The sequence below is a fragment of the Flavobacterium ichthyis genome, from assembly GCF_009915155.1.
GTDB classification, from domain to species: Bacteria; Bacteroidota; Bacteroidia; order Flavobacteriales; family Flavobacteriaceae; genus Flavobacterium; species Flavobacterium ichthyis.
This window is the reverse complement of the sequence record NZ_JAABLM010000001.1, coordinates 115,343-173,013: the sequence shown is the minus strand read 5'-3', so window position 1 is coordinate 173,013 and position 57,671 is coordinate 115,343. Positions and strand designations below refer to the sequence as shown.

General features: G+C 35.2%; 40 protein-coding genes, 2 tRNA genes and 1 CRISPR repeat array (2 of these 43 running past the window's edge). Of the genes, 26 read left to right on the top strand and 16 right to left on the bottom strand.

Features of this window, described 5'->3' with window-relative positions; genetic code table 11:
* A protein-coding gene (locus GV828_RS00680) for an HNH endonuclease (RefSeq protein ID WP_166535545.1) crosses the window boundary here: on the bottom strand, positions 1-260 show its start. Its footprint begins 499 nt before the window's first position; only the first 260 of its 759 coding nucleotides appear in the window; it begins with the start codon at positions 258-260; its stop codon lies off the left edge, out of view.
* 723 nt (positions 261-983) lie between these two features.
* Between GV828_RS00680 and eno the strand changes: the two genes are divergently transcribed.
* From eno to ctlX, 4 genes are all read left to right on the top strand, one after another.
* Positions 984-2,276: a phosphopyruvate hydratase gene (eno, locus tag GV828_RS00675; protein ID WP_166535544.1), complete on the top strand. Its 1,293-nt coding sequence runs from the start codon at positions 984-986 to the stop codon at positions 2,274-2,276.
* A 303-nt stretch (positions 2,277-2,579) separates the two neighbouring features.
* Positions 2,580-3,863, top strand: a complete 1,284-nt coding sequence (locus GV828_RS00670) for a citrate synthase (RefSeq protein WP_166535543.1) — start codon at positions 2,580-2,582, stop codon at positions 3,861-3,863.
* Between the two features lie 138 nt (positions 3,864-4,001).
* On the top strand, positions 4,002-4,916 hold the full coding sequence (locus GV828_RS00665; protein ID WP_166535542.1) for a dimethylarginine dimethylaminohydrolase family protein: 915 nt from the start codon (positions 4,002-4,004) through the stop codon (positions 4,914-4,916).
* Between the two features lie 55 nt (positions 4,917-4,971).
* The gene (gene ctlX, locus GV828_RS00660; RefSeq protein ID WP_166535541.1) at positions 4,972-5,907 is read left to right on the top strand and encodes a citrulline utilization hydrolase CtlX; all 936 of its coding nucleotides are present in this window, start codon (positions 4,972-4,974) and stop codon (positions 5,905-5,907) included.
* A 313-nt stretch (positions 5,908-6,220) separates the two neighbouring features.
* On the opposite strand, the gene GV828_RS00655 is transcribed toward ctlX, so the two are convergent.
* A complete protein-coding gene (locus tag GV828_RS00655) occupies positions 6,221-6,847 on the bottom strand; it encodes a MarC family NAAT transporter (protein ID WP_166535540.1) in 627 nt (208 codons plus the stop codon).
* 160 nt (positions 6,848-7,007) lie between these two features.
* Here GV828_RS00655 and GV828_RS00650 point away from each other — a divergent pair, with 160 nt between their 5' ends.
* On the top strand, positions 7,008-8,096 hold the full coding sequence (locus tag GV828_RS00650; protein WP_166535539.1) for a carboxypeptidase-like regulatory domain-containing protein: 1,089 nt from the start codon (positions 7,008-7,010) through the stop codon (positions 8,094-8,096).
* 68 nt (positions 8,097-8,164) lie between these two features.
* Positions 8,165-8,530, top strand: a complete 366-nt coding sequence (locus GV828_RS00645; RefSeq protein WP_166535538.1) for a CoA-binding protein — start codon at positions 8,165-8,167, stop codon at positions 8,528-8,530.
* Between the two features lie 178 nt (positions 8,531-8,708).
* On the opposite strand, the gene GV828_RS00640 is transcribed toward GV828_RS00645, so the two are convergent.
* From GV828_RS00640 to GV828_RS00615, 6 genes are all read right to left on the bottom strand, one after another.
* A complete protein-coding gene (locus GV828_RS00640) occupies positions 8,709-10,205 on the bottom strand; it encodes a sodium:solute symporter (protein WP_166535537.1) in 1,497 nt (498 codons plus the stop codon).
* Between the two features lie 80 nt (positions 10,206-10,285).
* Positions 10,286-10,720 (bottom strand): hypothetical protein, encoded by a 435-nt coding sequence (locus GV828_RS00635; RefSeq protein ID WP_166535536.1) that lies wholly within the window; start codon positions 10,718-10,720, stop codon positions 10,286-10,288.
* A gap of 156 nt (positions 10,721-10,876) precedes the next feature.
* Entirely contained in the window at positions 10,877-11,830 is a 954-nt protein-coding gene (locus tag GV828_RS00630) for a transporter family protein (RefSeq protein ID WP_166535535.1), read from the bottom strand.
* A gap of 2 nt (positions 11,831-11,832) precedes the next feature.
* Positions 11,833-12,900, bottom strand: a complete 1,068-nt coding sequence (locus GV828_RS00625) for a cytochrome-c peroxidase (protein ID WP_166535534.1) — start codon at positions 12,898-12,900, stop codon at positions 11,833-11,835.
* Between the two features lie 9 nt (positions 12,901-12,909).
* Positions 12,910-13,737, bottom strand: coding sequence for an MbnP family protein (locus GV828_RS00620; RefSeq protein WP_166535533.1), 828 nt, complete (start codon positions 13,735-13,737; stop codon positions 12,910-12,912).
* Positions 13,738-13,837: 100 nt separating this feature from the next.
* A complete protein-coding gene (locus tag GV828_RS00615) occupies positions 13,838-14,203 on the bottom strand; it encodes a hypothetical protein (protein ID WP_166535532.1) in 366 nt (121 codons plus the stop codon).
* A gap of 148 nt (positions 14,204-14,351) precedes the next feature.
* On the opposite strand from GV828_RS00615, the gene GV828_RS00610 reads away from it, so the two are divergent.
* Positions 14,352-14,888: a pyridoxamine 5'-phosphate oxidase family protein gene (locus GV828_RS00610; protein ID WP_166535531.1), complete on the top strand. Its 537-nt coding sequence runs from the start codon at positions 14,352-14,354 to the stop codon at positions 14,886-14,888.
* Positions 14,889-15,076: 188 nt separating this feature from the next.
* Positions 15,077-16,495, top strand: coding sequence for a glycosyltransferase (locus GV828_RS00605; protein WP_166535530.1), 1,419 nt, complete (start codon positions 15,077-15,079; stop codon positions 16,493-16,495).
* A gap of 83 nt (positions 16,496-16,578) precedes the next feature.
* Here GV828_RS00605 and GV828_RS00600 read toward each other — a convergent pair whose 3' ends face one another.
* The 4 genes from GV828_RS00600 to GV828_RS00585 all read right to left on the bottom strand — a co-directional run bounded on the left by GV828_RS00600 (position 16,579) and on the right by GV828_RS00585 (position 24,607).
* Positions 16,579-17,961: a T9SS type A sorting domain-containing protein gene (locus tag GV828_RS00600; RefSeq protein ID WP_166535529.1), complete on the bottom strand. Its 1,383-nt coding sequence runs from the start codon at positions 17,959-17,961 to the stop codon at positions 16,579-16,581.
* A gap of 87 nt (positions 17,962-18,048) precedes the next feature.
* The gene (locus GV828_RS00595; protein WP_166535528.1) at positions 18,049-22,098 is read right to left on the bottom strand and encodes an RCC1 domain-containing protein; all 4,050 of its coding nucleotides are present in this window, start codon (positions 22,096-22,098) and stop codon (positions 18,049-18,051) included.
* 149 nt (positions 22,099-22,247) lie between these two features.
* A complete protein-coding gene (locus tag GV828_RS00590; protein WP_166535527.1) occupies positions 22,248-23,948 on the bottom strand; it encodes a helix-turn-helix domain-containing protein in 1,701 nt (566 codons plus the stop codon).
* 263 nt (positions 23,949-24,211) lie between these two features.
* A complete protein-coding gene (locus tag GV828_RS00585; protein ID WP_166535526.1) occupies positions 24,212-24,607 on the bottom strand; it encodes a hypothetical protein in 396 nt (131 codons plus the stop codon).
* 211 nt (positions 24,608-24,818) lie between these two features.
* Between GV828_RS00585 and GV828_RS00580 the strand changes: the two genes are divergently transcribed.
* From GV828_RS00580 to GV828_RS00520, 13 genes are all read left to right on the top strand, one after another.
* On the top strand, positions 24,819-25,013 hold the full coding sequence (locus GV828_RS00580) for a hypothetical protein (protein WP_166535525.1): 195 nt from the start codon (positions 24,819-24,821) through the stop codon (positions 25,011-25,013).
* A 143-nt stretch (positions 25,014-25,156) separates the two neighbouring features.
* Positions 25,157-25,594 (top strand): response regulator, encoded by a 438-nt coding sequence (locus tag GV828_RS00575; protein WP_166535524.1) that lies wholly within the window; start codon positions 25,157-25,159, stop codon positions 25,592-25,594.
* Positions 25,595-25,658: 64 nt separating this feature from the next.
* The gene (locus tag GV828_RS00570) at positions 25,659-25,847 is read left to right on the top strand and encodes a hypothetical protein (protein ID WP_166535523.1); all 189 of its coding nucleotides are present in this window, start codon (positions 25,659-25,661) and stop codon (positions 25,845-25,847) included.
* 1,028 nt (positions 25,848-26,875) lie between these two features.
* The gene (gene cas9, locus GV828_RS00565) at positions 26,876-31,159 is read left to right on the top strand and encodes a type II CRISPR RNA-guided endonuclease Cas9 (RefSeq protein ID WP_166535522.1); all 4,284 of its coding nucleotides are present in this window, start codon (positions 26,876-26,878) and stop codon (positions 31,157-31,159) included.
* Positions 31,160-31,171: 12 nt separating this feature from the next.
* Positions 31,172-32,098 (top strand): type II CRISPR-associated endonuclease Cas1, encoded by a 927-nt coding sequence (cas1, locus tag GV828_RS00560; RefSeq protein ID WP_166535521.1) that lies wholly within the window; start codon positions 31,172-31,174, stop codon positions 32,096-32,098.
* Entirely contained in the window at positions 32,095-32,433 is a 339-nt protein-coding gene (gene cas2 / locus GV828_RS00555) for a CRISPR-associated endonuclease Cas2 (RefSeq protein ID WP_166535730.1), read from the top strand. Before cas1 ends, cas2 begins: the two co-directional genes overlap by 4 nt.
* A gap of 57 nt (positions 32,434-32,490) precedes the next feature.
* A CRISPR array of direct repeats spans positions 32,491-38,312; the repeat unit is 47 nt; unit sequence GTTGCGATTAATCACGAAGATAAAAAAAATTGAAAGCAATTCACAAC.
* A gap of 344 nt (positions 38,313-38,656) precedes the next feature.
* Entirely contained in the window at positions 38,657-39,571 is a 915-nt protein-coding gene (locus GV828_RS00550) for an RHS repeat-associated core domain-containing protein (protein ID WP_166535520.1), read from the top strand.
* Positions 39,572-39,573: 2 nt separating this feature from the next.
* On the top strand, positions 39,574-39,993 hold the full coding sequence (locus tag GV828_RS00545) for a hypothetical protein (RefSeq protein ID WP_166535519.1): 420 nt from the start codon (positions 39,574-39,576) through the stop codon (positions 39,991-39,993).
* A gap of 342 nt (positions 39,994-40,335) precedes the next feature.
* On the top strand, positions 40,336-41,190 hold the full coding sequence (locus GV828_RS00540) for an RHS repeat-associated core domain-containing protein (protein WP_166535518.1): 855 nt from the start codon (positions 40,336-40,338) through the stop codon (positions 41,188-41,190).
* Positions 41,165-41,761 carry a hypothetical protein gene (locus GV828_RS00535; protein ID WP_166535517.1) on the top strand — a complete coding sequence of 199 codons (597 nt, stop codon included), beginning with the start codon at positions 41,165-41,167 and terminating at the stop codon, positions 41,759-41,761. The genes GV828_RS00540 and GV828_RS00535 overlap by 26 nt, the downstream gene beginning before the upstream one ends.
* Before the next feature lie 534 nt (positions 41,762-42,295).
* Positions 42,296-43,117, top strand: a complete 822-nt coding sequence (locus GV828_RS00530; RefSeq protein WP_235935392.1) for an RHS repeat-associated core domain-containing protein — start codon at positions 42,296-42,298, stop codon at positions 43,115-43,117.
* Positions 43,117-43,440, top strand: coding sequence for a hypothetical protein (locus tag GV828_RS00525; protein WP_166535515.1), 324 nt, complete (start codon positions 43,117-43,119; stop codon positions 43,438-43,440). The genes GV828_RS00530 and GV828_RS00525 overlap by 1 nt, the downstream gene beginning before the upstream one ends.
* 618 nt (positions 43,441-44,058) lie before the next feature.
* On the top strand, positions 44,059-44,856 hold the full coding sequence (locus GV828_RS00520) for a DUF2797 domain-containing protein (RefSeq protein ID WP_166535514.1): 798 nt from the start codon (positions 44,059-44,061) through the stop codon (positions 44,854-44,856).
* Between the two features lie 35 nt (positions 44,857-44,891).
* Here the strand turns inward: GV828_RS00520 and GV828_RS00515 are convergent, their stop codons facing one another.
* A complete protein-coding gene (locus GV828_RS00515) occupies positions 44,892-47,477 on the bottom strand; it encodes an AsmA-like C-terminal region-containing protein (RefSeq protein ID WP_166535513.1) in 2,586 nt (861 codons plus the stop codon).
* A 145-nt stretch (positions 47,478-47,622) separates the two neighbouring features.
* Positions 47,623-49,383 (bottom strand): signal peptide peptidase SppA, encoded by a 1,761-nt coding sequence (gene sppA, locus GV828_RS00510; protein WP_166535512.1) that lies wholly within the window; start codon positions 49,381-49,383, stop codon positions 47,623-47,625.
* 128 nt (positions 49,384-49,511) lie between these two features.
* On the opposite strand from sppA, the gene folK reads away from it, so the two are divergent.
* Positions 49,512-50,645, top strand: coding sequence for a 2-amino-4-hydroxy-6-hydroxymethyldihydropteridine diphosphokinase (folK, locus tag GV828_RS00505; RefSeq protein WP_166535511.1), 1,134 nt, complete (start codon positions 49,512-49,514; stop codon positions 50,643-50,645).
* A 71-nt stretch (positions 50,646-50,716) separates the two neighbouring features.
* On the opposite strand, the gene GV828_RS00500 is transcribed toward folK, so the two are convergent.
* Positions 50,717-51,247: an RNA methyltransferase gene (locus GV828_RS00500; protein ID WP_166535510.1), complete on the bottom strand. Its 531-nt coding sequence runs from the start codon at positions 51,245-51,247 to the stop codon at positions 50,717-50,719.
* Positions 51,248-51,313: 66 nt separating this feature from the next.
* Here GV828_RS00500 and mutS point away from each other — a divergent pair, with 66 nt between their 5' ends.
* The 3 genes from mutS (at position 51,314) to GV828_RS00485 (ending at position 54,277) form a co-directional block, all read left to right on the top strand.
* Positions 51,314-53,920, top strand: coding sequence for a DNA mismatch repair protein MutS (gene mutS / locus GV828_RS00495; RefSeq protein WP_166535509.1), 2,607 nt, complete (start codon positions 51,314-51,316; stop codon positions 53,918-53,920).
* 161 nt (positions 53,921-54,081) lie between these two features.
* Positions 54,082-54,154, top strand: a tRNA-Gly gene (locus GV828_RS00490).
* 37 nt (positions 54,155-54,191) lie between these two features.
* A tRNA-Leu gene (locus GV828_RS00485) sits at positions 54,192-54,277 on the top strand.
* 460 nt (positions 54,278-54,737) lie between these two features.
* On the opposite strand, the gene pruA is transcribed toward GV828_RS00485, so the two are convergent.
* Entirely contained in the window at positions 54,738-56,366 is a 1,629-nt protein-coding gene (gene pruA / locus GV828_RS00480; protein ID WP_166535508.1) for an L-glutamate gamma-semialdehyde dehydrogenase, read from the bottom strand.
* A gap of 458 nt (positions 56,367-56,824) precedes the next feature.
* Here pruA and GV828_RS00475 point away from each other — a divergent pair, with 458 nt between their 5' ends.
* On the top strand, positions 56,825-57,671 hold the 5' portion of the coding sequence (locus GV828_RS00475) for a ligase-associated DNA damage response exonuclease (protein WP_166535507.1). 173 nt of this gene lie beyond the right edge of the window; only the first 847 of its 1,020 coding nucleotides appear in the window; the start codon lies at positions 56,825-56,827; its stop codon lies off the right edge, out of view.

The window sequence follows — 57,671 nt, the reverse complement described above, 5'->3', positions numbered from 1 at the left end:
CGCCTTAATTTGTAAAGATTAGAAATTTCGTTTTTTAATTCAATAAATTTTTCTTCTGTTTTCTGGTCGCGAGGTCTGTATAGTTTTAGCCTGATGATATTGTAGCCTTCGGTAATGGAGCCTTTCAGTATTCTTCCATTTGAAATTTTATTAAAGCTGCGAACCCTTCCATGGTTAGAAATTTCCATCGTAAATTCATTAGTAAACTCCATATCGAAGCTAATGGGTTTCCAAATTTCGGTGTCAAATATTCGGTTCATAGTATTATCTATTTTTTTAAAAAGTAGGCTATGAATGCCAGCTTTCTAAATGGTGGTATTATTTTAATTTTATGGAGCGCAATGTTGTTTTCTATATCAAAGGTAAGTGATTGTGTTGATTTTTGCAATCTTATGGGTGAAATATAGTTGCAGTGACGTTGGCTTAAATGTATGTAATTGATCAAAAATGGTTTATGTTATTGCGTGAGGGATTGAAGCGAAAATCCTTTTATTTTTTTCTTTAAAAAATAAAAGATTGAAGCGGAAAGCCCGACCCGCCTTTTTCTGGCGGGACATGCCCAAATTAAAAATTAAATTTCAATAACTAAATGCCAAATTCCAATAAAGAAACATTCGTGAAAAAAATTGTTTCGCTTGTTCGCTGATGCACCAGTCCAAATTCCATGACGAAGCGCAAAGTTAAATTTCAAGGATGATATAACCTATTGCGCCTTTGTGCCTTTCCTCGTGAGCTTTCCATTTAGCAAAAAAAATAGTAAAAAATTTGGGCTTTTAGGGTAAATAAACGATTAAAAATTAAAGGGCAATATGAATTCATCTTAAAACCTTTTAATTTTTCCATCAAAAAATCCTAAATCCAAAACCCTCAAACGTTTGCGTTTATAAGTTTTTAAAAATTATAGGGTTCTGTTTTTTAAAATCGTTAAATTTGTTACCGTTTCAAAAAAAAAATAGACAAACAATTCATAAAAAATAAACAAAATGAGCATTATTATCAAAGTTCACGCTAGACAAATTCTTGATTCTAGAGGAAACCCTACAATTGAAGTTGATGTTGTTACAGAACATGGCGTTTTAGGTAGAGCAGCGGTACCATCTGGAGCATCAACCGGCGAACATGAGGCGGTGGAATTACGTGATGGCGGAAAAGCCTTTATGGGAAAAGGTGTAAGACAAGCGGTAGAAAACGTAAATATCAAGATTGCTGAAGAATTATTAGGAACTTCTGTTTTCGAGCAAAATCTAATCGATCAAAAAATGATCGAGCTAGACGGAACGCCAAACAAATCTAACCTTGGGGCTAACGCTATTTTGGGTGTTTCTTTAGCTGTTGCAAAAGCAGCTGCAAATGAATTGAATATGCCATTGTACCGCTATGTTGGTGGTGTTTCTGGAAATACACTTCCGGTTCCGATGATGAATATCATTAATGGAGGTTCACATTCTGACGCGCCAATTGCGTTCCAAGAATTTATGATTATGCCGGTAAAAGCCAAAACGTTTACTCATGCGATGCAAATGGGAACCGAAATTTTCCACAACCTTAAAAAAGTATTACACGACAGAGGTTTGAGTACTGCTGTGGGTGACGAAGGTGGATTTGCACCCAATCTTGCCGGAGGAACTGAAGATGCCTTGGATTCTATCAAATTGGCGGTAGAAAACGCAGGTTACACTTTTGGTGACGACGTGAAAATTGCACTGGACTGTGCGGCTTCAGAATTTTATGTAAACGGAAACTACGATTATAAAAAGTTTGAAGGCGAAACCGGAAAAATCCGTTCGTCAAAAGAACAAGCAGAATATTTGGCAGAATTGGCTACCAAATACCCAATCATCTCCATCGAAGACGGAATGCAAGAAAACGACTGGGACGGTTGGAAATATTTAACCGAACTCATCGGCGACAAAGTTCAGTTAGTGGGTGACGATTTATTTGTAACCAATGTGGAGCGTCTTAAAAAAGGAATCGACCAAAAAATCGCCAATTCCATCTTGGTAAAAGTAAACCAAATCGGAACTTTGACCGAAACTATCGCGGCAGTAAACATGGCGCATAACGCGGGTTATACTTCGGTAATGTCACACCGTTCGGGCGAAACTGAAGACAACACCATTGCAGATTTGGCGGTGGCGTTAAACTGTGGCCAAATCAAAACCGGTTCGGCTTCGCGTTCAGATCGTATGGCAAAATACAACCAATTGCTTCGCATCGAGGAAGAATTAGGCACAACCGCTTATTTCCCTGGCGAAAATGCTTTTAAAATAAAATAATTTTTGAAATTAACCCTGGTTTCCACTATAATCTGGGTTAAGAGCATAAATAATCATAAAACCGTTGCGATAATAATTGCAACGGTTTTTTTTTTTAATCGATTAAAAATACTGTGAAAAATTTTTCCTCTCTTAATTTAAATTAAATAATCAAAATTAGTTTTATATCCATCTATGATAATTTTGCAAAATTTAAAGAAAAATTAACGAAAACCTTGCTATAATTCTTTTTTAAATCCTTTTCGATTTGCTATTTTTGTTAAATTAAAAAAAACACACATTTAAATAATTACCTATAATATTATGTCGAAAACAGCAATACTAGAAATTGATGGCAAAAAGATTGAATTCCCCATTTTTGTGGGAACCGAAAATGAAGTAGCTATTGATATCGATAAATTAAGAAGCGCTACCGGAGCCATTACCTTAGATCCGGGTTATAAAAATTCAGGATCTTGCAAAAGCGAAATTACTTTCCTTGACGGGGAAGAAGGAATTTTGCGTTACCGTGGTTATTCAATCGAAGACTTGGCAGATAAAGCAGATTTTCTTGAAGTTTCTTACTTGTTAATTTTCGGAGAATTGCCAACTGCTAAACAGTTAGAGCAATTTGAAAATGATATTCGTAAACATACACTTGTCAATGAGGAGATGAAAAATATCATTGACGGCTTCCCCAAAACCGCTCATCCAATGGGCGTTTTAGCATCATTAACTAGTGCGTTGACAGCATTTAACCCAAAATCGGTTAATGTAGAAAACGAAAAAGATATGTACGATGCGGTATGTAAAACAATGGGTAAATTTTTGGTAATTGCCACTTGGACTTACAGAAAAGCAATGGGTTATCCATTAAATTATTACGATAATACAAAAGGGTATGTGGAAAATTTCATGAACCTAATGTTTTCATTGCCAACCGGACCATACAAAATCAACCCAACTGTGGTTCAGGCTTTAGATAAATTATTTATTCTTCATGCGGATCACGAGCAAAACTGTTCTACGTCAACAGTAAGAATGGTGGGTTCTTCTCACGCAGGGTTATTTGCGTCAATTTCTGCGGGAGTTTCTGCACTTTGGGGACCACTTCACGGTGGCGCAAACCAAGCGGTTTTGGAAATGTTAGAAGAAATTCAGAAAAATGGCGGTGATGCCGATAAATATTTGGCGAAAGCCAAAGACAAAAACGATCCGTTCCGTTTGATGGGCTTTGGACACAGAGTTTACAAAAACTTTGACCCAAGAGCTAAAATCATTAAAAAAGCGGCAGACGAAGTATTGTCAACTTTAGGAGTGGATGATCCAATTTTGAACATTGCCAAAAAATTAGAAGAATCTGCTTTGCAAGACGAATATTTCAAGTCAAGAAACTTGTATCCAAACGTAGATTTCTATTCAGGAATTATTTACAGAGCTTTGGGAATCCCAACGGATATGTTTACGGTTCTGTTTGCAATTGGTCGTCTTCCGGGATGGATTGCGCAATGGAAAGAAATGCGTTTGAACAAAGAGCCAATCGGTCGTCCGCGTCAAGTGTACACAGGTCCAGCTTTGAGAGACTTTGTTCCTTTCGAAAAAAGATAATTTTTTTATCAATATTTAATAAACAAGCTTCACAACTAAGTGGAGCTTTTTTTATTTTCGATAATTTAACGGCTTAAAATTCGATAAAAATTAATTTTTCGAAATCGATTTTTCTATATTTGCCAAAAGCCCTTTTATATGTTACAACTAAATGTAAAAAATGAAACGTCGAGATTGAGGGCTGTCGTTTTGGGTTCGGCCGTAAATAATGGACCAACTCCAACACCCGAAGAAGCTTACGACCCAAAATCTTTAGAACATATTTTGGTAGGAACTTATCCTGTAGAAAAAGATATGGTAGCCGAGATGGAAGCCTTTAACCAAGTATTTCAAAAATACGATGTACAGGTTTTTCGTCCGGAAATGATTGAAAATTATAATCAAATTTTCACACGCGACATCGGTTTTGTCATTGATGATATTTTTATCAAAGCCAATATTTTACCGGATCGTGAAAGAGAATTAGATGCCATTCAATATGTTATCGACCAAATCGACCCGAAAAAGGTAGTTCGTCCGCCGGAAGAAGTACACATTGAAGGTGGTGATGTGATGTTGTGGAACGACCATATTTTTATCGGAACTTACAAAGGTTCGGATTATAAAGATTACATCACGGCCAGAACTAATATGCAAGGTGTGAATTATATCAAAGAATTATTTCCACATAAAATTGTGAAGGAATTTGACTTGGTGAAATCGAAATTAGAAGCCAGAGACAACGCTTTGCATTTGGACTGTTGTTTTCAGCCCGTTGGCAAAAACAAAGGGATCATTTACAAAAGTGGTTTCCGTCAAGAGTCGGATTATTTATATTTAGTGAATCTTTTTGGTAAAGAAAATTTGTTTCACATCGATAGAGACGAAATGTACCACATGAATTCCAATGTATTTTCCATAGCAGAAGACGTTGTGGTTTCGGAACAAAAATTTACAAGACTCAACAATTGGTTGCGGAACCAAGGATTTACCGTAGAAGAAATTCCTTATGCCGAAATATCCAAGCAAGAAGGATTATTACGTTGTTCCACTTTACCGTTAATTAGAGATTAGTGATTCATATTTATCAATCATCAATCATATATCAAAAATCAAAAATTTGGAAAAAATGAGACAAACCACAGATTCCATACTGATGATTCGTCCGGCGGCATTTCGCATGAACGAACAAACTGCCGTGAATAATTATTACCAAAAAGTAATCGACAACCTTTCACCTGAAACGGTTAATCAAAAAGCGCAAGAAGAATTTGACGCATTTGTGGCAAAACTTCGCGAGGCAAAAATAGATGTAACGGTGGTAAATGATGAGGTTAGCAACAACACACCCGATTCAATTTTTCCGAACAATTGGATTTCTTTTCATCAAAATGGCGATGTTGCTTTATATCCTATGTTTGCCGAAAACCGACGTGCCGAAAGACGCGAAGATATACTTGATATGCTGGAAGACAAAGGTTTTACAATCGAAAATATCATTGATTACACTTCAGCCGAAGAAGATAACATTTTCTTAGAAGGAACTGGAAGTTTGCTGCTCGACCGCCAAAATGCCAAAGCCTATTGTGCACTTTCGCCTCGAGCTGACGAAGAACTTTTTATAGAATTTTGCGAAGATTTCGATTATGCTCCCGTGATTTTTGAAGCATTTCAAACCGTAAATGGCGAGCGAAAACAAATTTACCACACGAACGTAATGATGTGTCTAGGCGAAACCTTTGCTGTAATTTGTGCCGATGCCATCGATGACAAAAAAGAACGCAAAATGGTGCTCGACAACCTAAAAGGCGACGGAAAAGAAATCATTTTAATCTCAGAAGCACAAGTCAACAGCTTTGCCGGAAACATGCTCGAGGTGAAAAACATTGACGGCAAACGAATTCTTGTGATGAGCGAAGCCGCTTACCAAAGCCTTAAAGAAGAGCAAATTAAAAAACTCGAATTTCATGCCGAAATCCTACACGCCAAACTCGACATCATCGAAGCTTGTGGCGGCGGAAGCGCACGTTGCATGATGGCAGAAATTTTCTTGCCGAAAGAATAAAATTTTTAAAATATTTTTTAGAAGCCAATCCCGCTTCCGAAACTTCGGAACTACAAGCTTTTTTAGAAAACGCTTTTTTTGTAGCCCAAAAAAGAAGCTTCTCCCGAATTGTCGTGAGTCGCTCTTTTTTCGGCACAAAAAATACCGTTTTCTTTCAAAAGGCTTTCCGTTACTATCGGGGCTATGACAACGTTTATGCTAAAAACAACTTTGCGCTTTGTCATTCTGACGAAGGAAGAATTTTTTAGATGAGATGAGTCAAACCATGAAAAAACTCATATCGCAATTTCTTTTGAAGAAAAAATCTAAAAATCTACTGCAACGTCTTCAGAATATTCACTACCGAACTGCTGATGTATTGCACACCAATCGCAATTACTATAAATCCGATAATTCGGGAAATCGCAACAATTCCCGAAGCTCCCAAAATTCTGGATAAATAATGAGCACTTCGCATCATCGCAAAAATGCTAATGGCAACAGCGGCAATTGCCAAACAAACCAAAATTTGGTCGTTAATCGTTTTATAATCTTGGTACAAAGCAATTAGTAACGATATAGATCCTGGTCCCGCTAACATAGGAATTGCCAAAGGCGTTAACGCAATATCATTACGTTGTTGTGCATCATTCTCAACTTTTTTATTTACGCCACGTGTTTTACTAAATCTTCCGGATAACAAGGCAAACCCCGAATTTAAAATAATTAATCCTCCGGCAATTCGCAAAGCATCAATACTAATCCCAAAAAAATTGAGAACATATTGACCCACAAAAAACGAAATGATTAAAATGATAAAAACGTTAATCGCGGTCCAAATCGAAATCCGGGAACGCTCTTGTTTGGAGTCGTTTTGAGTTAAACCTACAAAAATAGGAACCGCACCAATGGGATTGATAACAGAAAAAAGTGCGGCGAAAACATAAATAAAAATTTCCATTTTTTGTGGGTAAAGTTATGGGCAAAAGATGTGGTCAAGAGTAAAATTAACAATAAAAAATCATTATTTGTGAACGATTGCAAAATAATTTTGAACCCAAAGAAATGTAAACCTCTCAAATTGTTTATATTTGAAAGTGTTTCTTAAATTTATATCTGCCATGAAAAAATTACTTTTACTATTTTTTATTTTTTGCCAAACCGTTGTTGCTCAGGTTTTAGAAGGTCAGGTTTTTGATAGTCAAACCCAGCAACCCTTACCCTTGGCCACAATTTATATTGACGGGACAACCATAAGTACTACTACAAATGAAGATGGATTTTTTACGATTGATGCTAACGGATTTTCGGCATCACAACTGGTAATTAGTTATGTAGGTTACATCACTTCGCGGTTAGAGAATGTTTTTCAGCATAAAAAAATAAAAACATTTTTAGAGCCGGATGCCTTCACGATTCCGGAGGTTGTGGTAGGTAAATCGCCTTTTACTCGAAAGAAAATGTTGGAAGTCTTTCGGCAACAATTTTTAGGAAAAACAAAATCAGGACAAAAGTGCAAAATTTTAAATGAAGACGATATTCATCTTTTCTATGATATGGATACCAATGTTTTGCATGCTTCGGCTCAAAAAACTTTAAAAATTGAAAATCCGGAATTAGATTACATTGTGTTTTTTGATTTGGTTGAGATGACTGTAGCCTACAAAACGATGACGTTAGATTCTTTTTCAATTATACGTGATTTTTTCTACGGAACGACTTTTTACCAAGATGTTTCCAAAAAAAATAAAGCCGATAAAAAACGGGTGGAAACTTACAAAGGTTCCGTACCACATTTAATCCGGACCATGGCTGAAAATAGTTGGACTTCCAATAATTTTTATTTGATTGTTGATAAAATGCGGGTGACCCCAACTGATTATTTGGCGGTTTCTGATACGCTAAATTTTAAAAAAGTCAAACTTATTAAGCAGCCCTCACTCCGACAATTTGAAATAAAAAAAGAAATGATTAATGGTAAAATGGAAGTCAGCCGAATAGATAAATATAGCGATAAACCAACGAATTTTACAATTATGCATGGCAAAAATATTTCGATTTTACAATTTGTGGAAAATGAAATTCTCGTGGACGACAACGGTAACTATGCTCCAATGACGGCTTTGGTTTTTGGTGGTTTTTTAGGCCAACAAAAAGTAGGCGATATGTTGCCAACCAATTTTTATCAGGAACATAAGGACCAACTCTAACGTTATTGTTTTTATAAAAACCGAAAAAGTCATGCTGGATTTTCGTAAATTTAGTAGAAAATAAAGATATGAATTCTAAAAAAACATTAGTGCTTGGCGCGTCTGCTAATCCATCTCGATATTCTTACATGGCCATCAGAAGTTTAACCAATAAAGGTCATGATGTTGTGGCAGTTGGTTTAAAAGAAGGTGAAATTTTTGGCGTTAATATTAAAAAAGAACCACAATATTTTGAGAACCTCGACACCATTACCCTTTATCTAAATCCCCAGAACCAACGCCAGTATTACGATTATATTTTGTCGTTACATCCTATTAGAGTGATTTTTAATCCCGGAACCGAAAACCCGGAACTGTATAAATTACTCAGAGAAAAAGATATTGAAATAGAAATTGCTTGTACTTTAGTGATGTTGTCAACGGGGCAGTTTTGATTATAGTTTTCTGGGACGATTCCAAAAATAAAAATGGAATCTCTTATAACCCCGATTGAAGCAAGTAGCCTTTTTTTTAATTATTTGCGATTTTTATCCGGGTCGTGAAAAAAAAAGCTACTGCGGAAAGCGGGAACAACGATGGCTGAAATGCCTGAACCTTTCGTTTCATAACCAACTAAAAAGCGGCGACATTTTCTGACTTTCGGCTAATAGTTAACAACCCGATGAACGTTAAACCGCCGTTGAGCAAAATTAATTCTTCGGCGAATTGATAATTTCCGAAAATTTCTGCGGAATAACTGCTGATGATAAACGTGATGGCGGGTGCCAAAATGCAAATCAAGGGCACAAATTTTTCGTTTACCGTTTTCGATTTTACAAATAATCCGAAACCGTACAAACCGAGCAAAGGACCGTAAGTGTAAGCGGCAATTTTAAAAATTAATCCTACAACAGCATCGCTATTGAACCAATTGATGAGCAAAATTACGACGAACATTAGGGCTGAAAAACCGATGTGAACGGCATGTCGTTGACGAACGATTTTTTTATCGTTAGGGTTTTCGGCTTTGTCCATTCCTAAAAAATCTACGCAAAATGAGGTGGTTAATGCTGTTAGAGCCGAATCGGTTGTGGCGAAAGTTGCTGCTGTTAATCCCAATAAAAATACAACTGACGGAATTAAAGTAAGATGATTAAAGGCGATTTCCGGAAACAATAAATCGGTTTTGACTACGCCATTTTTCATAGGAATTGCAATGCCGTTTTGTTCTGCATAGAGGTAAAGTAAGGCACCAACGCTCAAGAAAAATAGGTTGATGACTACAAAAATTCCAGTAAACGTGTACATGTTTTTTTGGGCTTCGCCAATGTTTTTGCAGCTGAGGTTTTTTTGCATTAAATCTTGGTCGAGTCCAACCATAGCGATGGTTACAAAAATTCCGCCTAAAATTTGTTTGAAAAAATGATTGCTTTTGAGCCAATCTTCGTAGAAAAATATTTTAGAATAATTGCTTTTTTTCACCGCTTCAAACGCTTGTGGAATGTTGTAATCTAAACTATTGCAAATAAAATAAATGGTGAAAATTACGGACGAAACCAAAAATAAAGTTTGCAAAGTATCGGTAATAATGATGGTTTTTAAACCGCCGCGATACGTATAAGCAAAAATTAATCCTAGAGAAATCATGACGGTTGTCCAAAACGGAACACCAAACGAGTCGAACACATAACGCTGCAGAACCAAAACCACCAAATACAATCTTGCCGCAGAACCAATTGTGCGGCTGATGAGAAAAATGGTGGCGGCCGTTTTGTAGGAAACCACGCCAAGTCGCTGTTCGATGTAACCGTAAATTGAGGTCAAATTCATCCGATAATACAACGGAAGCAACACTTTAGCAATCAAAATAAATCCGATGGCGTTTCCTAAAACAAACTGAAAATATTTAAACTGAATATCCGGCGAACCGACTTGTCCTGGAACCGAAATAAACGTCACGCCCGAAAGCGCCGTTCCAATCATCCCAAACGCGACCAAGTACCATTTAGAATTTTTATTGGCTTTAAAAAAAGCATCATTCCCGGAATCTTTGCGACTGACGATGTTGGAAATCGCAATCAACACTCCGAAATAAATCACGATAATCAGTAAAATGGTTAACGGTTGCATAAAAAAATGGTTTATTGCAAAGCAAATAAATTTTGCCGAATAAACCACTTTTTAAAACGGGACAATTTTATTTTGGAGAATTATTTTTTTGCTAAAAGTTTTACAATTGCGGCAGTTGCCAATGCTCCAGCTACGTAAAAACCTACGGTTAACACTTGTCTTTGTGTATTTTTGGCAACAGGCTTGTCATTCAATCCTACTTTTTCCGGAATCATAACAGCACCAATTCCTGCAGTAAGTCCTAAAGAAAGTGCTTTGCTCCAAGCGTTTGTTGGATCTTTTGCAATCATGCTGTAATAAGCGGCATTGCTCAACAAATCTCCGGCAAGTGTAGTGTTATAAAGTGTTTGAGGATTGGAAATCTGCTTGCCGAAAAAGCCTAATGTTTTTTGCACGGCTTCTTCGCCAACCTTGTCAATACGCGGAGAATCTATCGCCGAATGTTTAAACGATTCGTGTAAAATATTGAGAACAATGGCGCCACCAAATCCTGAGAGAAAATTTTTAATATTCATAATAATCAGTTTTCGTTAGTATTTTTGATTATTAAATTTAAAAAATAGTTGAAGAAAATATTTTATGGAAAAAGCGAAAATCTTTATAGTTTTTTCAGATACAAAAAAATGTCGGTCCGAAACTGAACCGACATTTTTTTTGCAACGCGTACTTTTTTACAAAATATAATTCAAATTAAAAGCCAGGCGGTAATTGGCTTCCACGCGGTTTCCGTTTAAATTTTGATTAATCGGAAGCATGACATTCATCCCGGCAGAAAATTTTTTGAAAGCTGTTTCCAATCCAATTCTTCCGAAAAAAATATCGCCTTTTGTAAGTGGTACTTTTTCGCGATGGTCTTTGTTATACTGGTAATTTTCGCCCGAAACTCCCAATTGTGGCACGACAATCAGTTCTTTAATATTCGTGGTATAAAAAAATCCGCCACCATAATTAAACTGGTCGCCAAACTGATAATTTTGATTATTTTCGGTTTTAAAAATGTAACTCAAATTAGCGTTAAACCCAATATTTTTGCGGGTTACAATATATTCTGTTGCCAAACTATAATCCCAACTTCCGGTTCCTAACTGAAAACTTGGGTTGATGCTGCCATTATTTTCATTGTCAAATTTTCCTGTAGGAATTTTCACTCCGGCTCCAACCAAAATTTTGTGTTGCAATGCAAGTGAATCATTTTGGGTTTGGTACAAATTGTAAAAAGCCAACAAATTGATGTCGCCAATTCCGCTTAAATTCTGACTTCCGGATTCTTTTTTCCTATTCAAAAATTGATACGGAACCAATGCGGTAATTTCAATTTTTTTACCAATAGGAATGCGTCCCCAAAGTTGAACGGTCGAAAAATTTTCATCAATCCATGGTGAATTATTGAATACACCATCACGGCTTTTATAATTTTGATACAAGTATCTCAACCCAATAAAATTTTCCGAAACCAGCGAATTAAACCCCATGCTTCCCCCTGTTGCCGAACAACCGCAAGCATCACATTCGCCTAAAATATTTTCGAGTTTGTAAGATTCAAACCGCGATGGTAAAGGTTTTTTTTCTTCGGCGAAAGCCCAATAAAAATAAAAAGTGAATATAACGGTTAGTATTATTTTCATAATTAAGTTTGATTGTAAAACAAAGGATTATTGATAAATTTCTCGTCCGTTAAGGTTTTTAAAAAGGCAATAATCGCCTGTTTTTCCTCATTAGTAAGTGGAATTCCTAAAACACCGTGTTGCAACATTTTTTCATCGAGATTTTGCGTTTGTTGTACGCCATTTGAATAAAAATTCAAAACAGATTCTAAAGAGCCAAATCGCCCATCGTGCATGTAAGGTGCCGTTAACGCTACGTTTCTCAAACTTGGAACTTTAAATTTGTAACGGTCGTTTTCGAATCCGGTAACAGCTTCGCGTCCTAAATCATTGAGGTTAGGGTTAATTGGTAAACCGTTATTTCTAAATTGATTATCGGTAAAAATATTCGTGGCGTGACAAGTGGCACAATTATTTTGAAACAGCGTTAAACCTTGTTGTTCCTGTGATGTTAAATTTCCGCCTGGTTCATTTCGCACAAATTTGTCGTACTTAGAATCGGCAGAAATCATCACGGTCATAAATTGCGCCAAAGCGTTTAAAATATTCGCTGACGAAATTTGTCCGTTTTCAAAAGCCGTCTGAAAAAGTTTTACATATTCCGGATCGGATTTTAATTTTTGTGCAATATTTTCGAGGTTTTCATCCATTTCCACCGGATTATGAATGGGAACGATTGATAGCATTTGCAAACTATTTGAAGCACCATCATAAAAATATTCCGATTGGAAAATCATATTTTGTACCGCAGGAGCGTTTCGTGTTCCAATTTGATTGTTAATTCCGTGGCTAAAATCGTGTCCGTGATGTGTGAAGGCAAACTGTTGTTCGTGGCAAAACGCACACGAAACTGTGTTATCGCGCGACAATTTGTTTTCGTAAAATAATTTCCGGCCTAATTTTACGCCATATTCCGTAGGATAATTGTTGGCAATATCCTGCAAAATAGGAGGAAAATTTGACGGTATCTCGAAATCAAACCGTTGATTCTCCGGAATCGTCAGGTATTCACTATCATCATTATTACATGAGTAGAGCAACGGAAAAAACAGGAATGCCGTTAAGACATTCCTATTTAGTAAACTTTTCACAACTAAAAATTATTCGTGATGATTACCGCTTCCGTTATGCACGTGATCTACGCGAAACATTTGTAACGAATTTGCCGCAACAGTAATCAAGTTGTTACCGCCCATAATACTGGCATTCGTACCAGCAGGATTTAAGTTCTGACCTAGAACAATTTTCGTTTCACCGTCTAGGATTTTATTAGCGTCAGCTATGATATGTACATTTGGCATTTCACCTTCACGAACTCTAGCCGAAGTTGGTAAATTTAAAGTTACAGTTCGGTAATTGTCAGTTGAAGAATTGCTTCCTTGGTGAATTTGGAAGTTTTTTTCACCGGTAACTGAAGTTGAGGTAAATTTTCCTTCGAAGTTAATAAAACGGTAACCTGTGCTCCAAGTCCAAACCATATTGTTTGCAGAAGCGTGATTCCAAAATTCTTGTTGAGCCGTTTCACCCTCGAGATAACGTTGTTGGTCCACGCCAATTCCAAATTTAATTTGCGTATAATCTCCAGCAGGAACGTTAGTTAAATCAGCTGTAAAAGCGCCAGTCTCTTCGCTGATTACAAAGTAACTTTCAGCTTTAGGATAAACGAATTCTGTACCATCAGCTTTTACTAAAACAATATTACTTACAATGTAGTTAAAGCGGTTGATTTTTAAAGTTTCACCATTTGAATTCGTGTAAGAATTCCCTAAAATTAAGGCATCACCATTAACACCGTTGTCAAAAAATAGTTCCACATCTCCTGTAGTTCCTTCAATTGGGTTATTATTGTTATTATCGTCGCTACTGCAAGATGTAAAAAAAGGTAGTGTGGCACAAGCCAATAAAAGTTTGTGAAAGATAGATTTCATCTGTATAAAATTTTAATTGTAAAAAATAATTTTTGGTTTCGCTTACGCAAAATGCACTCAAGTTGAGTATTTGCCGAAAAATTTCGACATCAAAAATAATTTATACAGTTAACGGCGGATGAAAGGTTTTGGACGAAGCCAAATGAAAATACAAATTTTGGTAGCCAAAAGTTGCTTTTTCGGTTGAAGATAATAGAAAAGGTGAACTCGTAAAAACAGGAATTTCAGGGAAAACCGCTGCAAAAATTTCTACCGAAAAAAACCTTGCATCTTGAGATTTCTCCGAATCATTTGCTTTGGCTAATTCCTTTGCCAAGTGGCACTTTCCGTTACAATGCATTTCAGGTTTTGCCTTGTTTTCGCAAAGTTCATTCTTAATATAATCGTAAAAAGCAATGTATTCCAAAACCGGCAAAACGGGTTTGAACAACATGAACAATGCAAATGTCAATACGATTTTTTTCACGGTGCAAAATTAAGTGACAAATTAATAATAACCAATAGTATGTGTGTTTTTTAAGTGAATTAATGCTAAAGAAAGGATAAACTGCTGTTTTTTACCAGATACGCTTCTTAACTTAGTGAGAAATATTAATTAGAAATAAGAAAAAGCTATGAATTCAATTAACAAAAATCAACCAGAAGACAATTTAAAAAATCTTTCTGGCGAACAAGCCCGAAAAAAAATTAAAGAATTAGCTGAAAAAGCTAGTTCGTGTTTTTTTTGTACTGATATTAAAACCGGATCTCCAGTTTCGGTGCGACCGATGGCACCAGAAAAAATTGACGAAGAAGGAAATTTTTGGTTTTTAAGTGCGGATGACAGCCACAAAAATATCGATGTTCAAAAAGATCCTTACGTTCAACTGTTATTTCAAGGGAGTTCCCACAGCGATTTTTTGTCGCTTTACGGAAAAGTGGATGTAAGTCGAAATCAAGAAAAAATTGATGAATTGTGGGACCCGATGATGAAAACCTGGTTTACTGAGGGTAAAGAAGATCCACGTATTACGGTGCTTAAATTTTCGCCCGTAGAAGGTTATTATTGGGATACCAAACATGGGATGGCGGTTGCCTTGCTCAAACGTGTTTATGGTGCGATTAAGGGAGAAACTTTTGACGATTCAGTGGAAGGTGAAGTGAAGCCTTAAATTAAAGCGAATTAACGGAAATCATTTTGATTTCCGTTTTTTTTTTTTTTTTGAGGAATTGTGCTGAGAGCTGTGGAATTTTTCTACAATTTTTCTAACGATTTTTGGTAATAAGCTTTGAAAATGCTGATTATTCGGGATTGGCACGGGGCTTGTTTTTAGAGTAGCATCATTAAATAATCAATAAAATGAAAAGCAATACTCTATCTGGCAAACCCAATTTATTTACCACCGCATCGCCGGAAAACCCCGTTGAGGTAACTTGTAAATCTTTTGCGAAAGCGAAAACAAATAAAAAAGATCCGAAAGCGCTTTTGGTTTTAACCGTCACTTTTATACTGTTAATTTCTGGGATTTGGCTTACTTATGTTTTACAGCCCGAATGGCTACAATTCAATTTAGAAAGAATGAACTCCGCTTGGGGTTACGCTTTTATGGTTGCTGCGGGATTAGTGCTGGTTTTTAAGCTCTTATTTTTTGGTTACCAATTATTTTTATATTTCAAATATCGCTCGATTCCATCAGTTAGCGACCAAGAATTGCCAACCGTAACTGTGATTGTACCGGCTTACAACGAAGGAAAATTAGTGTACGATACCTTGATGAGTATTGCCGCAAGCGATTTTCCCGCCGAAAAAATGCAACTTTTGGCCATTGATGATGGGAGCAAAGACGAAACCTGGTATTGGATGCAAGTGGCAAAAAAACGTTTGGGCGACCGCGTAGAAATTTTGCAACAACCCCAAAATAAGGGAAAAAGACACGCACTTTACCGTGGATTTAAAATGGGAACTGGAGACGTTTTTGTCACAATTGATAGTGATTCGATTGTAAAACGGGATACATTAAGAAACTTGGTGAGTCCTTTTATTGTGGATGAAAACTGCGGAGCTGTTGCCGGAAATGTTCAAGTGCTGAACAACCAGAAAGCGATGTTGGCGAAAATGTTAAATGTGAGTTTTGTGATGAGTTTTGAGTTCGTACGTTCGGCAGAAAGTATGTTAGGAACGGTGATGTGTACTCCGGGAGCATTGGCCGCTTACCGCAAAGATGCTGTTTTTGCTTGCTTAAACGATTGGATTAATCAAACTTTTATGGGGACGCCTTCGGATATTGGTGAGGATCGCGCGATGACTAACATGATTTTGAAACAGGGTTATAAAGTATTGTTCCAAAGAAATGCACATGTGTTGACGAACGTTCCGGAAAAATATAAAAACTTGTATAAAATGTTTATCAGATGGGGTAGAAGTAATGTACGTGAGAATTTAGTAATGGGAAAATTTGTCTTCAGCGATTTCAGAACCGAACAAAAAACAGGAGCGAGGTTGTTATTTTTAAATCAATTTATGACTATTGCTACGGCTTATCCGTTTTTGCTTTTTATGATTTACTTTTTACTCACGCATCCTATTTTGTTTATCAGTTCAACCTTGTTAGGAATATTATTGGGCTCAAGTTTTCAGGCTATTTTTTATGCCAAAAGACATAATGCTTCGGAGTCGGTTTGGGCTTATAGTTATAGTTTGCTATATACTTTCGGACTATTTTGGATTATGCCTTATGCTATTGTTACTGCTGGAAAAAAAGGTTGGCTTACAAGGTAAAATTTATCGATAAAAAACCCCTGTTTTAAAGTGTTGTAAATTACAAGACTTAAAAACAGGGGTTTTATTTTATAAATATGTTTTTATTTTTTGATGATTTTTACCGTTTTTGTATCGTTTTCGGAGTTGAGTTTCACCAAATATGTTCCGGGTGACAAGCTCGAAACGTTAATTGAGGATTGATTTTCATTAAAAGATTTTGATAAGATTTCTTGTCCTAAAACATTGAAAATTGAGACGTTTCTTATTTCTTTATCAAATGAAAAATTTAAAATATCATTTACCGGATTTGGATATATCTTTACTTCGTTTAAAGTGAAATTGTCATTGGACAATACTGTTTGATAACATGAAATTGCTGTAAATATGTTTTTATTTGTAGTAGTTCCATCTCCAAGTTGTCCTCTGTTATTCTCTCCTGTACCACTGATAAAACCGTCTTGGTTTTTTGCTAAGACATGAAGAAATCCAGTCACTATTTTATCGGTATCAGAGGATGTTCCAACTTGGGTGAATACTAACACATTTGTTGAGCTGTTTGTGCCATTGCCTAATTGTCCTTCGTTGCTTCTACCTGTACTCCAAAGGGTATTATCAGATTTAATAGCGTAAGAAAACCATTGACTTGCTGAAACCTCTTTCCAATTGGTATCGGTACCTAGCTGAATAGGTACGTTTGCAATCAGTGGTAATGTTCCGGTTCCAAATTCTCCACTTGTATTCGTCCCCCAAGCCCATAATGTTCCATCTGTTTTTATTGCAAATGAATGTCCATTACCTGCGTCTATTTTTTGCCAGTTGGTTGCGGTACCAATTTGAGTAGGAACAAGTCTAGCAATATTTGTTCCATCACCTAATCGACCATTAGGGTTATAACCCCAAGCCCAAAGTGTTCCATTAGATTTTAATGCCAAACTATGAGAATGTCCTGCAGAAATTAATTGCCAGTCAGTATCTGTTCCTATTTGAGTAGGGACGATTTTATTTATAGTTGAGTTATCTCCTAACTGTCCGAAATTATTTTTTCCCCAAGCCCATAAAGTTCCGTCTGTTTTTAGTGCCAAACAAAAGTCATCAGAAGAGCTTATAGTTTGCCAATTTGTGTCAGTTCCTACTTGAATAGGCGTGTGTTGAGCGGTTGTGGTTGTACCCAAACCTAAATCGCCATCAGAATTCCAACCCCAAGCCCAAAGTGTACCATCTGTTTTAATGGCAAATGAAGAAGAAAAATTTGCACAAACTTGTTGCCAATTAGTGTCGAACCCAATTTGTGTTGGGATGGTTTTGGTCTGACTGCTTCCGCCACCTATTCCTAATTTCCCTGCAGTATTAGCGCCCCAAGCCCAAAGAGTCCCGTCATCTTTGATGGCTAAAGAGTGATTGTAACCTGCGCTCATACTTTCCCAGCATTGTGCTGATAATTGTACTGTCAAAAAAAATAATAGAATGGTAACTGTTTTTTTCATAATTTGTTTTTAACTGATTTGTACTTAAAAAATAGAATAAAAATCTACCTTTTAGTGTTTCATCAATATTTTTGGGTTTAATAGTGGCTATAGTTTGTTTTTAACTATTTTGATTGTTTTTACTTCTTTATTGTCATTTTTCACTTTTACCAAATAAGTTCCGACAGCCAAATTTGAAACGTTGATAGCTGTTTCACTTGCATTAATTGATTTTGAAAGCACTTCCTGACCCAATAAATTGTATATTGTCACTGATGAAATTCCCTGTTCGAATGAAATGTTTAAAATATCATTCACTGGATTTGGATATACTTTTACATTACTGTTTTTGGTAATACTATTATCAACTCCTAAATTGTTAGTTGGACATGCTATAGAGGTTAAGGTGATTCTATCAGTTGCGGTACCATCACCTAATCGTCCTTGACCATTTAATCCACATACTTTTAGTGAACCATCAGTATGTAATGACAAGGTATGAAATGCTCCTGCCGATATTTGTAGGTGATTATTAGAATTGGTTAAACTCACCCAATTTCTATTTTCAGTTGTTCCGATACCTAATTGTCCGTAAACATTTTGCCCTGTTAATAGCATGTTTCCAAATGTTGTTGTTCCTACAGTATAATTCCATCCGGCATCAATACTTTGTACTTGATCGTAAACCGCAACAGGCGTTGATTTGTTTACATAAGTTCCGTCACCTAATTGCCCATATACATTGTTCCCCCAAGTCATAAGAATTCCATTTGATTTTCTTCCCACAGAATGATAGTATCCTGCTGCTACATTTGCCCAATCGTTTTCTGATCCTATTTGTGTAGGAACTGATAAATTGGTTGTTGTGCCGTTTCCAAGTTGACCGTATAAGTTGTTACCCCAAGTCCAAAGTGTACCGTTTGTTCTGATAGCTAAAGAAAACCCGGATCCTGCGGCAACTTTTTGCCAATTAGTAGCTGTTCCTACTTGATTGGGTACAATTTTGTTTGTTGATGTACCATCACCTAGTTGACCGTCATTATTTAATCCCCAAGACCAAAGTGTTCCATTGTCTTTTATTGCTAATGCAAACCCTTCACCTGCTGCAACGCTATTCCAGTTGGTTGCAATACCAATTTGCGTTGGCGTCGTTCTATTTGTAGTACTTCCAATACCTAGTTGACCGAAGACATTATTTCCCCATGCCCAAAGTGTTCCATCAGTTTTTATGGCAATTGTAAAACCACCACTTGCAGAAACGCTTTCCCAATTGCTCGCAGAACCTATTTGAGTTGGTGTATTTCTAGCTGTTGTTGTCCCGTCACCTAATTGGCCATAACCATTGTCTCCCCAAGCCCACAAGGTGCCATCTGTTTTTATTCCTGCTGAATGGGTGTAACCAGCACTAACTGTTTGCCAACAAGCTGATGCAGCTGCGGGTGTGGTAAATGAACCACCGTAAGCCCACTCACTTTGACTGTTAACACAATCAGAAGCAACCCACCAGTAATAAGTTGTATCTGGTAATAAATCGGTTAGCACTACATCTGATGACAAAGTATTTCCATCCATCCCACCAATCGTTGGCGTTGTGTTATATACATATAAATACCCTCCGTTTGGTGCCGATGTAGAAGGTGTCCAACCAATTACAGCTGATGTTGCAGAAACTACTTCACTTCCAAAATTAGTTGGCGGGTTACAAGAGGATACATTTGTACACGTTATCGAACGAACTCTGCTTACATTTTGTGACCCACAATTTGCATTGGTATGCAAAAAGTAACGGATAACACCAGATGTTGAAGCTGAACTCCACACCAACGGGGTTATGCCACTCGCCAAAACCGTGCTTCCATTGTCATTTGTAATTGTAATGTGATCTGTAGCAACAGAGCTTGTAAATGTATATTGTTTATTGGCTAAAATATTTACGTTGGCATATTCTCCAGCCCAAGCATTTGTCACAATTTGTTCTGCCTGTCCCGAGCAATTTGGCGTAAAAGTAACATCTGGATATAAGCCGTAATTTGCACTATTACAAGTTAGTGCTGCATTTGTAGTAAAACTTCCACCAGCAACCCAAGCACTTTTAACACCATTACAATTAGACCGAACCCAATAATAATAGGTGGTTGATGATTGTAAATTATTTACCGTACTAATATTTGTAACATTACTAGTGTGGAGCGATAATGTAGCAGGTATCGGAGTTGTGCTGTAAATACTAAAAAACAACTCATAGGAAGCTGCTGCTGGCGTTGGTGCGTTCCAAGTAAATCGGCACGAATTAGAAGTAATGTTTGATACGGCTAAATTACTTGGCAAGCCGCAACTAGCTTGAGCAACACATTGAATATATCGTATTCTGTTCGTGTTTTGTGAATGACAACTTGTGTTCGCATGCAAATAATAGCGGATTACTCCTGAAGTTGAACCAGAAGACCAAGTTAAAGGAGTTGGTCCACTTGCTAAAATTACATTTGAAGCATTTGTAATTGTAATAATATCAGTTGTAAAAGAACTTGAAAAAGTATATTGATGATTTGCGTTTACGTTAACATTTGTATATTCTCCAGCCCAAGCATTTGAAGCGATTGTTTCAATAGTTCCTGAACAAGCTGGTGTAAATGTGGCAGCAGGGAAAAGCCCATATTCTGCAGTATTACAACCTGATAAATTGTTGGTTACAAAATTCACAGCTGGTGTCCAGTTACTTTTTGTAGCGCCACAATTTGACCTTACCCAAACATAATATGATGTTGCAGGGGTTAAGCCACTGGCTATGTTTACGCTGGTTGTTGTTGAGGTATAACTTGGTGTAGTTGTAGCGATTGGGGCAACATTACTAGTTGACAAATACACCTCATAGCCTGAACCTGGAGTTGGCGATGGTGCTGTCCAACCAATTAAACACGAAGTGGCTCCTAAGTTATAAATTGTGGTATTGGTTGGCACATTACAAGTTGATGCTTGTAAGGTGTAAAACTCTCCACCATAAACCCAATTAGATTGTTGTTCACCACAAACAGACGCCACCCACCAATGATAATCAGTATTTGATGTTAAATTTTCCAAAGAAATTGAGGTAGAGGCCGTTGCATCTTGAATTCCCCCAATTACGTTAGTGGTATTGTAGCGAATTACATAACTATCTGGAGCTGGCACAGCCGGAATCCAGTTAAGCGTTGCGGTAGTTGAGGTATTATTGTTAAACCACGTTTGTGTTGGCGCGTTACAGGTGGATGCAGCAGGTGTCATTTTAGTTAAACCTAATTGTAAAGTTCCTGCCCAAATAGTCCCGTTAGACTGTGTTCTTAAAGTACTTATATAATTGTCAGGTAAGCCTGAGTTTGCAGTGTAAGAAATACAATCGCTAAAATTTTGCAAACCTTCACCTTGAAATGCAATCCAAACTTTGTTGTTATTATTTACATCCAAAGCGTTTAGTTGATAGCCACCAAGACAAGAGGTGCTTTGATAATATAGTTCATAAACGCCACCATTTATAGTGTAGGTCATTAAACCATCAAAAGCATCAAGATAAATGGTGTTGTTTGCTATTTTAAGTATTTTTTGTACGCCATCAGTTATGACATTAAAATCAGTTCCGTTGAATTTATACAATAAATTTCCGGTAGTTACCCAAACACCGTTATTATTATCGGTTGCAACAGAATTAATGTTGGTCAATGCACTATAAGTTGTCCACGTTGTTCCGTTGAATCTTGAAAGTCCGTTTGCAGTTGCTACCCATAGATTATTTAAACCGTCCACCGCAATATCGTTAATTGTATTGTTTGGTAATCCTGAATTGGATGTGGTGTAATTGGTCCAAGCGGTTCCATTTAAACGGCTGATTCCGCTGGATTGTGTTGCCATCCATTTTCTATTCAGTCCATCGATTTCAATTTTTACTATTGCATTAGAACCAATACCGGAATTAGCAGTATTGTAGTTGGTAAAAGTTGTTCCGTTAAAAGCAGAAGCTCCTGAATACGAAGCAATCCACAATAATCCACTAGAATCCACTTTCAGGTCGCCAATATAGTTGCTTGCGATGTTTGAGTTAGAGGTATTGTATGTGGTATAATTGTAGTTTTGAGCGAAGCTCGAAATAGATACAAGTGTAATAAGAAACAAGTAAAGTTTTTTCATATTGACAAAATACAGTTAAATATTTAAGGTTTTTTTTGGATAGTTTTAACAAAAGTAGCAAGTTTATAAAAATCAATCAATTTATAGTTACTACTATTTATAAATAATCGAGATATTCAAGCCGGTTTATGATATTGATAATTAGTGTTTTAAGAGCTGTTTTCTGTCTTGTCAATATAATAATTGAGTGAGAGTCCAGTTTGCTTTTTGAACACACGAACAAATGTATTGGCATCTTTATATCCTACCTCTTCCGCCATTGCTTGCAAGGTATATTTACGAAACTGTGGCGAATCTTTAAGTTTTTGAAGCACATATTGAATACGTAATTCTTGTGTATATTCAGTAAAGGTTTTTTGCATTGACTGATTAAAATATTGTGACAAGTAGGCCGTATTGGTATTTAATTTTTTTGCGACTAATGCTAATTTAAAATTCGGATCTAAAAAGTATTCTTTTTCCTCTAGTTTTTTTAAGCCTAGAGACAATTTCTCAACAAGCTTGCTATCCATAGTCTGCCTTAAAGGAGGTTCAACTGTAACGGCAGATGGTTCAGGCATCACCATTTTTGCACCTTTTAAATTTTGTATAATATTTAAAAACCGGGCATGATTTTCTTGCTGCTTTTTATAGTAATGATAAAATCCATACACAACTAGGATTAAAACAATAAGTATGGCAAATAATAATATTTTGATGTGATTTTTAGATTGAATTACTTTATTAGATTCTGCCTCTATAATTTCTAAATCATAGTTATGCAAAAAGTTTAACGATTTACTCTTAATGGCTTCAATTGACCGAATCAATTCTAAACTTTTTTGAGCGAAAGAGTAGGCTTTTCGATGGTCTTTTTTTTCTTGATAACATTGGGTCATAATGTTGTAAGCCATCAACAAATTTTCCTTAGAAACCTTTGTATTTTCATAACTCTCAATATATTTCTGACCATAAAATAACGCGGAATCTACTTGCTTCAAATGATGAAAACAGTCTGCCATTCCTAAATCAAATAATTGCAGCGTTCTTATATGTTCCTTTATTACAGGAAATTTTACTCTTGTTCGGTATAATGACATAGATTGCTCATAATCTCCCGCCAAAGCAGCGCTCTTTGCTTTCCGCATATTGAGCAAAGCTTGGGTATATTCAGGTTGAAAATGGGCTTCAAGTAGCATTTTTGCGGATTCATCAAAATAGTTGTTTGCAGAATCTAGAAATTTTTTTTGCGGAGACTGTACATAATAATTTTGATACGCTTCACCAATAATATTGTATTTATCCGCAAATAATTTTTTATTCATCGCCTCTTTTTCACCCACACCTAATTTTAGGTGTGGCGTTGTCAACAGCTCTTGTTTCAAGAGGCTAATGCCGTTAACGTAATCGCCAGTTGCTACTTTAATAAGGCCGTATTGTTCATTAAATTTGTTTCGTGGAACACTATTTTTGTATTTCTCAAGGTAAAATAATGCAGTATCGTATTCGCCTAAATTTTTATGGATATAAAAAAGCTTATTCACCGCCATCCCCAGTAATTCTTGATAAACCGCACCCGATTTGTTCTGGTTTGCTTTTTCAATGTTTTCAATTAACGTTAGCAAAAGGGTTTTAGAATGATTAAAATCGGATTTATTGTAAAAATAATTGGCGATGTAATAGCTCCCATAAAAACGAAACAGCTCATTTTTACATTTGCTAATTTCCAATGCTTCGGCATAGGCTTTTTCGGGATTGGAAATAAGATATTCTTGAATATTTCGCGTTTTAATTATTTCTGCTTCGCTCAATTCTTGAGCATTAACGCTATTAGTCGATAGTATTATCAGGATTAAAATAAAAATACGCATTTTAGAAAAGTGGGGGTTCTTTATTGCAAATTATCGTGTGCTAATTAACAACAATTCTACATTATAATGAAAATTTTTTTTCAAAATAACCAGTTCATTTTGACTTTTATTGTGATATCTGAAATATATTGAATCTTTATTTATAAAGTACTTATTCAAAAGTACACTACATTTCTTTGCCCCCAAAAAAAAACCAACCGTTGTTGCTATCTTAAACGCAAAACAGTTGGCTGAATGTCAATCAATACCCTTGATTTTTGAGGTCAAATAGTAGCTTCGTTTGGCTGAGTACTTTCTTTGTAATTAAAATATAAAAAAGCTTCCCGTCCAAATTCTCTCGCCAAAAGCAAATCCTTATCCCGACTGCTGATGCTGTCAATTGCGGCATTGATGATATTTTCCGAATGCTGCATATAATTGTCAAAGTCCGCCTGACTAACATCTGCCAAAACGGTGATGTAGGTTGCATCGTCAATTTCTTTAGCCGTAAAATCTTCTTCGTAATTAATGCTTCCATCGTAAGGTTTTATACTTTCGAGATGGAACGTTTTTACTTTCAATATTTCGTTCACAATCTCGTTGTATTTTTCGGTTTGGGGATCTGCTAATTGCAAATGCTCTAATTTTTTATCCATTTTTATTTCTACAAGTGCTTCCATAATAACATAGTGTTTTACCTAAAATTACTGAAGATTTTTATTATGTAAAAAAAATTAAGAATGATTTAAGGGACTTTTTTGGTAATTATCAGTATCTCAATTCAATATCATTCTTAAATCTGTCTATAAAAATGATGTAAGCCTTTCAGTAGTATTTATAACCCCTAAAATAAAAATCAGGTTTAAATTTACTAAAAAAATAGATTGTGTCATGGTCATGATTAAAGATTTGGATATATTAAAGGAAGCGTTTTATAACGAAGGCGTGAGACTTGCAGAAGAAAGGGGTTTTATTAGTTTGGAAGAAATTACCAATCATTTCCCTGATGTGGATCAAACCACGGAGCATTTCATTGTTTTTATGGGTGAACTATGTAAAGGGTTTGACAGCGTTCCAAAAAAATAAATCAATTGCCGTATTTCAACTGAGTAAATTATCAACTGAACGATTTAATAAGATGTTTAATGTTTTTAATTTTCATTTGAGAATATTAGCGATTTCACTCTTAATAAACAAGTCATTATAATTCGATAAATACAACGGTCAACATGCATAAAATTTTAAACAAATTAGTCATCGTTTTGGCGGACGATGATATCGACGACATTCAAATTTTTGAAGATGCCATTGGCGCTGTGATTGAGTACTATGAATTTCATTTTTTTAAAAATGGGATAGAACTTATTAACTATTTATCCAATCCACAACATAATCAGCCGGATATTTTATTTCTTGATCTTAACATGCCACTTATGGGGGGATTTGAAGCATTGAGGATTATTCGGGAAGAGCTGCATTTAGCCGGAATGATTGCCATGTACACTACATCTTCACAAGAGCAACATGTATCTCGAGCCTTTTCAGGAGGTGCAAATTTATTTGTTACCAAACCCCGCGATTTTTCTAAATTAAAAAATTTGCTGCACAAAATTTTGATAGGCACTATCGAATTCGGAGGCGCGGTACCTTACGTTCGGTCGGGTTAATGCTTTATACAAATTTACAATCTATCCCTTTTTAAATAAAATATACAATTATAAAAATCCGGCTATGCAAAAGGTGGCAAACATTGAGAGATTGAAATACGAATTTTACGATGAAGGCGTTCGAATGGCAAGGGAGCACGGATTTATCAGCCTAGATGAATTGCGTACAAAATTCTATGAGCTGGACCACCACGACCCAATTTTTATTGAACTCATTGCCGAACTTTGCAATGGTTTTCAGAGTGTGGAATAGAACAAAAAATACCGCCGAAATTTTAGTTTTTCGCTTTTAACTTCTGAATTATAAATTAGCCTCCAACCTACGATTAAGTCTTTTAAAATACTAGCCGTTTTGCGTTTTGATAGTTTAAAACAACTTCCTAAAGCTAAACAAAACACCGAATGTTATTAACTCGAACATTATGCTTTCTAGTCGTTAAACCTAATGGAATTACAATCAAGCTAATCGTTTGTGAATTTTATAACAGTGAAATCAGTAAAAATATTCTTCTGCATTGTGAATTACCAAAATTACTTGATCCACTAATAGAAAAAATAGTAGTGGCATATTACTCTTTTAAATAGGTATCATTTTTTTTTTTTTTTTTAGCACCAAAAAATCACGAAATTTTATGGCATAAAAAAAGCCCCGAAGATAGTCGAGGCGCTAAATGTTTTCACAACGGAATAATCCTTATTGTGAATTGCTTTCAGTTGCAAATATAAATAAAAACTTTTTTAATCGGTTTACGGAAATCCGTAAGGAAATAAAAAATCTTCATCGTAATATGCGCGAATTATAGATTTATAGTTAAATTTTCGAACGAATTAAAACTTATTAAAGAAATAGTTCAAAAAAATATATTGTCTAAAAAAAGCAAAGGAAGACATTGAAAGAGGAAAGCAATTCACAGCTCATCAAATGAAATACTTGTTTTTTTAATGTAAAAACGTTAGTGTCTCATCGATGAAACATTCGTCTTCCTTTGCTTGCAATACAATGTATAAAATATAATTAATGAAAAAATATTCTATTTTTTGTAACTCTAATGTGGTCGAAATTATCAATTTTGATCTCATTGCTATGCAAAGGTAGAAAATAAATTTTATAAACAAGTATTTTTTTGATGAGGATTTGTTATTTACTATTAAATGACTAAATTTGATAAAAATTCAGGATTAAATCATAATATGAATTATCGGCTGTGACTAATCACAAAGATAAAAATTTTGATGGCAATTCACAACTAAAAAAATATTAAAACAATTAAGAATAAAGCTATGAGTAACAATATATTGGGATTAGACCTCGGAACAACATCAATCGGTTTCGCTCACATTATTGAAGGCGATACACCTGAACAATCTTCTATTAAGAAAATAGGAGTTCGGGTAAATCCTTTGACTACAGATGAACAAACGAATTTCGAAAAAGGAAAACCGGTTTCTGTGAATGCTGACAGAACATTAAAACGTGGAGCTAGACGAAATCTTGACCGTTATCAAGACAGAAGAAAAAATCTGATTGATACTTTATTGAAAGCTAATATTATTACCAATGAAACTATTTTAGCTGAAAACGGTAAGAATACAACACATTCAACTTATTTTTTCAGAGCAAAATCTGCAGTTGAAAAAATTGAGAAAGATGAGTTAGCAAGAGTGTTTTTAGCAATCAATAAAAAACGTGGTTATAAAAGCAGTCGTAAAGCCAAAAATGAAGATGAAGGACAAATCATAGACGGAATGGCGGTTGCGAAGAGATTGTATGAAGAAAATCTAACCCCGGGACAGCTGGCATATCAATTATTAAAAGAGGGGAAAAAGTATTTGCCAGATTTTTACCGTTCAGATTTGCAGGCGGAATTTGATAAAGTGTGGGATTTTCAGAAACAGTTTTATCCAGAAATTTTAACTGATGAATTTTACAAAGAATTAAAAGGAAAAGGGCAAAGAGCAACTTCTGCAATGTTTTGGTCAAAATATGGTTTCAATACCGCAGAAAATAAAGCAAAATCAAGGGAAGAGAAAAAACTTCAAGCTTATGCATGGAGAAGTGAAGCGACTAGCAAACAATTAGAAATAGAGGAGGTTGCCTATGTGATTACCGAAATCAATAATAATCTTAATAATTCCAGCGGATATTTGGGCGCAATCAGCGATAGAAGTAAGGAGTTATATTTTAAAAATCAGACCGTTGGTCAATATTTGTATGAACAAATTAAAGCAAACCCTCACTCAAGATTGAAGAATCAGGTTTTTTATCGTCAGGATTATTTGGATGAATTTGAAAAAATTTGGGAAACACAAGCGGAATTTCATCTTGAATTAACCGAAAAATTGAAAACAGAAATCCGCGATATTGTTATTTTTTATCAAAGAAAACTCAAGTCGCAGAAAGGTTTGGTAAGTTTTTGTGAATTTGAAAGTAAAGAAATTGAAATCGATAAAAGCGGACAAAAAACCAAGAGAACCATCGGCTTAAAAGTTGCTCCTAAATCTTCGCCTTTGTTTCAGGAATTTAAAATCTGGCAGGTTTTGAACAATGTTCTGGTAAGAAAAAAAGGAAGTAGGAAAAGAACCGTAAAGAAAGAGATTGAACCCACTTTATTTGATGAAGAAAAGGAGATTTTTGTTTTTGATTTGGAAACTAAACAAAAATTATTTGATGAGTTAAACATCAAAGGAAATCTAAAATCAGCAAAAATCATTGAACTTTTGGGTTATAAATCTTCTGACTGGGAAATGAATTATTCTGAATTGGAAGGCAACAGAACCAATAAAGTTTTGTATGATGCCTATCTGAAAATTTTGGAATTAGAAGGTTATGATGAAGATTTGCTGAAATTGCAAGGAAAAGATGATATTGATGTTTCTGAATTGAAAGCATCTGCTTTTGAAATCAAAGAAATGGTAAAACGTATTTTTGAAGTATTAAACATCAATATCGAAATTTTAGAATTCGATGCGGAATTGGACGGAAAAGATTTCGAAAAACAAGCTTCTTATCAACTTTGGCATTTGTTGTATTCGTATCAGGAAGATGATTCTAAATCAGGAAATGACACTTTGTTTCGACTTTTAGAAGAAAAATTTGGTTTTAAAAAAGAACATTCTCAAATTTTAGCAAATGTTGCTTTTTCTGATGATTACGGAAATTTGAGTGCCAAAGCAATGCGGAAAATTTACCCTTTCATCAAAGAATTGCATTATGATAAAGCGTGTTTGCAAGCAGGATATAAACATTCCGCATCTTCATTAACCAAAGAAGAAATTGCCACTCGTCCGTTAAAAAATCAATTGGAATTACTCAAAAAAAACAGTTTGAGAAATCCTGTTGTGGAGAAAATTTTGAACCAATTGGTGAATGTTGTCAATACCATCATCGAAACCAACAGCAAAAAGGACGAACACGGAAATATAACCGAGTATTTTAAGTTTGATGAAATTCGTATCGAATTGGCTCGTGAACTGAAGAAAAATGCTAAAGAACGAGCTGAAATGACCACGAATATCAATGCTTCGAAAATTGAAAACGAAAAAATCAGAAATACGATTATAAAAGATTTTCCGCATATCAAAAATCCGAGCAAAAACGATATTGTTCGTTACAAACTGTATCAGGAATTAGCTTTCAATGCTTTCAAAGATTTGTACACCGATGAAAAAATTGACTACGAAAAACTGTACAGCAAAAATTATGATATCGACCACATTATCGCTCAATCTAAAGTTTTTGACGATAGTTTTTCAAACAAAGTTTTGGTTTCGAGACAAGCCAATTTAGACAAAGGAAACAGAACGGCAAATGATTATATGGCTAATAAATCTCCGGAAAGTTATGAGAAATACAAATCAATTGTAGAAACTTTATTTAAAGAGAAAAAAATTACAAAAGCCAAATATCAAAAATTATTGAAACAAGAATCTGAAATTGGTGATGGTTTCATCGACAGAGATTTGCGAGACAGTCAATATATCGCCAAAAAAGCAAGAAATCTTTTGTATGAAATCTGTCGTGTGGTTACTCCAACAACAGGTAGTGTAACCGATAAACTGCGACAAGATTGGGATTTAATCAACATTATGCAGGAGCTGAATTTTGAGAAATTCAAAACTTTAGGCTTAACTGAAATGGTGCAGAAAAAAGACGGCAGTTTTAAAGAAAGAATTGTGGATTGGAGCAAAAGAAACGACCATCGTCATCATGCAATGGATGCTTTAACAGTTGCATTTACTAAGCAAAGTCATATTCAATTTCTTAATTTTTTAAATGCAAGAAAAGATGAGAATCATAAACTACATAATGCGATAGTTGGTATTGAAAATAAAGAAACTACTTGGATTTATGATGAGGACGGAAACAAAAAAAGAGTGTTTAAATCACCAATTCTCAATTTCAGGGAGCAAGCCAAAGAACATCTGGAAAACGTTTTGGTTTCGCACAAAGCAAAAAATAAAGTAGTTACTAAAAACAAGAACAAAACAAAGACAAAAAACGGTGAGAAAACTAAAGTTGAACTCACGCCAAGAGGACAATTACACAAAGAAACCGTTTATGGGAAATACCAATATTACGTCAATAAAGAAGAAAAAATAAGTGCGAAATTTAATGAAGAAACTATTCAAAAAGTAAGTAATCCTATTTATAAAAAACTTTTATTGAAAAGACTTTCAGAAAACGGAAATGACCCGAAAAAGGCTTTTGCAGGGAAAAATGTCTTGAGTAAAAATCCGATTTATCTGAACGAAGAAAAAGCAGAAACACTACCTGAAATAGTAAAATTAACTTGGCTCGAAGAAGATTATTCGATTCGGAAAGACATTACACCAGAAAATTTTAAAGACCTAAAAACCATCGAAAAAGTATTGGATGAAGGTGTAAAAAGAATTCTCAAAAATCGATTGGAAAAATTTGAAAACAATCCGAAAAAAGCATTTTCTGATTTAGATAAAAATCCGATTTGGCTCAATGAAGCAAAAGGAATTTCCATCAAAAGAGTCACGATTTCCGGAGTAAAAAATGCAGAGTTTTTACATTATAAAAAAGATCATCTCGGTAATGAAATTTTAGATAAAGACGGAAAGAAAATTCCAGTGGATTTTGTGAGCACAGGAAATAATCATCATGTTGCCATTTACCGAGACGAAAAAGGAAATTTGCAGGAAAAAGTCGTGTCATTATTTGATGCGGTTCAATTGGTAAATGCGGGAGAATCCATTATAGATAAAAATTACAATCAAGGTTTAGGTTGGCAATTTTTATTTACAATGAAGCAAAATGAATATTTTGTTTTCCCAAATGAAAAAACAGGATTCAATCCAAAAGAAATAGATTTATTAGATCCGAAAAACAAGAAAAAAATAAGCCCAAATTTGTTTAGAGTGCAGAAGTTGGCAACTAAGAATTATATGTTTAGACATCATTTGGAAACAACAGTAGATGATAAAAAAGAATTGAAAAATATAGCATTTATTCACATTCAAAGTTGCAATTTATTGAAAGATATTATCAAAGTTCGTCTCAATCATTTGGGCGACATTGTGAAAATTGGCGAATATTAAACTTAAATAATTATGATCACCCGCTCCATCTACATCGGCAATCCCGCTTATCTTAAACTAAAAGACGAGCAAATGTACATTCTTTGTCCCGAAACCAAAGAAGCCAAAGGAAAAGTTCCTGTTGAAGATTTGGGATTGCTGATGTTGGATCATTTTCAAATCACCATTTCTCACCAACTCATTCAAAAAATGATGGGGAATAATGTGGTGGTCGTGAGTTGCGATGCACATCATCTTCCGCACGGAATAATGTTGCCATTGTATGGTCATACTGAACATTCCGATCGGGTAAAAGACCAGTTGGAAGCCAGTGAACCGCTGAAAAAGCAGCTTTGGAAACAGACGGTGGAATGCAAGATTGAAAACCAGAAAAATGTCCTGATGAAACTGGGGAATTATTACGAACCGATGATTGAATATCAGAGAAATGTAAAATCCGGCGATATAACGAATATGGAAGGGATTGCGGCACAGCATTACTGGAAATACCTCATCAGTCTGGACTTTTTGAGGCAGCGTTTTGGAGATTCACCCAATCAGTTTTTCAATTTCGGATATGCCGTGCTCAGAAGCATTGTCGCAAGAGCTATCGTAGAAACCGGACTTTTGCCTGTTCTCGGCATTTTTCATAAAAATAAATACAATCCGTATTGCCTTGCCGATGATTTAATGGAACCTTATCGTCCGTTTGTTGATTTACTCGTGATGCAGTGGCTAAAAATTCATCCGGAATCAAGCGAAGCGTATCTTGACCGTAGGGAAAAAACCGAAGAACTGACGAAAGAATTTAAAGCGCATATTCTCCAGATTGCGACCAAAGATGTGCGTATCGATGACAAAACAAGACCGTTGCTGGTTGCCGTAAAAACAACGGCTTCGTCGCTTTACAAATGTTACACAGGAGAAAAGCGACTGATTTCCTATCCAGAATTGATATGAATGCCGAAAGGTTTAATGCCTACCGAATTATGTGGGTTTTAGTTTTATACGATTTACCGACGGATACCAAAGCAGCCATGAAAGATGCAAACCGTTTTAGAAAAAGTTTGTTAGACGACGGATTTACACTCTTTCAATTTTCGATGTACGTCCGGCATTGTCCAAGCCGAGAAAATGCTGAGGTACATATCAAGCGTGTCAAAAACTTGCTTCCAAAAGCTGGCAAAGTCGCCATTATGAGTATCACCGACAAACAATTTGGCGACATTGAAATCTTTTTTGCTAGAAATAAAGAAAAACCAAAAACCGGAAGCCAACAACTCGAATTATTCTAAATTTTGATTTCTATTATAAAAAATAACCTTCTGAATTTCAGAAGGTTATTTTTTGAGGTTGCGATTAATCACGAAGATAAAAAAAATTGAAAGCAATTCACAACATATGATTTCGGCAGGAATTAGGAATTTTGGTTGCGATTAATCACGAAGATAAAAAAAATTGAAAGCAATTCACAACATGCTTATAAATTTATGTTTAATCAAAAAGGTTGCGATTAATCACGAAGATAAAAAAAATTGAAAGCAATTCACAACCACCGGCAACTCCACTTATTACAAAGGATGGTTGCGATTAATCACGAAGATAAAAAAAATTGAAAGCAATTCACAACTTTGATTTTTTAGTTTAACAATAAGAAGCCGTTGCGATTAATCACGAAGATAAAAAAAATTGAAAGCAATTCACAACAAGATTATGCGTTGTTGAAATCGTGGGAAGGTTGCGATTAATCACGAAGATAAAAAAAATTGAAAGCAATTCACAACTAAGTGGTGTTGTACTCACCTCTAACGTCGGTTGCGATTAATCACGAAGATAAAAAAAATTGAAAGCAATTCACAACACCCGCAAGTGAAGTTCGTTCAATATTAGAGTTGCGATTAATCACGAAGATAAAAAAAATTGAAAGCAATTCACAACAAAAGTTGCAATGCCATTTTGTTAAGTTCAGTTGCGATTAATCACGAAGATAAAAAAAATTGAAAGCAATTCACAACTTCACTAAGTTCTTTACATACATCATATATGTTGCGATTAATCACGAAGATAAAAAAAATTGAAAGCAATTCACAACTCCAGAATGTTTTGCTTTGCTACCAGCAAGGTTGCGATTAATCACGAAGATAAAAAAAATTGAAAGCAATTCACAACAGGCAAACTATCGGTATAATCGAAAGGCACGTTGCGATTAATCACGAAGATAAAAAAAATTGAAAGCAATTCACAACAGTTTAAATTACTTCAAATGACTAAAGGGAGTTGCGATTAATCACGAAGATAAAAAAAATTGAAAGCAATTCACAACTATCGGGCAACAAAATCAATATCACTATATGTTGCGATTAATCACGAAGATAAAAAAAATTGAAAGCAATTCACAACAAATATCTTCAATTTAACAGTGAAGAATGTGTTGCGATTAATCACGAAGATAAAAAAAATTGAAAGCAATTCACAACCCAAACCAAGTCATAAACAAATTGAATTAAGTTGCGATTAATCACGAAGATAAAAAAAATTGAAAGCAATTCACAACAGTTACGAAATAGGCAAAATATACAATCATGTTGCGATTAATCACGAAGATAAAAAAAATTGAAAGCAATTCACAACTTATTTAAAATAACGCTTATTATTCATTTTGTTGCGATTAATCACGAAGATAAAAAAAATTGAAAGCAATTCACAACTTAGCTTAATTTTAGAAAAAACCGGAACAAGTTGCGATTAATCACGAAGATAAAAAAAATTGAAAGCAATTCACAACTAAACCTCTTTGAGTGATTAATACTTTCACGTTGCGATTAATCACGAAGATAAAAAAAATTGAAAGCAATTCACAACCAAGCAAAAACAGTATTATAATCAATCCCTGTTGCGATTAATCACGAAGATAAAAAAAATTGAAAGCAATTCACAACCCGATGCTAAGATTGAATAGCTTTTACAGTGTTGCGATTAATCACGAAGATAAAAAAAATTGAAAGCAATTCACAACAAGTTTTACCTCAGCCCAAGAAATTACCAAGTTGCGATTAATCACGAAGATAAAAAAAATTGAAAGCAATTCACAACAATTTATAAAATCGTTTTGGGTATTTTTTAGTTGCGATTAATCACGAAGATAAAAAAAATTGAAAGCAATTCACAACGCAGGGTCGTACGAGTAATTATTAGTTGAAGTTGCGATTAATCACGAAGATAAAAAAAATTGAAAGCAATTCACAACATCAAATACTATTTGTCTTTCGTTTTTAGTGTTGCGATTAATCACGAAGATAAAAAAAATTGAAAGCAATTCACAACTAAGATTATAGAAGTCGCATTTTTATTTTCGTTGCGATTAATCACGAAGATAAAAAAAATTGAAAGCAATTCACAACGAATGGGGAAGATAACCTATATCCTTACGAGTTGCGATTAATCACGAAGATAAAAAAAATTGAAAGCAATTCACAACATATAATCCAAACAACAGCAAAGTAATAAGGTTGCGATTAATCACGAAGATAAAAAAAATTGAAAGCAATTCACAACAAGTAGCAATTTTACCGAAGTAAGTGCCAAGTTGCGATTAATCACGAAGATAAAAAAAATTGAAAGCAATTCACAACTTTCTTAGAAATTTCCTTACATTTTGAAACGTTGCGATTAATCACGAAGATAAAAAAAATTGAAAGCAATTCACAACGAACGTGTCATAATAACAGTATAAGGACTTGTTGCGATTAATCACGAAGATAAAAAAAATTGAAAGCAATTCACAACTAACGCTTCAAACGTACGATTCAGACCTAAGTTGCGATTAATCACGAAGATAAAAAAAATTGAAAGCAATTCACAACAATCCAGTTGCTAGTATTATTTTTTGTATAGTTGCGATTAATCACGAAGATAAAAAAAATTGAAAGCAATTCACAACGCGTATAAAAATCAGTTAATAAAGGAAATAGTTGCGATTAATCACGAAGATAAAAAAAATTGAAAGCAATTCACAACTACGACAGATAATAAGATTATAATTAATGGGTTGCGATTAATCACGAAGATAAAAAAAATTGAAAGCAATTCACAACGCTAATAATCTACCGCAAAGGGTTTTAGCAGTTGCGATTAATCACGAAGATAAAAAAAATTGAAAGCAATTCACAACGGCAGCAACGATGTTGTTAACTGGAAATGTGTTGCGATTAATCACGAAGATAAAAAAAATTGAAAGCAATTCACAACCCGGAACAATTGTCTCCAGAGCAAAAGCTTGTTGCGATTAATCACGAAGATAAAAAAAATTGAAAGCAATTCACAACGCTCAAGATTATCGTTTATTCTAAGATTTAGTTGCGATTAATCACGAAGATAAAAAAAATTGAAAGCAATTCACAACTCGATTATCATTTCTTCTAATTTTTTATGAGTTGCGATTAATCACGAAGATAAAAAAAATTGAAAGCAATTCACAACTTGTGAATGGTAAGCCTGTGCGTGAACTTGGTTGCGATTAATCACGAAGATAAAAAAAATTGAAAGCAATTCACAACACTCGTTTGAGTGGGTTTTATTAAAAAGGGGTTGCGATTAATCACGAAGATAAAAAAAATTGAAAGCAATTCACAACGAGGAAAGCGCAGTATTATTATCAGCTTTTGTTGCGATTAATCACGAAGATAAAAAAAATTGAAAGCAATTCACAACGACAAGACGTGCCATAGACTTCTCTTGATTGTTGCGATTAATCACGAAGATAAAAAAAATTGAAAGCAATTCACAACAAAACACAATCCATAGTCTATTTCTTTTAAGTTGCGATTAATCACGAAGATAAAAAAAATTGAAAGCAATTCACAACTTTTTCGATATTCGTTTATAAATCTTTTAGGTTGCGATTAATCACGAAGATAAAAAAAATTGAAAGCAATTCACAACTTTGATTTTGGAACACCTTTGTAAGCTAGAGTTGCGATTAATCACGAAGATAAAAAAAATTGAAAGCAATTCACAACGCCATACCTCCCTCAATCTGGTCTTGTTGAGTTGCGATTAATCACGAAGATAAAAAAAATTGAAAGCAATTCACAACGCACCGTTCTTTTCGGCTATTGCTTTTCGTGTTGCGATTAATCACGAAGATAAAAAAAATTGAAAGCAATTCACAACTACTTCAAACCCTGATAATGAAGAAGATGAGTTGCGATTAATCACGAAGATAAAAAAAATTGAAAGCAATTCACAACGTTGCGCTTCTTCGGCAATAGCTGGATTTAGTTGCGATTAATCACGAAGATAAAAAAAATTGAAAGCAATTCACAACAGCGACATTAGCCCGCTGAAATTAAAATATGTTGCGATTAATCACGAAGATAAAAAAAATTGAAAGCAATTCACAACTAACCAACAAGACGGGATTATCGTAAAATTGTTGCGATTAATCACGAAGATAAAAAAAATTGAAAGCAATTCACAACTAAATTATAGTTCATAAAAAACAGTTAAACGTTGCGATTAATCACGAAGATAAAAAAAATTGAAAGCAATTCACAACTAGGCTCGTCTAAGTAAACTATTGTTGCTAGTTGCGATTAATCACGAAGATAAAAAAAATTGAAAGCAATTCACAACGTTTACTACACAGCTTCTATTGTGGAAACTGTTGCGATTAATCACGAAGATAAAAAAAATTGAAAGCAATTCACAACAAGGGTTCTGCTGGTATTTGGCGGTCGTAAGTTGCGATTAATCACGAAGATAAAAAAAATTGAAAGCAATTCACAACTTATTCTTGTTCCTGCAAAAAATACAGACAGTTGCGATTAATCACGAAGATAAAAAAAATTGAAAGCAATTCACAACTTACAACCCAAACAATAGCAATATAATAAGGTTGCGATTAATCACGAAGATAAAAAAAATTGAAAGCAATTCACAACTTACTTATCGCTTTTCTTGCAATCTCATCTGTTGCGATTAATCACGAAGATAAAAAAAATTGAAAGCAATTCACAACCGAAATGGCAATTGATTTGGCTGTAAGTGGGTTGCGATTAATCACGAAGATAAAAAAAATTGAAAGCAATTCACAACCCGATTATCAAGAGCCTATTTGGAAATTTAGTTGCGATTAATCACGAAGATAAAAAAAATTGAAAGCAATTCACAACAAGTCAGAAAGTGGAGAATTCGGAAATATGGTTGCGATTAATCACGAAGATAAAAAAAATTGAAAGCAATTCACAACAGGTCTATTACTTTCACGAGTTGTTGTCAAGTTGCGATTAATCACGAAGATAAAAAAAATTGAAAGCAATTCACAACTCTAAACTAAATTGTTTAGATTGTGCTTCAGTTGCGATTAATCACGAAGATAAAAAAAATTGAAAGCAATTCACAACTGACCACTTCCAATCCTGTCGCCACCTAAAGTTGCGATTAATCACGAAGATAAAAAAAATTGAAAGCAATTCACAACTCTATTTGTGCCGTTTGTAAAGCAATATTAGTTGCGATTAATCACGAAGATAAAAAAAATTGAAAGCAATTCACAACTTTGCCTATTCCGGGACTACATAATACTTTGTTGCGATTAATCACGAAGATAAAAAAAATTGAAAGCAATTCACAACTTGAAAGTTAGAATCATATTTAAAATTTTGGTTGCGATTAATCACGAAGATAAAAAAAATTGAAAGCAATTCACAACCATTGGATTAACTCGCTCAAAATCGCTTTTGTTGCGATTAATCACGAAGATAAAAAAAATTGAAAGCAATTCACAACTACCTTGTAGTTCGTTCATTTTTTCAGAAAGTTGCGATTAATCACGAAGATAAAAAAAATTGAAAGCAATTCACAACTTAACAGATTTAGCAATGTTAGCAATCGTTGTTGCGATTAATCACGAAGATAAAAAAAATTGAAAGCAATTCACAACATATTTATTTCCCTCAATCACTTTAATTGGGTTGCGATTAATCACGAAGATAAAAAAAATTGAAAGCAATTCACAACACAAAAAACCAAGCAATAGAAAAACTTCGAGTTGCGATTAATCACGAAGATAAAAAAAATTGAAAGCAATTCACAACAGGTTGCGGCTTCTTACGGTTGCCGCTAACGTTGCGATTAATCACGAAGATAAAAAAAATTGAAAGCAATTCACAACAAAGGCGCTGCTTACAGTGGAGACGACAATGTTGCGATTAATCACGAAGATAAAAAAAATTGAAAACCCGATGGCGCGGACTGGAAAAACAACAACAACATTGATAACAGTAGGCTCTGTTTTAATAAATAAGAAATTGATTAACTAGTTTGAACTTAACACACCCCTAACCCCTCTCGAGAGGGGAATTTTGCGGAAGTATTTACCAAATGCAAAACATTCAACGACTCCAAATAAAAATATTATCAGGAGTTAATTTTTCTTAAATTTACCTTTTGGAGAAATCGGAGCATCGCGGAGATTCAACGAACACCGCTGAAAAATTAATACGTGTGAGCTAAACGATGGCGGAACAACATAGTTTTACCGAAGACTATGCCAACCCGTTTAAGTTTAATGGCAAGGAACTGGATGAAGAAACAGGGATGTACTACTACGGTGCTCGTTATTATGACCCGAAGATTAGTATATGGATGAGTGTGGATCCGTTGGCGGAGCAGTTTCCTGAGTGGAATCCTTATAATTATTGTATGCAGAATCCTGTGAAATATGTGGATCCTAATGGCAAGGCTCCCTTGGATATAATTTATGTTAATTCTGTTGGAAATGTATATAAAGTAGTTAAAGATGGAAGTTCAGCCATTACGATAAATGATGGTGGAAAAATTAAAAGTATTTCTGATTATCAGATTTCCAAAAATTCCAATTGGTTTGACAACAACAATAGAAATAGACAAGTTGTTGCTAGTATAGCATCTTATTATGGAAGTAAGCGGGGGATAAAAAATATCGGAGCAACTTATGAAATGTCTGGATTAGCCCATTATGATCCTAAAAACAAGAATATTTATATATCACCGTCGGAATCAAACGGTGGTTCATCAAAATTTTTTAATGATTTAAATAATTTGACAAACGTACTTGTTCACGAAAATAAGCACAGAAAAGATCATGCTGACGGAATAGAAACCAGTTATATAACGCACGCAGAAGTTTATCTTTTTCAGATGTCTGATTCTAGTTTTCAAAATACTACTCCTGATTTTGCTGAGAGCACAATGGAAAGTTTTGTAAATTATTTAAAGTCAGCAGATTATTATAAAGAGGCAGGATCTAATAATCTCATAGAAAGTTTTAATAAATTAAATATTAAAGGGGGATATCGCATGGAAAAAAGCTCTGGTAGCATTCACTTATACGATCCCAAAGGGAATGAAGTTTGGATTGAAATGACAGAAATTATGAAAGACCCACATTAAATATGAAAAATTTTAAGTTTACAATTTTTATCATAACATTAATTTTTAGTATTAGTAGTTGTGAAAACAAAACAGAACTAGAGAGAAGATTTATTACAGGCTGTTGGGTTTATCAGCCGCATAGAGCTTCTGGTCCTTATAGATTTCTCTCTTACATGCAGTTTTATGAAAATTACACCTATCGTACCTTCTATTGGGGAAGTAAAATGGAAACAGTAAAATTCGAAGGGAAAAAGGAAATTAAGGAGTGGTCTTATTCTGAAAAAGACAGTTTACTAGCCTTGTCTACGGTAGAATTTAAAGTTCTTGAAATAAAAAATGACTCCATTTCGTTACTGAGGCTGGATGATGGTACGAGACCGAGCTTATATAAACATCCGAACTGTGGATTGGCAGATTCTCTTAGTTTGAATAAAAACTAATTTGCCTGATGACAAAGATTTTTATCCATGCCCCTTGCTGGCGCGAGCGAAATGTCATTAAATTAGTAATTAAACAATTGATGTTTTGCTACTCCAATGGCCAAACTTGATAAATGCGTAATATTCTATGACTCCTGAGGGCGCGGATTTGTAATCCGTGCCAAATAAAAAAATAACACATTGATAACAGTAGGCTCTGTTTTAATAAATAGGAAATTGATTAACTAGTTTGAACTTAACACACCCCTAACCCCTCTTAAGAAGGGAATTTTGCGGAAGCAATTACCAAATGCAAAACATTCAGCGAACACCGCTGAAAAATTAATACGTGTGAGCTAAACGATGGCGGAACAACATAGTTTTACCGAAGACTATTCTAACCCATTTAAGTTTAATGGTAAGGAGCTGGATGAAGAAACGGGCATGTATTATTATGGTGCTCGTTATTATGACCCAAAGAGTAGTATATGGATGAGTGTGGACCCGTTGGCGGAGAAATATCCTAGTTGGAATCCTTATAATTATTGTATGCAGAATCCTGTGAATTTAGTGGATCCTGATGGAAGAGATGTGGTGCCATGGCATATAAGCAAAAGAAAGCATGCTACTAAAGGCTATCATGCTTACAGTTTTCTACAAGCTATGAAAGAATTCACCAAAACGTCCTATGGAGGAGGTTTTATTAAGGAATTCTTGAAAAAAGATCAAAGCATTTATGGTGTTGAGGCGCAAAAAAACGGCAAATTTTCGGACGCAATTCTTAATGTTTACGACGTAAAGATTAAAAATCTTCAGGAACAGACTGTATTCATGGGAGGTATTGGAGCGGAAGGCATAACCCGTTTTTCAATTAATAATGAAGGCAAACTGGTAGTGGATTTGTTTATAGATAGCCATACTAGTTACTCTGAACAAGTGGAAACTATTACGCATGAACTTGCGGTTCATGCAGAAAAAGTGGATTATATAACAAAAGTAATAGAACAATATGGGGTAGAAAAAGCTAAAGAATATTTTCGCTTGGGAAATATTACGGATAAAGATCATGAAGCTTTGAATAAAAATGATCAGTCGCATGAAGGCGTAAAACAATATAATAACGTAAGACGAGAATTATCATCAAATCCCGAAATTAAAAAGGCATTCGATCGAGCCGCTAAACATCGAGAAAATGAAAACAGTAAAATTAAAGATTGAAAAATTTTCATTTATTTTATTTTTTTGCCTTTTGTTAAACTGTCAAACAAAAGATTCACTAGTAATAGATGATTTAATAAATGTGAGCCAAAATAATGAAAATAAGATGGCTGTCAAGATATTATATTCACCAAACGAGATAGAGATTGTTGAGTCAGTGACACTAGATAAAAAGTATTCAGACACTACTCTTTTAAAGAAATATAATTCATCATTCAAGGAAAACACTAACGGACGCGAATTTAATACGATATTGATTTTAAGCGATACACTATACAGCAAAGAAGATTTTGCCAATAGAACAGACAACTTAATTGCTAAGGTGCACGAAGATTTTTACGTGAGTATTGAAGATGTCTATGGCACCTCTAATTATAGAAGAGTAATATTTTATGACAACCATTATAAAATCTATAGGATAGAAATAAGTTATGGGAATAAAAAGTATGTTTTTAAGAGCATAATCTTTAAAAAAAAGTTCAAAAATCTAAAATTTAAAAGAAATGATTTAAATTATCAAAGAAAAATGGATAGTATTAAATATCGGCAAAATTTTTGGATAACCCGATAGTCTTTGCTAGCGCGAGCGTAGCCTGCTGGCGCTAGCGTCCCGCTCGTGCTCTCAAACAAACTTAAAAGCCCTTAACTGGGCTTTTTTGCTTTCTGTTTTTTTACAAACCATTAAATTGATAACTTATTTTTTCTTTAACGAGTCAAAAGATTATAATTTTTTATTCGAACCCGATGGCGCAGATTTGTAATCCGTGCCAAATAAAAAAATAACAACATTGATAACAGTAGGCTCTGTTTTAAGAAATAACAAATTGATTAACTAGTTTGAATTTAACACACCCCTAGCCCCTCTCAAGAGGGGAATTTTGCGGAAGTAATTACCAAATGCGAAGCATTCATCGACTCCAAATAAAAATATTATCAGGAGTTAATTTTTCTTAAATTTACCTTTTGGAGAAATCGGAGCATCGCGGAGATTCAGCGAGCACCGCTGAAAAATTAATACGTGTGAGCTAAACGATGGCGGAACAACATAGTTTTACCGAAGACTATGCCAACCCATTTAAGGGTAAGGAGCTCGGAAGAAACAAGCATGTACTATTACGGTGCTCGCTATTATGACCCGAAGATTAGTATATGGATGAGTGTTGACCCGTTAGCCGAGAAGTTCCCATGTGTTTCTCCGTACGTTTATACGTTAAATAATCCAATCAATCTGATAGATCCTGATGGACGTGAACCAATAAAACCATATGTTGGTACTGCTGCTATGTTCAGAGCTCTGCTAAATAATAGTCCTCGAGGAGTTGGAAATTATACAGGATCGAAAGCGGGGAATTATTTGAGAAGTTTAGGTAATACTGAATTCAGTTGGGAGCAGATGAGACCGTTGCCAACACAGACGAGATATTTTAATAAGAAAGAAGGACGTTATATTTATACCGAAAAAGGAGGCTGGATGGATATGGCTCACTTTATGTTCTATGCAGGAAAGGCTTACGGATATAAGCAACAAAAACAGCAAGCACAAGAGCTAATGAATAGTGAGTCGTTTAAGTATATGAGACACGGACAAGAAACCATAATAAGACAAGCTACAATGGATCCTGTCGGAGAAGCAGTTCAAGATGGCTATCATCAAGAAATGAGTGATAAATTTGCAGCTAAACACTCCGCATATAGTTATGAAGATTTACCAAGTGATAAATACGGTGCAGACTTTGGAGCAAATTATTTTGATCCGAACAGTAACCTAACCTTTGGAGAACAATTGGAAAATTACTTAAATGGATTAGGAGCAACAGACCCTAAAAATGCACCTAATTATAATAATTTACCAACAACAGAGCCCACAGATAAGCCAACAAGAACAAATAACACAACAACACCTGTTTATACTAAAGACAACCCATAATGAAAGCAATTTATAAAAGAGTATTTTTGTTTTTTGTTCTAATATTGGTAATTGTAACCTTGGTAATTTTTTGGTTTAGAAACAAAGAAAATGACAGTTACAAAAATCAAGGAGAAGAACTTGTAAACAAGATAGAAATTTTTAGAAGTGAGCATAACAGATTGCCAAACACAGTAGAAGAATTAGGATTGGTAGAACCAATGAACGAGGGACCCTATTATGAGAAGAAAGATAGTTTAAGCTATATAGTCTATTTCAATATTGGTTTTGATAATACTAAAACATATTCTTCGGAAACCAAGAAATGGAAAGACGAACCATAATAACAACAAAGCCACCAATTTAGGTGGCTTTTGTTATTTTAAAAACGCTTGTAGTTTACCTTTAGCAAGGTATGCATCGAGTAGAGAGAATACACATTCTTTGTCTTTTTCTGTGAGCTGGTCAATCTCTTGAAATCTCTTCAACATAGTAGGGTCTTTTAAAAACTCGGCTTCTTTGGCTTCGCCAATCAAATAACCCGATGGCGCGGATTTGTAATCCGTGCCTGAAAAAAATAAAACTATATTGGCAACAGTAGGCTCTGTTTTAATAAATAAGAAATTGATTAACTAGTTTGAACTTAACACACCCCTAACTAGCCCCTCTCGAGAGGGGAATTTTGCGAAAGTATTTACCAAATGCAAAACATTTAACGACTTCAAAAAAAATATCATTGAGCGTTCATATTTCCTAAATTTACCTTTTGGAGAAATCGGAGTATCGCGGAGATTCAGCGAACACCGCTGAAAAATTAATACGTGTTTGCTAAACTTCGCTATTATTATTTCTTGAAATTACTATGACGTTTACGAATTTGGCTTAATTTTGATGTTTTACAAAAATAATGGGCTCGTTGACTTACTTTTTTAGTTTTCAAAGACCTTTAATCCATCAATCAAATGCAATACCAAGGCGTACTTTCAAAAATGGAAACTGAATTGGCCAATCCTATTCAGTATTTTCTTACGTTCGACAATAATTTTTTAAATGTCAATCAAGCTATCGGAAAATCGGTAGAGATTAATTTTTTAGGATACCAATGTTTGAATTGTGCCAAAAAAAAGAAAATTTTTCGCCAGGGATTTTGTTATGATTGTTTTTACAGCAGTCCTGCAGTTGGCGATTGGATCATGCGTCCGGAATTGAGTACCGCACATTTGGGTATTGCCGATAGAGATTTAGATTATGAAACCCGAGTGCAATTACAGCCTCACGTAGTGTATTTGGCACTTTCCAGCGATGTAAAAGTGGGGGTTACCAGAAAAACACAAGTTCCCACACGATGGATTGATCAAGGTGCTTGCGAAGCGGTTTCTGTGATAGAAGTTCCCAACCGTTATCTAGCCGGAATTACCGAAGTGGCGCTGAAAAATCATTTTGTGGACAAAACCAATTGGCGCAAAATGTTGCAAAATGAAGTGTTGACTTTAGATTTATTGGAAGAAAAATTAAAAATTGAAGCCTTTTTACCAGCGGAAGTTCTACCATATTTCAATACTGATTTACACGAACATTTGGTTTTAAATTACCCTGTTTTAGATTATCCGAAAAAAGTAACTGGTTTAAATTTAGATAAAACGCATTCATTCTCGGGAAAATTAATTGGAATTAAAGGGCAATATTTAATGTTTGAAGACGGTAGAGTTTTCAATATCCGAAGTTTTGAAGGGTACGTTGTAGGGATTAACATTGCATAAAAAAAGGCCGGATAGATTTCCGACCTTTCTGATGATTACTCTTTTTTCTTTTTGTTGAATAATCCTTTGATTCCTTCCCCAATTTTGGTTTTTACGTCTTCTTTCACAGTTGGCGTTTGCGTTTTGGTTGTGTCTTTCGGCTTGTTTCCGCCCAAAAGATTTCCTAATGCATCTTTCCCTTGGTTGACTAATTTGTCTTTTTGCGCCTGAATCAATTGCGTGGTTAACTTCGTTACAGCAGATTGAATATCAGTCGAAACTTTAGGGTTTTTAAAATTCCCCGATAGCATTGCCGTTACCGGAATATTCTCTAATTTATTGGCTTCTGCCGGAGTTAATTTTGCAATTAATTTATTGGCTTCGGTTCCTAAATATTTTGCCGGAACATCAAATTTTAAATTATAACTCATCGATTGGTCAAAACCATGTTGACCGCCAATATTCACTTTAATATCTTGGTATTTTAGGTCGAATGGTTTTACGTTTACTTTACCATTTTCAAAACTAAGATTGGCTTTTAAATCATTCAAATTTAATTTTTGCAAATCAATAAAATTCACCTTTTCATCCAACTTGTTCAGCACCACAGAATTTTTAGCATTGATGGTTGTTGAAAGGAATTGTCCCAGCAAATCACCGCTTAAAGTATTGAGATCCGGAGTCATTTCTTTCGCATCTAAATTCCCCGAAAGTTTAATGGTTGAATTTAATTTTCCGTTAATCACGTCGGCAATTGGTGCAATTTTTTTCAGCATGTCTAATTGCGTAAACGCTTGCGAAATGTCAACTGTATTTAATCCTAAATTCATGTTGAAAGTAGGTTTAGCGGTTTTAGTCGAAACATTTCCGGTTGCCGTAATCAACCCGTTAAAAATATTGGTTTTCAAACCCTGTAGCGAAACCGTTTCGTCTTTAATCATCACTTTTCCGGAAACATTTTTAAGGTTCAAATTGTCATAAACCACATTATTTGCCGTTGCATTCAAACTCACATTCAACAATTTCGGAACTTTCACCGCTTCTGTTGTGGTGGTTTTGTTATTCACGGTGGTTTCGGTTTTGGTCATAAAGTCCGATACTAAAAACTGATTGGATTTTGCCGTGAAATTTCCACGTAATTCCTGATTTTTAAACGTATAACCCAAGAAATTTTCTAACGTACCATTAATGGCTAAATCAGTTTTTCCGGTGGTCATGTTCAATTGTTGCAAATTAATTTTTTGGTTGTTAAATTGTGCCGAAGCTGTATTAATGGTGTACGTTTTTTTGTCTTCGTCCACATATTTAAAACCTGAAATCGTAGCATTTCCTGAAGCTAAAATTTTGTCGTAATTATTCGTTTCCACAGATTTCATATCGAATTTTGTAGCAATATCGGCTTTTAAAATTCCGGTTAAAGGCGTTTCCAATTTAATAGGATACGCTTTTGAAACATTCGCCAAATTGATGGTTCCGTTTAATTTAGCATCAACTAACGGATTTTCAACTACATTTCTGACATTTGCTTTAGCATTAAAAATATCCTGATCAATTTTAAACGAAAGTTTGTCCAAATTCACGTAAGTATCGTTCAAAGTTCCGGTTTCATTGATGATTTTGGTGTCGATGATAATATTTTCTACTTTTTTAGGCAAATCGGCATATTTGAAAGAAGCATTATTAGAAGCAATCGCCAAATTAAATTTCGGAATTGTTGTTTCAGAATAAATGCCTTTGGCAAAACCTTTTACCATAAAATCTCCAGTGGTTTCCACATTGGCAAGGTTTCCAGCATAAGTTTCAGGAATCACACCCAAAAAGTTTTTGAAAGAAGAAGTTGGCGTTTGAAACGTTAAATCGTATTCTTGACCGGTTTCTAATAATTTGATAAAACCATTAAAAGTAAGCGGTAATTGGTTGATCATCGCTTTATTTTCTTTAAAAGTGTAAATGCTTTGGTCTAAATCAATACCTAAAATCGCTTCTAAATCCAACTTGATTTTTTTCATATAGTTGGTTTTATCCATGTCGAGTGAAACGGTTGCTGTGGTTTTGGTGTCCAAATCTAATTTTGATTCGGCAAAATTTCCCGTTCCCGTGTGGTCCAAACTGTCAATTACCATTTTCACTTTTGAACGATCATCATAATATTTAAACCTGAAATTTTCCAGTTCATAATTCTGGATATTTAAGGCAAATGGTTTGCTTTCGCCATCTTCTTTTTTGTCTTTTTCATCTTTGATGGCAATGTCAAAATTCCCAAGTCCGTTTTTGTCAAACAAAATATTCACTTTTGAATTTTCGGCATAAAAAGACTCGATATTCATTGCTTCGCCATCACCTTTAAAAAGTTCTTTCACCGACATTTTTAAATTCAATTCTTCGGAATAAACCAAAGTATCTCCGGCAAATGGCGCTTTATTGATAATGCTTAATTTGTTAATGGTAACGTTGGCTTGCGGAAAACTTTTGAATAAACTTAAATCCACATCTTCCACGGCAATGGTGGCATCAACTTGTTCATTAATCGACTTTAAGACAAGTTGTTTTATTTTGTCTTTGAATAAAAAAGGAGTTACTGCTAGAGCTATGATGAGCAAGAGTAAAATAATTCCTGTGGCTTTTAAAATTTTTTTAAGCATGACGATATTTTTTTTGCGAAATTATACAACAAAAATTAAACCATACTATTTAAGGATGAAATAAATAGCTTTTTTTTTTGACTAAAAATAAAAAAAAACCGGAATGTTACTTCCGGTCCTTTCTTTAGATAATAAAACTAACCCACTAATTAATATTGATTTCAAATGGCATTAAAGCCTGAATTCCTTTTTGAGCACTCATGCGTCTGATTTGTTCAATCATGCGGTAGTTTTCTTCGCCAACTTCCTCTTTTATAAATTCTTCACGAGTTTGCATAAACGGCATTCCACCGAAGAAATCGCCAAAATTTTTCTCATATTCAGGGAAATTTTTGGTTTTATAATCTTTTAAATTGGCTTTTTTGGCAGCGGCGGCAATGGCTTGGTCTAAACCACCGAGTTTGTCCACCAAACCTATTTTTTGCGCATCAACACCAGTCCAAACACGACCTTGAGCAATGCTGTCCACTTGTGCAAACGTCATTTTTCTGCCGGTTGCCACACGTGTTACAAAAGTTTTGTAAATATTTTCTACACTTTCCTGAATCGTCATTTTTGTGGTTTCGTCAAGTGGCATAAAAACGCTGTAACCCGCTGCATTTTTGTGCGTATTGACTTGTTCGGTGTGAATCCCGATGTCGTTAGTAATTTTCGTCAAATTTGGTAAAGTTCCAAAAACCCCAATCGAACCCGTAATGGTGTTTGGTTCGGCAAAAATTTCGTTGGCATTACAAGCAATGTAATAACCTCCCGAAGCCGCCACATTCCCCATCGAAACGATAACCGGTTTGGTTTTTTTAGTAATTTCTATTTCTCTCCAAATTAATTCCGAAGTCAAAGCACTTCCTCCAGGACTGTCGATTCTCAACACAATGGCTTTGATTTTTTTATTGGTTCTGGCTTCTTCAATGGCGCGTCTCATCGAACCTTCGCCAATGATATTTACATCGCCTTCACCACCTAAAATGGTTCCTTGGGCATAAATTACGGCAATGGTATTTTCGGAAGATTTTTTACCCGAAGTTGCCGTTTTTTCGGCATAATCTAAAATGCTAACCGTGTTGTAATCTTTGTCTTTATCCACTTTCAAAGCTTTGCGGATTCCGTTGTGGTATTCGTCTTCGTAAGCAATTTTGTCAATCAATTTTTCAGATTTTGCCATTTCGGGAGTTCTTGCCAAAAGATTATCGGCAATTTCGTTTAAGCGTTCCACTGAAACATTTCTGCTTTTAGAAATGTCAGTCACCATCGAACCCCAAATAGAATTGAGCAAGGCCGAAATTTGTTCACGATTGGCATCACTCATTTCGTTGGCAAGGTAAGGTTCCACCGCACTTTTGTATTTTCCGTGGCGGATAACTTCCATTTTAATTCCGGTTTTTTCCTGAAAATCTTTGAAAAACATCACTTCAGACGAAAGCCCTTTAAAATCCATTTCACCCACAGGATTCAAATAAATCGTATCGGCAACAGAGTTTACGTAGTAATCTTTTTGCGAAATGACATTGGAATAAGCCACCACAAATTTCCCTGATTTTTTAAAGTCATTTAATTTATCACGCAAAGATTTACTTTGTGCAATTCCTAAAAAAGAATTGTTGTTCAAAATCGAAATTCCTTTGATTTTATCATCTTCTTTGGCCGCTTCAATCGCATTCAAAACGTCAATAAAACCGTCGTGGCGTTCTTCGTTTAAAAAGGTAAAATCTTCATATTTTACTTTTCCGCCATAATCATTCGTCACCATTGCCAAGTCTAATTCTATAACGGAATCATTTTTTACAATCACCTCTTTTGAATTACTATTTCCTGCTAAAGCTGCGAAAATAATCATCAAGAAAAACATCAAAAAGCAAAAAATAAAAAGCCCAAGAATGGTAGCCAATACATTTTTTAAAAAATTCATAGTTTCAATTATTTTTAGGATTAGTAGCATAGGTGTTAAAATTGTTACATGAAAGCGTAGAAAATTTGTTCCAATAATTCGCAAAAAGTACAAGGTGAAGTGAAATACTTTCTTTTAATTTGCAAACTATGAAACTCCAGCACAAAGTCATTTTATCCCTCGGAAGCAATTTAGGCGATCGCTTGTTAAACCTGCAAAATGCGGTCAATTTGTTACATGAAAAAGTGGCAACCGTGGTGAAAATTTCTAACGTTTACCAAAGTGAAGCCTGGGGTTTTGTAAGCGATGATTTCTTGAATTGTGTAATTTTATTGCATTCGCAAAAGGATTCCAAACAATTTTTACACGAAATTTTAGCCCTCGAAAAAGATTTAGGCAGAATTAGAACCGCCGATAAAAATTATCAGGCACGAGCGATTGATATTGATATTATAGCTTTTGACGATGAGATAATTACGGAAGAAGATTTGCATTTGCCACATATCGAAATGCAAAATAGGAAGTTTGTGCTTTTACCTTTGCAAGAAATCATGCCCGAATTTGAGCATCCAATTCTTAAAAAAAATGTACCCGAATTAATCCATATTTGTCCTGATAAAACGCGTTGCGAGTATTTCTCGACTTTAAATCATCCTTTGAAAGTTAATTTGAATAATATTAGTTACCTCGCCATTGAAGGAAATATTGGCGCGGGAAAAACTACTTTAACCCACAAAATTGCGGAGGATTTTAAGGCCAAACCAGTTTTAGAAGGTTTTGCGGATAATCCATTTTTACCGAAATTTTACAAAGACCAAGCCCGTTATGCGTTTCCGTTGGAAATGTCTTTTTTGGCAGATCGATACCAGCAATTGTCTCACGATTTATCGCAATATGATTTATTTTCCGACTTTATTGTGGCAGATTATCACATTTTTAAATCGCTTATTTTTTCAAAAGTAACTTTGGGAGACGACGAATATCGCCTATACAAAACGCTTTTTGATATTATTTACAAAGAAATGCGAAAACCGGATTTGTATGTTTACTTGTACCAAAATACCGAACGTTTACTAGAAAATATCAAAAAACGCGGCAGAAGTTACGAACAAGAAATTCCCGCAGATTATCTTGAAAAAATCAATCAAGGGTATTTGGATTATATTAAAACCCAAACTTCTTTAAACGTTTTGGTAATTGATGTTTCTAAAAAAGATTTTGTGTCGAACCAACAAGATTACCTTGATATTTTAGAGGAAATCCAACGTAAAATTTCGAACTAATTTATCGTAAACCATATAAGGCCTCTAAGTTTTTTACAATTTGCCCGACTGAAAACTCTAGTTTTTAAATTTTAATGTTGAAGTTTTTGAAACAGATCCCAAACCACAATCCCAGCACTAACGGAAATATTTAAGGAATGTTTGGTTCCCAATTGCGGAATTTCAATCGTCCCCTCGCATAAAGCAATGGCATCCTGAGCAACACCTTTCACCTCATTACCAAAAACCAAAGCATATTTTTTATCTTTTTCAGGCGAAAAATCATGCAACATAATGGAATTTTCTACTTGTTCAATGGCATAAACATTAATGTCTTCGGATTTTAAATTTTCAATTGCGGTCAAAACATTTTCTTGGTATTCCCAATTCACCGTTTCCGTGGCACCCAAAGCCGTTTTATGAATTTCCTTATTGGGTGGAACAGCCGTAATCCCACACAAAATAATTTTTTCAATCAAAAAAGCGTCAGCAGTTCTAAAAACCGAACCAATGTTGTGCAAACTTCTAATGTCGTCTAAAACAAGAATGATTGGCGTTTTTTCGGCTTGTTTAAAATCTGAAACGGATTTCCGGACTAATTCGCTGTTGGCAAGTTTTCTCATAAAATGCAGATGCTTTTGGGTTGATTTTATAATTTAGCAAAATTAATTTAAAATTCCCAAAACGCCTTGGCTACAAAAGATAAATCTCCCAAAGAAACCCCGTTGATGAAACAATACAACGAAATTAAGAGCAAATATCCCGATGCTTGTTTGCTTTTTAGAGTAGGAGATTTTTACGAAACCTTTGGCGAAGATGCCGTTCGGGCTGCAAAAATTTTAGGAATTGTATTGACCAAACGTGGGGCAGGTTCCGAAACCGAAACGGCTTTGGCTGGATTTCCGCATCATTCACTTAATACCTATTTGCCAAAATTGGTAAAAGCAGGACTTCGAGTGGCAATTTGCGACCAACTTGAAGACCCGAAAATGACCAAAACCATTGTAAAACGTGGCGTGACAGAATTGGTCACGCCTGGAGTTGCCATGAATGATGAGGTTTTACAAAGTAACTCCAATAATTTTTTGGCGTCGGTTTATTTTGGTAGAAAAAATATCGGGATTTCATTCTTAGATGTTTCCACCGGAGAATTCCTGACTTCGCAAGGAAATGAAGAGTATATCGACAAATTATTACAAAATTTTGCACCAAGCGAAATATTAGTTCCAAAGGACAATAAATCCGAATTTAAAGAAAAATTTGGCGAAGATTTTAATACCTTTTATTTAGAAGATTGGATTTACAAGCAAGATTATGCCGAAGAATCATTAACCAATCACTTTCAAACCAACTCTTTAAAAGGTTTTGGTGTAGAAGAATTAACAGAAGGAATTATTGCCTCGGGAGCCGTTTTATATTACCTTTCGGAAACGCAACACAATAAAATTCAACACATTACAGCAATTCATCGTATCGCTGAAGATGCTTATGTTTGGATGGATCGTTTTACCATCAGAAATTTAGAATTGTATCATAGTTACAATCCAAATGCGGTAACGTTGCTGGATGTAATTGACAAAACTATTTCACCGATGGGAGGAAGATTGCTCAAACGTTGGCTTGCGCTTCCGCTGAAAGACCTCAATAAAATAAAGGGACGACATGAGGTTGTGTCGTACCTGCAAGAAAACTATGACATTCTCAAAACATTTCAACAGCAAATCAAACAAATTTCTGACCTTGAAAGATTAATTTCCAAAATCGCTGCCGGAAAAGTTTCGCCTCGTGAGGTGGTTTTGCTCTGCGAATCTTTGGAAGCTATTATTCCCATAAAAAATTTGGCGCTTCAGAGTAAAAACGAGGCATTGAAAGTAATTGGCGATAGTTTGCACAGTTGTGATTTGCTTCGCGAAAAAATAAAAACCACTCTTAATCCGGAAGCTCCTGTTGCCATCAACAAAGGAAATGCGATTGCCAAAGGAATTCATCCGGAATTAGATGATTTGCGTGCCATTTCTACTTCTGGAAAAGAATATTTGGAAGCAATAGAACGAAGGGAAAGCGAAAAAACAGGTATTTCTTCTCTAAAAATTTCGTTCAATAATGTATTTGGTTATTACATAGAAGTGCGAAATACCCACAAAGATAAAGTACCGGAAGACTGGATTCGCAAGCAAACTTTGGTCAATGCCGAACGTTACATTACCGAAGAATTAAAAGAATATGAAGCCAAAATTTTAGGTGCTGAAGAAAAAATTCAGCAACTTGAAAGTCAAATATTCGAGCAGTTAATCGCTTGGATGGCAACGTACATTAAACCTGTTCAATTGAACGCTAATTTGGTAGCGCAACTCGACTGCCTCACTTCATTTACACAATTGGCAATCGAAAATAAATTTGTACGTCCAGAAATTACGGATTCTTTTAACTTAGAAATAAAAAATGGTCGTCATCCTGTTATCGAAAAACAATTGCCGGTTGGCGTTCCATATATTGCCAACGATGTTCTTTTGAATACTGAAAATCAGCAAATTATTATGATTACAGGTCCGAATATGTCTGGTAAATCAGCCATTTTGCGACAAACCGCATTGATTGTTTTGCTGGCGCAAATGGGTTGTTTTGTTCCAGCGGAATCGGCAAAAATTGGTCTGGTTGATAAAATTTTTACTAGAGTAGGAGCAAGTGATAATATTTCTATGGGCGAATCCACTTTTATGGTGGAAATGAACGAAACGGCTTCCATTTTGAATAATCTTTCTAACAGAAGTTTGGTTTTATTAGACGAAATCGGCCGAGGAACCAGTACTTATGATGGAATTTCAATTGCTTGGGCAATCGCCGAATATCTTCATGAACATCCCGGAAAACCTAAAACATTATTTGCCACACATTACCACGAATTAAATGAAATGACGGAAATTTTTGAGCGCATTAAAAATTTCAATGTTTCGGTAAAAGAATTAAAAGACAATGTTTTGTTTCTTAGAAAATTGGTTGAAGGCGGGAGTGCTCATAGTTTCGGGATTCATGTAGCTAAAATGGCTGGAATGCCACAAACTGTGGTGGCAAAAGCACAGAAATTACTCAAAAAATTAGAAAAAGACCACGGAGGCGAAGTTTTGCACGGCATCAAAAACCAAAAAGAGGAAATGCAATTGAGTATTTTTAATCTTGATGATCCACTTTTGGAAGAAATTAAAGAAGAAATTTTGAATTTAGACATCAATACACTAACGCCTGTAGAAGCTTTAATGAAACTCAATGAAATCAAAAGAATGCTGACGAAGAAATAAATTACATTACTATAAAATTATTTTTGATTGCATCTTTCTTTTTATCAATTGGTTATGTTTTTTAGGTGTTTTTTTTGAAGAAAGTATTTGTATAATTAAAGAATTGTATTAAATTTGCATCCGCAATACGGTTGAAGTATTGATGTTCTTATAAAGATAATGCGAAAATAGCTCAGTTGGTAGAGCGCGACCTTGCCAAGGTCGAGGTCGCGGGTTCGAGCCCCGTTTTTCGCTCTGTTTTTAAAATAAAATATTTTACTTTTGTAAAAACGCTCGGATGGTGAAATTGGTAGACACGCTGGACTTAAAATCCAGTGAACAGCAATGTTCGTGCGGGTTCAAGTCCCGCTCTGAGTACAAAGCCCGTAATGAAAATTACGGGCTTTTTTTATGGTCAAAGAAAATTTTGAATACTGTGCGGGTTCTTCCGAAGCTTCGGAACCGCTCTGAGTAAAAAGCCCGTAATGAAAATTACGGGCTTTTTTTATGGTCAAAGAAAATTTTGAATACCGTGCGGGTTCTTCCGAAGCATCGGAACCGCTCTGAGTACAAAGCCGGTAATGAAAATTACGGGCTTTTTTTATGGTCAAAGAAAATTTTGAATACTGTGCGGGTTCTTCCGAAGCTTCGGAACCGCTCTGAATACAAAGCCCGTAATGAAAATTATGGGCTTTTTTTATGGTCAAAGAAAATTTTGAATACTGTGCGGGTTCTTCCGAAGCTTCGGAACCGCTCTGAGTACAAAGCCCGAAATGAAAATTACGGTTTTTTTATACTCAAAGTTGCTACTGATAACTAAAAAACTCACCTCTCAAAATTATTCTCCCAAAAACGGATATCTATAATCTACTGGAGTTACAAAAGTTTCCTTAATGGTTCTTGGCGAAACCCATCGCAATAAATTTTGCATTGAACCCGCTTTATCATTTGTCCCCGAAGCTCTTGCTCCTCCAAACGGTTGCATTCCTACAACAGCTCCTGTTGGTTTGTCATTGATATAAAAATTTCCAGCACTGTTTTCCAAAGCCTTTGTAGCTTCGGTAATTGCATAACGGCAAGTGCTGAAAACCGCACCAGTTAACGCATATTCCGAAGTTTCGTCAACTAATTTTAAAGTTTCGCTCCATTTTTCATCCTCATAAACATAAATGGTAATCACAGGTCCAAACAATTCTGTTTCCATCGTTTTATATTTTGGATTTGTGGTTAAAATTACAGTTGGTTCCACAAAATATCCTTTCGATTTATCGTAATTTCCGCCAACCACAATTTCTGCATCTGCATCTTTTTTCGCTTGCTCAATGTAACTAGCCAACTTATCGAATGAACTTTCGTGAATAACGGCTGTAATAAAATTCCCAAAGTCTTCCGGAGAACCCATTTTCATCGAGTTTACATCAGTAATAATTTGCTCTCGTACTTCATTCCACATGCTTTTTGGCACATAAGCTCTTGAAGCCGCCGAACATTTTTGCCCTTGAAATTCAAATGCTCCACGAACAATTCCGGTAGAAACTTGTTTCGGATTGGCGCTTGGATGTGCAATGATAAAATCTTTTCCTCCAGTTTCTCCCACGATTCTTGGATACGTTTTATAATGGTTGATTTTGGTGCCAATTTTACCCCAAATACCTTTAAAAACGTGAGTTGATCCTGTAAAATGAATTCCTGCAAAATCACGACTTTCTAAAATAGTATTCGTAATCATTTCGGCATCACCAAAAACCACATTAATCACACCATCCGGAACTCCAGCTTCTTTAAAAATATCAATAATTACTTTCGCCGAAAAAACTTGGCTATCACTTGGTTTCCACACCACCACATTTCCCATCATTGCTGCACTTGCAGGTAAATTTCCGGAAATTGCAGTAAAGTTAAAAGGTGTAATTGCATATACAAAACCTTCCAAAGGTCTGTATTCCACACGATTCCACATCGATGGGTCAGAATTCGGCTGATCGTCATAAATCTGCGTCATAAACTCCACGTTAAAGCGCAAAAAGTCAATAAATTCGCACGCCGCATCAATTTCTGCTTGGTGAATATTTTTCGACTGTGCAATCATCGTTGCCGCATTAATTTTCGCTCGGTAAGGTCCGGCAACCAGTTCGGCTGCTTTCAAAAAAATTGCCGCACGTTGTTCCCAGGGCATTGCAGCCCAATTTTTTCTCGCTTCTAAAGCATTAGCAATCGCTTTTTCCACATGACTTTTTTCCGCCAAATGATACTTTCCAACCACATGTTGGTGATCATGAGGAGCCGTCATATTTTTAGTATTTCCCGTCTTAATTTCTTCGCTACCAATGTACAATGGCACCTCAATTTTCTCGTTCCACATTTTTTGGTAAGCTTCCGAAACTGCTTTGCGTTCCGGTGTATTCGGGGCATAAGATTTTACCGGTTCATTCACCGCTTTTGCCACATGAAAAATTCCTTTCGGCATATTTTAAATTTTTAAGAATTATCAAAATTTTGCTCCCAAAGATACAAAATCGTTATCTAAAACAGAAAAACACAGCTTCACAATACATTATTAATTTTTAGGAGCACAATCGTTCTCGCAATATTTAATCGTCGTTCCCGCTTTCCGCTACAATCTCCCGCAAAAAAAAGCGGGAGGATTTCCGCTTCTCCCGAAGCTTCGGGACGGGGCTAAAACCAAGGTCTGGTGATTTAGAAAGAAAATTCCAATAAAAAAATTCTAAATCCCAACATCATTAACTTCTTAATGTTTCAAAAAAAATTCATTTTCAAAAAAAACTCCATTTTCTGTACTCTATGCTTCAAACTCCAAAACTAATTACTCCAAACTTCCGATTAAAAAAGTTAAACTTCCCACAATTCATTTCCAAAAAATGAAATCTAACCTTAAATTTATAAACAAGAATTTTTCTCGAAAAAATGAAACAACCGCTGCTCGCTTTCAACGATAAAGGAATTTATTGCCATCAAGCTGATGTTTATCTCGATCCTTGGCGTCCCGTGAAAAACGCCATTATCACTCACGGCCATTCAGATCATTCCAGATTCGGGCATCAAAATTATATCACGCATCACACTAATGTTCCTATTATCCGCCATCGTTTGGGAGAAATCAACGTCACCGGAAAAAATTGGAACGAAACCTTTACCATTAACGGCGTAAAATTTTCGCTTCATCCTGCAGGTCATATCATTGGTTCGGCACAAATTCGGGTTGAATATAAAGGCGAAGTTTGGGTTTTCACCGGAGATTACAAAACCGAAGATGATGGGATTGCCACTCCTTACGAAGTTGTCAAATGCCATGCTTTTATTACTGAATGTACCTTTGGATTACCCGCTTTTAAATGGACACCACAACAAGAAGTGTTTGCCGACATCAATAATTGGTGGGCCGAAAATAAATCTAATGGTCGAACCTCGGTTTTATTTGGTTACACATTGGGGAAAGCACAACGGTTGCTCAAATACCTCGACACTTCCATCGGCAAAATATACACCCATGGAGCCGTCGAAAATATGACGCAAGTATTACGACCATTAATCGATTTACCCCCCACAACCTTAATCACCCGCGAAACAAAAAAAGAAGAAATTTTGGGTAATATCGTCATTGCGCCACCAAGTGCTCATGGAAGTATTTGGATTAGAAAAATGACACCATTTGTCACCGGAACCGCAAGCGGCTGGATGGCATTTCGTGGTGCAAGACGACGCAGAGCAATTGACAGAGGATTTGTATTAAGCGATCACTGTGATTGGCAAA

Excerpts from the sequence above, each read along its gene's own strand:
- eno (WP_166535544.1), top strand. The coding sequence starts at position 984 with ATGAGCATTATTATCAAAGTTCACGCTAGACAAATTCTTGATTCTAGA.
- GV828_RS00670 (WP_166535543.1), top strand. The coding sequence starts at position 2,580 with ATGTCGAAAACAGCAATACTAGAAATTGATGGCAAAAAGATTGAATTC.
- GV828_RS00665 (WP_166535542.1), top strand. The coding sequence starts at position 4,002 with ATGTTACAACTAAATGTAAAAAATGAAACGTCGAGATTGAGGGCTGTC.
- ctlX (WP_166535541.1), top strand. The coding sequence starts at position 4,972 with ATGAGACAAACCACAGATTCCATACTGATGATTCGTCCGGCGGCATTT.
- GV828_RS00655 (WP_166535540.1), bottom strand. The coding sequence starts at position 6,847 with ATGGAAATTTTTATTTATGTTTTCGCCGCACTTTTTTCTGTTATCAAT.
- GV828_RS00650 (WP_166535539.1), top strand. The coding sequence starts at position 7,008 with ATGAAAAAATTACTTTTACTATTTTTTATTTTTTGCCAAACCGTTGTT.
- GV828_RS00645 (WP_166535538.1), top strand. The coding sequence starts at position 8,165 with ATGAATTCTAAAAAAACATTAGTGCTTGGCGCGTCTGCTAATCCATCT.
- GV828_RS00640 (WP_166535537.1), bottom strand. The coding sequence starts at position 10,205 with ATGCAACCGTTAACCATTTTACTGATTATCGTGATTTATTTCGGAGTG.
- GV828_RS00635 (WP_166535536.1), bottom strand. The coding sequence starts at position 10,720 with ATGAATATTAAAAATTTTCTCTCAGGATTTGGTGGCGCCATTGTTCTC.
- GV828_RS00630 (WP_166535535.1), bottom strand. The coding sequence starts at position 11,830 with ATGAAAATAATACTAACCGTTATATTCACTTTTTATTTTTATTGGGCT.
- GV828_RS00620 (WP_166535533.1), bottom strand. The coding sequence starts at position 13,737 with ATGAAATCTATCTTTCACAAACTTTTATTGGCTTGTGCCACACTACCT.
- GV828_RS00610 (WP_166535531.1), top strand. The coding sequence starts at position 14,352 with ATGAATTCAATTAACAAAAATCAACCAGAAGACAATTTAAAAAATCTT.
- GV828_RS00605 (WP_166535530.1), top strand. The coding sequence starts at position 15,077 with ATGAAAAGCAATACTCTATCTGGCAAACCCAATTTATTTACCACCGCA.
- GV828_RS00600 (WP_166535529.1), bottom strand. The coding sequence starts at position 17,961 with ATGAAAAAAACAGTTACCATTCTATTATTTTTTTTGACAGTACAATTA.
- GV828_RS00595 (WP_166535528.1), bottom strand. The coding sequence starts at position 22,098 with ATGAAAAAACTTTACTTGTTTCTTATTACACTTGTATCTATTTCGAGC.
- GV828_RS00590 (WP_166535527.1), bottom strand. The coding sequence starts at position 23,948 with ATGCGTATTTTTATTTTAATCCTGATAATACTATCGACTAATAGCGTT.
- GV828_RS00585 (WP_166535526.1), bottom strand. The coding sequence starts at position 24,607 with ATGGAAGCACTTGTAGAAATAAAAATGGATAAAAAATTAGAGCATTTG.
- GV828_RS00580 (WP_166535525.1), top strand. The coding sequence starts at position 24,819 with ATGGTCATGATTAAAGATTTGGATATATTAAAGGAAGCGTTTTATAAC.
- GV828_RS00575 (WP_166535524.1), top strand. The coding sequence starts at position 25,157 with ATGCATAAAATTTTAAACAAATTAGTCATCGTTTTGGCGGACGATGAT.
- GV828_RS00570 (WP_166535523.1), top strand. The coding sequence starts at position 25,659 with ATGCAAAAGGTGGCAAACATTGAGAGATTGAAATACGAATTTTACGAT.
- cas9 (WP_166535522.1), top strand. The coding sequence starts at position 26,876 with ATGAGTAACAATATATTGGGATTAGACCTCGGAACAACATCAATCGGT.
- cas1 (WP_166535521.1), top strand. The coding sequence starts at position 31,172 with ATGATCACCCGCTCCATCTACATCGGCAATCCCGCTTATCTTAAACTA.
- cas2 (WP_166535730.1), top strand. The coding sequence starts at position 32,095 with ATGAATGCCGAAAGGTTTAATGCCTACCGAATTATGTGGGTTTTAGTT.
- GV828_RS00550 (WP_166535520.1), top strand. The coding sequence starts at position 38,657 with ATGGCGGAACAACATAGTTTTACCGAAGACTATGCCAACCCGTTTAAG.
- GV828_RS00545 (WP_166535519.1), top strand. The coding sequence starts at position 39,574 with ATGAAAAATTTTAAGTTTACAATTTTTATCATAACATTAATTTTTAGT.
- GV828_RS00540 (WP_166535518.1), top strand. The coding sequence starts at position 40,336 with ATGGCGGAACAACATAGTTTTACCGAAGACTATTCTAACCCATTTAAG.
- GV828_RS00535 (WP_166535517.1), top strand. The coding sequence starts at position 41,165 with ATGAAAACAGTAAAATTAAAGATTGAAAAATTTTCATTTATTTTATTT.
- GV828_RS00530 (WP_235935392.1), top strand. The coding sequence starts at position 42,296 with ATGTACTATTACGGTGCTCGCTATTATGACCCGAAGATTAGTATATGG.
- GV828_RS00525 (WP_166535515.1), top strand. The coding sequence starts at position 43,117 with ATGAAAGCAATTTATAAAAGAGTATTTTTGTTTTTTGTTCTAATATTG.
- GV828_RS00520 (WP_166535514.1), top strand. The coding sequence starts at position 44,059 with ATGCAATACCAAGGCGTACTTTCAAAAATGGAAACTGAATTGGCCAAT.
- GV828_RS00515 (WP_166535513.1), bottom strand. The coding sequence starts at position 47,477 with ATGCTTAAAAAAATTTTAAAAGCCACAGGAATTATTTTACTCTTGCTC.
- sppA (WP_166535512.1), bottom strand. The coding sequence starts at position 49,383 with ATGAATTTTTTAAAAAATGTATTGGCTACCATTCTTGGGCTTTTTATT.
- folK (WP_166535511.1), top strand. The coding sequence starts at position 49,512 with ATGAAACTCCAGCACAAAGTCATTTTATCCCTCGGAAGCAATTTAGGC.
- GV828_RS00500 (WP_166535510.1), bottom strand. The coding sequence starts at position 51,247 with ATGAGAAAACTTGCCAACAGCGAATTAGTCCGGAAATCCGTTTCAGAT.
- pruA (WP_166535508.1), bottom strand. The coding sequence starts at position 56,366 with ATGCCGAAAGGAATTTTTCATGTGGCAAAAGCGGTGAATGAACCGGTA.